Below are 55,814 nucleotides of genomic sequence, written 5' to 3'. Positions count from 1 at the left end.
ACACGCGTACGTTTCACGTCCGAGCCGAACAAGGTGCTGCCCGACGCGCCCATCTGGCCGTTGCCGGCGCCGCCGACGCCAGGACCGACGCCGTATTGCACGCCGAAGGTGTTGCCGCCGCCGAAGACCTTGGCTTGGCGGTGGAAGGCCGACAATTGCCAGCCATTGTGGCGCTCGCCCAGGTTATCGTTATTCTTGCCCTGGCCGACGATGTAGGTCGCGGCGAGGTCCAGCGTGCCATCCTGGTTCACAGGAATTTCGCCGTAGATGAAGTTCTGGCGCACGGCCGACTGGGTGCTGACCACTTTGGTGACCGGGTCGGTGACGGTGATGTCGTTATCCTTGAAGAAGGCATACGAGAATTTACCCGGGCCGACATTGCCGATGCGGTCCAGACCGGCGCCGGTACCGTTCATGTTGATGTACTGCATGTCCAGCATGTGGATGTCAGGACGGTAGTAGAAACGTTTACCGACCCAGGCCGTGCCGCCAGCGAGGAAATCGAGTCCCTGTGCTTCGACGTAGGCCTTGACGATGCCGACCTTGCGGTCGCCGAAGTCGGACGTAGGCGCAAAGGCGTTGACCCACAAGGTGGCCATGTAGGTGACGTCGCCGGACTTGGCGATGGCTTTGGTGTAACCGAATTCCGTGTACGCATCGCACTCATTGCCGAGGCGATATTTCATGGTGTTACCGCCCAGGCCGTAGCAGCTTTGTGGGCCGCCGCCGTCAGCGGTCGAGCTGCCGGCGCCAGCGCGCAGGTAGCCGTGGAAACCTTCGGTGTCACTTGGGAACATGGGGCCGGCAGCAGCGGAACCGCTGGCGATGGCTAAAACGATGGCAGCAGGCAGCGATTTCAATGCAGCCTTTAACATGGTGCGATGCAGCATGGTAAGTCTCCTCAGTAATTTATTTTTTATCTAGTAATTCGTGGCCGAATTTACTGGCCAGAATTCTTTCCAGCAGAGACATAGTAACTATACTACGAACAAATATCAACATATTATGTTGTAATCCTACGACTACTCTGCGACACTTTATTTGTGCCTTGATTTTTCCTTTTTTCAGCTTCGCCCGTCTTCGCAAACAAGTCGCCAGCACGCTTGAAAACAGGGGCTCTTTTTGGCACGCCCGCCGTATTCGCATTAGAATCCTTGGTTTTCGCCGATAACGACAGTTGCGCCGCAACGACAGCGCACGCATACGAGACAAAAGCAACGCCATGAGAATTGATGAAAAAATAGAGGTAGGCGGCAGCGATCCGTCAGAGCGCTTCAGTGACGGGCCGCGCCTGCTGGCCGACATCGGCGGCACCAATGCCCGCTTCGTGCTCGAAACGCGCCAGGGCCACCTGGAAGCGGTGGCCGTGCTGCCCTGCGATGATTACGCTTCGCTGCTGGACGCCATCAACGCCTATATGATGAGCGCCGAAGCGCGCGCCGCCGGTTCGGCGCGCGTGCGCCACGCGGCCATCGCGATTGCCAACCCGATCGACGACGACACGATCCGCATGATGAACCACCACTGGTTCTTCTCGATCGAAGCGATGCGCGCCGCGCTCGGCCTCGACACCCTGCTGGTAGTCAACGACTTCACGGCGCTGGCGATGGCGCTGCCCTATCTGCGCGCCGACCAGCGCCTGCAGATCGGCGGCGGCATGGCCCGCGCCGACAGCGTGATCGGCTTGCTCGGCTCGGGCACGGGCCTGGGCGTATCGGGCATGATCCCCGCCGAAGACCGCTGGATCGCGCTGGGCAGCGAGGGCGGCCATGTCAGCTTCGCGCCCTGCGACCAGCGCGAGATGGATGTGCTGTCGTATGCCTGGCGCGAACTGCCGCACGTCTCGGCCGAACGCTTAGCTTCAGGCCGTGGCCTGGAACTGATCTACCGCGCCCTGTCCGAACGGGCCGGCCTGCACGACGTACAGCCGCTGCCCGCCGCTGAAATCACCAGCCGCGCGCTGAGCAACGAGTGCGACATCTGCCTGGAAGCGGTGGACTGCTTCTGCGCCATCCTCGGCTCCATCGCCGGCAACGTGGCCATGACCCTGGGCGCGCTGGGCGGCATTTATATCGGCGGCGGCATCGTGCCGCGCCTGGGCCCCTTGTTCGAACAGTCGCAGTTCCGCGCGCGCTTCGAACAGAAAGGCCGGCTGAACGAATACCTGGCGCAAATCCCCACTTTCCTGATCACGGCCGAACTACCGACTTTCCTCGGCATCGCCGCCATCCTGGCGCAAAAACTCAAGCGCGCCAATTCCGGCTCGCCCGTGCTGGAATCGGTGCGCCAGGCGCGCGGGCGCATGAGCCCATCGGAATGCAAGGTGGCCGACTGGGTGCTGAAGGAACCGAACGCCATGCTGACACTGCCGATCGCGGAAATCGCCCAGCGCGTGGGCGTCAGCCAGCCGACCGTGATGCGTTTTTGCCGTTCGATCGGGGTGCAGGGCCTGGCCGATTTCAAGCTCAAGCTGGCGTCGGGCCTGACGGGCGGCGCCATCACGGTATCGCACTGCCACGTGGAGATCTCGGACTCCGACGCCGAACTGGCGCGCAAGGTGCTGGGCAATAACGCCTCGGCCGCGCTGGGCTTGCGCGACATGCTCGACGTGAAGGCGTTGACCACCGCCATCGACCTCTTGCGCGGCGCGCAGCGCGTGGAATTGCTGGCCGTGGGCAGCGCGCGCGTGGTGGCCGACGACATGCAGCAAAAGCTGCTCAACCTGGGCATCGTCAGCAGCTTCTTTGCCGACCAGCAGGCGCAGGAAATGAGCGCCGCCATGCTCAAGCCGGGCGACGTGGCGCTGGTAATCTCGCGCTCGGGCGCCCTGCCCGACCTGCTGCGCACGGTGAAAGTGGCGCAATCCTGCGGCGCCAGCATCCTGGCGATTACGGCCAGCGGTTCGCCGCTGGCCAAGCTGGCCGACGTGCTGCTGACCCTGAACCACCCGGAAGGCAATCTGAACTTCGTGCCGATGATCGTGCGCCTGCTGCAATTGATGGTGCTCGATATCCTGTCGGTGGGACTGGCGCGGCGCGATACGGCGCAGCGCACCAGCGCCACCCAGCTGGAAGAAGGCCAGCTGCATGGCATGCGCATCAGCGGCAAGCTGAAATTCGGCGGCCACCTCGAATAAGATGAGCGAACCCACTCCCTCCCGCGCGGACGCCGGCAGCGGCGCCACCGTGCACGACGTGGCGCGCATGGCGGGCGTGTCGGCCATGACGGTCTCGCGCGTGATCAATGGACGCGCCAGCGTCAGCGCCCTCACGCGCGACAAGGTGGAAGCGGCGATCGCCGCGCTGCGCTACCGGCCCAACCTGGCAGCCAGGGCGGCCCGCACGGGCACCTTGCGCATCGGCCTGTTATACAGCAATCCCAGCGCCGCCTTTCTCAGCGAATTCCTGGTCGGCGCCATGGACCAGTGCCGCCAGGGCGGCGGCCAGCTGCTGCTGGAGCGCTGCGACGGCCTGGCCAGCCAGCGCACCGCCATCGCCTGCCTGGTCGAAGCGGGCGTCGATGGCATCCTGGTGCCGCCGCCGCTGTGCGATTCGGCCGAAGTGCTGGCGCAACTGAACCAGATGGGCGTGCCGGCCATCGCCGTAGCCACCGCCCGCCCCGCACCGGGCGTGTCCGCCGTGCGCATCGACGATTACCAGGGCGCGCTGGCCATGACGCAATACCTGATCGCCCAGGGCCACCGCGACATCGGCTTTATCGAAGGCGATCCGGCCCACACGCCGGCGCTGCTGCGCCGCCAGGCCTTCGAAGACGCCATGCGCGCTGCGGGCCTGGCCGTGCCGCCGCAGCGCGTGGCGCAAGGCTATTTTACTTACCGTTCGGGGCTCGATGCGGCGCGTGAGCTACTCAACGGGTCCACCCGGCCAACGGCCATCTTCGCCAGCAATGACGACATGGCTGCCGCCACCCTGGCCGTGGCGCACGGCATGGGCTTGCAGGTGCCGCAGGATTTGAGCGTGTGCGGCTTCGACAACACGCCCGTGGCCACCACCGTCTGGCCCGAACTGACCACCATCCACCAGCCGATCGCCGACATGGCGCGCGCCGCCGTGCAGCTGGTGATCGATGAAATACGCCAGCGCCGCGCCGGCGAAACGGCAACTGCCACGCACCAGCTGATGGAATTTACGCTGATGGTGCGCGCCTCGTCAGGTGTCGCCCGCTAAATTTGCCCCATGCGTGCGCCTGCGCACAGACCGCCACGGCCATCGGGCGCATGGTGAATTCTTCAGCCAGCCGCGGAGATACTCACCATGCAATTTGCAATGATAGGTCTGGGGCGCATGGGCGCCAATATGCTGCGCCGCCTGTGCGCGGGCGGCCACGAATGCGTGGCCTACGATACGCACGCAGAAGCGCGGGCGGCCATCGCCGGCCCCGGCGTCAGCACGGCGGCCACGCCGCAAGAACTGATCGGCATGCTGGTGCAGCCGCGCGTGCTGTGGCTGATGGTGCCGGCCGGCGCAGTCGATGCGGCGCTGGCGTCGTTGACGCCGCTGCTGGCGCCCGGCGATATCATCATCGATGGCGGCAACTCCTACTATCGCGACGACATCCGCCGCGCAGCAGAATTACGCTCCCGCCAGCTGCGCTACGTCGACGTCGGCACCAGCGGCGGCGTGGCCGGTTTCAAGCGCGGCTATTGCCTGATGATCGGCGGCGAAGCGGAGGTGGTTGATCACCTGACACCGCTATTCGCCACCCTGGCGCCGGACAGCGCTTCCGCGCCACGCACGCCAGGCAGGCGCGAAGGCAGCCCGGGTGGCGCCGAACAGGGCTTCCTGCATTGCGGCCCGCATGGCGCCGGCCACTTCGTCAAGATGGTCCATAACGGCATCGAGTACGGCATCATGGGCGCCTTTGCCGAAGGCTTCAATATCCTGCGCCACGCCGACGCCGGCCTGCACCACGACAGCACCCATGCCGATGCCGAGACGGCGCCGCTCGAGCATCCCGAGTTTTACCAATACACGCTGGACTTGCCCGAGATCGCGGAACTGTGGCGGCGCGGCAGCGTGGTCAGTTCGTGGCTGCTGGACCTGGCGGCGGCCGCCCTGCTGCGCGATCCGGCGCTGGAAGGTTATGCCGGCCGTGTCGCCGATTCCGGCGAAGGACGCTGGACCCTCAACGCCGCCATCGATGAAGCCGTGCCGGCGCCGATCCTGAGCGCGGCGCTGTTTGCCCGCTTCGGCTCGCGCGGCCAGGCCGACTATGCCGACAAACTGCTGTCGGCCATGCGCCAGGGCTTCGGCGGCCACCTGGAACAAGGCAAGACTGGAGGATAACACCATGAACGCAGCGATCAATTTGCATGAAATGGGCCAGCGCCTGTGGCTGGACAATATCACGCGCGGCCTGCTGGACGACGGCACCCTGGCGCGCTACCGGCGCGAACTGGCCATTACCGGCCTGACTTCGAATCCCACCATTTACCAGCATGCGCTGGCCGATACCACATTCTATGACGCGGCCATCGCTGACAACAATGCACAATCGGGCGAAGCGCTGTTTTTCGACCTGGCGCTGGACGACCTGCGGCGCGCCGCCGACCTGTTCCGGCCCGACTTCGACGCCAGCGATGGCGCCGACGGCTGGGTCTCGCTGGAAGTGTCGCCGCTGCTGGCCCACGACGCGCAGGCCACCATCCGCGTCGCCGCCGAACTGCACGCAAAAGCGGACCGGCCCAACCTGTTCATCAAGATTCCCGGCACGCCAGCCGGCCTGGTGGCAATCGAAGAATCGATCTTCGCCGGCGTGCCCGTCAATGTCACCCTGCTGTTTTCCTGCGCGCAGTACCAGGCCGCTGCCGAAGCGTATCTGCGTGGCGTCGAGCGCCGTCTTGAGGCGGGACTCGATCCCGCCATCGCTTGCGTGGCCTCGCTGTTCGTCAGCCGCTGGGATGCGGCGGTCGCTGACAAAGTGCCGGCGGAACTGCGCAACCGGCTCGGCATCGCCGTTGCGCGCCGTACCTATCGTGCCTACCGGGAATTGCTGGCGTCACCACGCTGGCGCTATCTGGCCGAGCTGGAAGCCCGGCCGCAGCGCTTGCTGTGGGCATCGACCGGCACCAAGGATAAAAACGCGTCCGACGTCCTGTATCTGCAGGCGCTGGCTGCACCGAACACCATCAACACCATCCCGGAAAAAACCCTGCTGGCCTTTGCCGACCATGGCGTGGTCAGCGGCAGCATGCCGGCCGATGGTGGCGATGCCGAGCAGACCCTGGCTGCCTTCGAAGCGGCCGGCATCGACCTGGAAGCGCTGGCACAACAACTGCAGGATGAGGGCGCCGAAGCGTTCGCCACCTCCTGGCACGCCTTATTGACAGTACTCGATAGCAAACGCAGCAAGCTCGGAAAATAGTCGATTAAACAGATCAGCCGCCCAGCAAGGCCAGCGCGCGCTGGCAAACGTTATCGACCGTGTAGCCGTAGTGCTGCATCAGCACATCGCCGGGGGCCGATGCGCCAAAGGTCTCGATGGACATCACGTCGCCATGGTCGCCCACATAACGGTGCCAGCCCTGCGCAACACCGGCCTCGATTGCCAGGCGCGCCGTCAATGCGGGCGGCAGCACCGTGTCGCGGTAGTCCTGCGGCTGCGCGTCAAACAATTCCCAGCTCGGCATCGACACCACGCTGGCTTGCACCTTGCGCTGCAACAGCGCCTCTTGCACGGCCAGCGCCAGCGGTACTTCCGAACCGCTGGCGACCAGCAGCAGCTGCGCCTCGCCGCCAGACGCAGCAGACAGCACGTAGGCGCCGCGCAGCAAGCCTTCCGCCGGTGCGTATTTGCTGCGGTCCAGGGTCGGCAGATGCTGGCGCGTCAAAGCCAGCGCCACCGGCTGCTTGCGCGATTGCAACGCCACTCGCCAGGCATGGGCCGTTTCATTGGCGTCGGCTGGCCGTATCACGATCAGGTTTGGAATCGCGCGCAAGCTGGCCAGCTGCTCTATCGGCTGGTGCGTGGGACCATCTTCGCCCAGCGCGATGCTGTCATGGGTAAAGACGAAAACTACGCGCAGTTCCATCAGCGCGGCCAGCCGCATCGACGGGCGCATGTAATCGGAAAAAATCAGAAAGGTGGCGCAGAACGGGATCGCGCCGCCATGCGCGGCGATGCCGTTCGAAATCGCCGCCATCGCATGTTCGCGCACGCCGAAGTGCAGGTTGCGGCCAGCATAATTCCAGTCGCCGCCATTGGCGCCCTGGCGATCGGGCGCAACCAGGGTTGGCGGCTGGAAGTCGCCGGTATCCTTCAGCGCCGTATAAGTCGATGGGTCGAGGTCGGCCGAGCCGCCGATCAGCGCCGGCAGGTGTTTGGCGATGCCATTCATCACCAGGCCGGAAGCGCTGCGCGTGGCCATGCCCTTGGCGTCGGCCGGGAATACGGGGATGCCGGCATCCCAGCCGTCGGGCAAGGCGCAGCCGCCTGGCTGCATCAACTGCCGCAATTCCAGCGCCAGCTCAGGATAGGCGCGCTCGTAAGCGTCCAGCCGCTGCTGCCATTCCAGGTGTTCCCGCCGGCCGCGTTGACCCAGCGCAAGAAAGTGCGTGCGCACGGCATCGGGCACATAAAATGGCGGCTCTTCGGGCCAGCCCAGCTTGCGCTTGGTGAGTTTCACGTTTTCTTCGCCCAGCGGCGAACCGTGGGCCTCGAAACTGTCCTGCCTGGGCGAGCCATAACCGAGATGGGTAGACACCAGTATCAGCGAGGGACGCAAGGTTTCGGCGCGCGCGGCGTGCAGCGCCTGTTCCAGCGCTGGCAGGTCATTGCCATCGGCCACGCTCAAGGTATGCCAGCCATAGGCGGCAAAACGGGCGGCGCGGTCTTCGCTGAAGGTCATGTCGGTACCGGCCGACAGGGTGACGTTATTGTCGTCGTACAGATAAATCAGCTTGCCGAGCTGCAGATGGCCGGCCAGCGACGCTGCTTCGGCCGCCACGCCCTCCATCAGGTCGCCATCGCTGACCAGCGCGTAGGTATGGTGATCGATCACCGTATGGCCATCGCGGTTGAAACGGGCCGCCAGGTGGGCTTCCAGCATGGCCATGCCCACGCCGTTGGCGAAACCCTGGCCCAGCGGCCCGGTCGTCAGTTCGACGCCGGGAGTCATCCCCCGTTCGGGATGACCAGGCGCGATGCTGCCCCACTGGCGAAACTGACGCATCTGCGCCATCGGCAGCGCGTAGCCGGTCAGGTGCAGCAGACTGTAGAGCAAGGCCGAACCGTGGCCGGCCGACAGCACGAAACGGTCGCGGTCGAACCATTGCGGGTGATCCGGATCATGCTTGAGCAAGCGGGTCCACAGGACATACGCCATCGGTGCGGCGTCGAGCGGCAAGCCGGGATGGCCGCTATTGGCTTGCTGGACGGTGTCGATCGCCAAAAAGCGCAAGGCGTCGACACATAGCTGATCAAGCGCTGAAGCGGAAAGCGGGGCATTCATCGGACACTCCGTGGTGGCGGCGGCAGGCCAGGACTTTGCAGTGTAGTCCCGGCCCATGCCCCGCTCCGTGCGCTGATCCACATAGCCGCCACGTGGGCGAAGGAATACTGGCTCAGGCTTGCATTTCCGGCAAATCGATTTCCGCCTTGCGCGCCGCAATCTGCCTGCCCAGGTCCGGCAAATCAAGTTTTGCGGCACGCGCTTTCGGGAACATGTCCTGCTCCTCTTCCTGCACATGGTGTTCAATCTGCTCGGACAGCACCTTGACCTTGGCATCGTATAAATCTTCGCCAGGCTGCATGGCGACGATTTGCGCGATCAATTCCTTGGCGGACGCGTGCTCGACGACGGCTTCATCGATCAGGTCTGCATTATTTTTGTTCGCCTCGCGCACGGCGGGATAAAAAATCTCTTCTTCCGCCGTTGCATGCTTGCTCAGTTCCAGGCAGATTTTCAAGGCCAGCTTGCGCTTGCTGGCCAGCGACCGGTCGCTCAAGGCCTCGTACTGCTCGAACAAGTCTTTCACGTGTTGATGATCTTGCGTGAGCAGTTCGATCGCATCCATCTCGGGGATGCCGGGATTTTTTCGGGAAACGGGCGCTGCCTGATGGGATTGGGTGGCCATGTTCGTGTCTCCATGTGGTTTGAGGGGACGATACCGCGTGCGGGTATCGGAACTCACATTGTAGGCACGGCCAAGCAAAGCCCATGTAGGACATTCACTTATAGCAAGGTAGGCAAACTGAGCCTGCTGAAATTCGCCCAAGGGAAACCAGTCCGCAGCATGACACGCGCGGACTGGAATAGTTGCTGGCGAACAATTAAGCCAGTACGGTACGCTCGACCAGCTTTTCCACCAGTTCCACCGATGGCGGCGAACCGCCGGCGGCAAGGCAGGCGCCCGCACCGGCGGCGACGGCGAAGCGCAGGTGCTGGCCGCCATCCACGTCAGGACGGTACATCAGGCTGTACAGCAAGCCGCCGATGCTGGCGTCGCCCGCGCCCACCGAATCGACCACCTCGATCACCGGTGGCGCCGCGCGCCACGATTGTTCACCCTGGTACAGGGCCGCACCTTGCGCGCCGCGCGTGTACAGATACGTGGCGTGCGGGTTCCAGCTGCGCAGGGTGGCAAACGCGGCATCGATATCGGCGTGGCGGAACAAGCCTTCCAGGTCTTCATCGGACACCTTCACCACGTCGGCCAGCTCGGTCATGCGGCGCAAGGTGGCGTCATAGCGCTCATCCATCATGACGCGGAAATTCGGGTCATAACTGATCTTCACGCCGGCCGCCTTCAATTCGGTGGCCAGCGCCACCAGCTTGCTGCACAGCGGTTCGCGCGCCAGGCTGATGCCGCCGAAATGCACCCATTGCGCCTGCTGCTGCCAGGTGGGCGGCAGCTGCGCCGCATCGAAATGCAGGTCGGCGCTGTCGTCGCCGATAAAGTAATACGTGGGCGGATGCAGTTCATGCACGATCGCCAGCAAGGGGGATTTGGCATAACGCTGCAGGAAGCGCATGTCCAGACCCGCCACTTCGGTTGCCTGCGCCAGCGCGTCGCCAAACACGTCACGGCTGACGGCGCCAGCAAACGCGCTGGGCACGCCCAGACGCGCCATCACGCGCGCCACGTTCCAGGTCGAACCGCCCACCTGGCTGCTCCACTGGTCCGCGCTAGTGCGCAGCATGTCGGTCAAGGCTTCGCCAGCCGAGACAAAACGGGGAAATTGCGCGCTCATGCTGCACCGCCGATCACATTGAGCACATTGAGCACTTCATAGCAGGCGCCCATGGTGTGGTAATCGACTTTGCCGGCCGGGCTTTTCTCGGCGCTGATTTTTTGATTCTCGGACGTCAGGATGCGGTACCAGGCGCCGTGGTCATGGTCGACGAAATGCTGCCAGCTATAGTCCCAGATCTTGTCGTAGCTTTTCCAGTAGCCCTCTTCACCGGTGCGCGCGGCCAGCACGGCAGCGGCGGCGAAGCTCTCGGCCTGCACCCAGAAGTATTTGTCGCCATCGCAGATTTCGTCCTGCGGACCGAAGCCGTAATGGATGCCGCCATGCTGGCCATCCCAGGCCTTGGCCAGCGCCGTGTCGAACAGCTGGCGCGCGCGCGGCAGCAGCCAGTCCGACGGTCCCGCCATGAACTTGGCGTGGCGCTCCATGATCAAGAGCAGCTTGGCCCACTCGGTGAAGTGGCCAGGCTGGTAGCCCCACGGACGGAAGATATTGCTCTTGTCGTGCAGGTTGTAGTCCCAGTCGATGGACCAGTCAGGGCGGTAGTGTTCCCAGATCATGCCGTCGGCCAGGGCCGCCTGGCGCACGGTGATATTGTGCGCCAGCGTCTCGGCGCGGTGCAGGTAGCGCGCTTCGCCGGTCGCTTCAAACGCAGCCAGCATCGCTTCGCAGGCATGCATATTGGCGTTCTGGCCCCGGTAGCCGTCCAACGTCGCCCAGTCGGCGCTGGCCACGTCCGCATACAGGCCATGTTCGGGCAGCCAGAAACGCTGTTCCATCAATTCAAAGGTTTCGTCCAGGTAGGTCCGTGCCTCCTGCATGCCGGCGGCAAGCGCATGCGCATAGGCCAGCAGCACGAAGGCCAGGCCGTAGCAGTGGTTGGCGCCATCTTCCACCGTCTTGAGACCATCTTTCCACTTCAGTTGCCAGGCGTAGCCGCCGGTGGCCGGATCGCGGTGCACCTCGCGCAAAAAGGCCACGCCATGGCGCAGCGCGGCCTGGTAATCGTCGTCGCCGAACTGGCGGTACGCCATGGCGTAATTGAAGATGAAGCGCGTGCTGCTGACCAGGTGGCGCGTGTGCTCGTCGTAGATGCTGCCGTCGTCGAGGAAGAAATGATAGAAGCCGCCGGTGGGGTCGATGGCGCGCGGGTGATAAAAACGCATGGTGTGGGCGATATGCTCGACGAGCATGCGCTTGGAGCGAAAATCTGGGGTCATGGTGGCGACTGTCTCATTAATTTGTTATCGATAACAAATATCATAGCATGCCGTCCCGGCGCCGTCTCGCCAAATCAGGGGGCCTTCGCTTGCCTTGGTTTTTCACGCCACAAGGCAGCCGATGCCACGCCTCGCAGGTCCGCACTGCACGGCAGGGTAAATTTGACAGGGTGCGCTGCGATGCTTACATTGGTGTCAATATACTTATTGACCACTTATTGACCGAGGAAGACCATGAAGCGCTTATTCATCATTGCCCTGCCCCTGTTACTTGCCATCGGCGCCAGTGCCGGCGCGTCCGCCGCCGACACCCCGCTCACCGGCTGCGCCGCCAAGCGCGACAACATCAGCACCGAACTGCGGCTGGCCAAAGAAAAGGGCTATGCCGACAAGATCACCGGCCTGCAGCGCGCGCTCGATGAAGTCAACGCCCATTGCCGCGACGACGCGCTGAGCCAGCGCCACCAGCAAAGAATCGCCAAGGCGCAGGCCAAGGTGAGCCAGACGGAGCGTTCGCTGCGCCTGGCCGAGGAAGCCAACAAGGAGCCGAAGAAAATCGCCAAGCTCAAAGGCAAGCTGCAAAAAGCCCAGTCCGACCTGGCGGCGCTGCAGGCGAAACAGCCTTAATTGCCGCCCGCTCACCGCCCCCTTACTTCATCGCGATCGTCGTGTTCACGCCGCTGCCGCCATCGTCCGGCGCGAACCAGCGGGCCGTGACGGTCTTGGTCTGGGTCCAGAAGTACAGGGCCTGCTTGCCGTTCGGGCCCAGGTCGCCCAGTTTCGAAGCGCGCGAACCGGTAAAACTGAAGTAGGCGACGGGGACGGGAATGGCCACGTTGATGCCCACCTGGCCCACGTCGATCTCGTTCTGGAATTTGCGCCCGGCCCAGCCGGAAGACGTAAAGATCGAGGTGCCATTGCCGTTCGGGTTGGCGTTGATGAAGGCAATCGCCTCATCGAGGGTATCGGCCTCCACCACGCACATGGCGGGGCCGAATATCTCCTGCGTGTAGATGGAATGCGTGGCTTGCACGCCGGAGAAAATCGTCGGCCCCATGAAGTTGCCGCCTTCGTAGCCCGCCACCTGGTGGCCACGGCCATCGAGCAGCAGTTGCGCGCCTTCGTCGACACCCGCCTGTATCAGTTTTTCCGCCCGCTGCAAGGCGGCCCTGGACACCATCGGCCCCAGGTCGGCCTCGCGGTCGCTGCCCGGCCCCACTTTCAGTTTTTTTGAACGGGCGACGATTTCCGGCAGCCAGGCGCGCGCCGCCCCCACCAGCACCACCACGGAATTGGCCATGCAGCGCTGGCCGGCCGCGCCAAACGCGGCGCCGATCAGGTTATTGATCGCCTGTTCCTTGTTCGCGTCGGCCAGCACCACGCAATGGTTTTTTGCCCCCATCATCGCCTGCGCACGCTTGCCCGCCTCGCTGGCGCGGCGGTACACATGCGTGCCCACGTGGGTGGAACCAATAAAGGAGACGGCCTTGATGTCGGGATGGTCGCACAGCAGGTTGACGACGTCGGCACCGCCATGCACCACGTTGAGCACGCCGGCCGGCAAGCCCGCCTGGTACAGCAGTTCGACCAGGTACATGGTCGACGATGGGTCTTGCTCGGACGGCTTCAGCACGAAGGTATTGCCGCACGCGATAGCAATCGGGAACATGAAGCACGGTAGCATGACGGGGAAATTGAAGGCCGTGATGCCGGCGCCCACGCCCAGCGGCTGATAGATATTGTAGACATCGACACCGTTGGCCGCGTTTTCCGCGATCTCGCCCAGCTGCAAAGTGGCGATCGAACACGCGTGCTCCACCACTTCCAGGCCGCGCATCACTTCCCCTTCCGCATCCGGCAAGGTCTTGCCATGTTCGCGCGTAATCAGTGCAGCCAGTGCGCCGATATTGTCGCGTATCAACTGCTGGTATTTGAGCATGATGCGCATGCGGACCGCCAGCGGCGTATTGCGCCAGGTCTTGAATGCCTCCTTGGCGGTGGCGACGGCCAGGTCGACCTCTGCGCGCGTGGAAAACGGCACCCTGGCGACGATCTCCTGCGTGGCCGGATTGAGCACGTCGCGCCAGTCGGTGCTGGCGGAGGGGTGCGGTTTGCCGGCGATATGCAGGGGGATGGATGGGACTTGGGTGAGGGCTTGGTGCATGGTTGGCGACTCCGGGTATGCGATGTTCATAGGGTAGGACTGAGCAAACGAGTACTGGGGTCAGACCCGGCGGGTCTGACCCTGGCCCTCTGCTGCTTATTTCTTAACCAAATTGCAAGCCGCCGCATCCATCGGCCTGAACGCCTGCTCGGCCGGGATGGTGGACAGCACTTTCAGGTAATCCCACGGGCCTTTCGATTCGGCCGGGGTTTTCACCTGCACCAGGTACATGTCGTGGATGACGCGGCCGTCGGGGCGGATCGATGCGTTGTGCATGACGGCGTCCTGGATCGGCAACTGGCGCATTTTGTCGGCGACGATTTTTGCGTCGTCGCTCCTGGCGGCCGCCACCGATTTCAGGTAGTGGTAGACGCTGGAATACACGCCGGCCTGCACCATGGTCGGCTTGGCGCCCTTGTTCAGCGCCTCGAAACGTTTGGCGAAGGCGCGGCTGCGGTCGTCAAAATTCCAGTAAAAACCATCGGCATATACCAGGCCCTGGGCCGTTTCCAGGCCCAGCGCGTGCACGTCGGACAGGAACACCAGCAAGGCGGCCAGGCGCTGGTCCTTGCCGCTGCCGATGCGGAATTCGCGCGCCTGCTTGATGGCCGACACGGTGTCTGCCCCGCCATTGGCCAGGCCGATCACCTGCGCCTTCGAGGCTTGCGCCTGCACCAGGAACGAAGAAAAATCGGAGGCGTTCAGCGGGTGGCGCACGGCGCCCAGCACCGTGCCGCCATTGCGCCTGACCACCTCGCTGGCGTCTTTTTCCAGCGAATGACCGAACGCGTAATCGACGGTGACGAAGTACCACGATTTCTGCCCAAGTTTGGTCAGTGCCGCCGCCGTGCCGGCCGCCTGCGAATAGGTGTCGAACATCCAGTGAAAGCCGTTCGGCGAACAGTCTTCATTGGTCAGTCTTGCCGTCGCCGGGCCGCTGAACATGGCGATGCCGCCCTTCTCTTTCATCAGCTTTTGCACCGCCAGCGCCACCGAGGAATTGGTCAGGTCGACGATGGCGTCAACCTTGTCGCGGTCCAGCCATTCGCGCGCCTTGGAGGCGGCCACATCGGCCTTGTTCAAATGGTCGGCCGAGACGATCTCGATCTTCATGCCCTTGCATTCGGCTTTCAGGCAATCGTCGGCCGCCATCTGGCTGGCGACCACGGAACCGCGCCCGCCCATGGCCGAATACGGCCCGGACATATCCGTCAGCACGCCGATCTTGACCACGCCATCGGAAATCTGCGCCTGGGCAGCGTTGAAAGACAGGGCCAGCGCCAGCGCACCCATGGCCAGGATGGTTTTTTTCATGCATGTCTCCTTGATGATTCTTTATGTGATTTTTTTATAGCTATGAACGTATTTTGCATGTGTAAAAATATCTACTCAATCAGAATTAGCGCATAAGTCATTTGCAAAAATGCACAAAAACAGCTGTCATCCCCGATTAACGTCCTTGCCTTTAAAAAAATAGTTTCCTTTGTCGAATATTGTGCGCCGCACACTGGAAATTTTGCTTATGATGCCACTCGCAACATTTCCTTACGGCAATATCGAACAATGCCGCGGGGCAGCGCTGAACAGCTGCGTGGTAGCGGTCACCACCATTAATCACCAAGAAAACACAACCATGAATCAACAGACATCAAGTTACAGGCCTGGCCTGGCCAGCGTGGCCAGTTCAGCCATACTGGCTTCCCTGCTGGCCGGCTGCGGCAGCGGTAGCGGAGCGCCGGCGCCATCGGCCAGCCTGAAAGCCGACATCACGGCCAGCACCGTGACGCCGGGCCACTATACGATCAGCAGCGTATCGAGCAATCTGTGCCTGGCGCTGGCCGGCGACAGCACGGCCGATGGCGCCGCGCTGCAGCAAGCCACCTGCAACGGCGCCAAGGCGCAGCAGTTCGACGTGCAGCTGACGGACGACGGCAGCTACAGCATCATTAACCTGAACAGCGGCAAGAGCCTGGACGTGGCCGGCATTTCCCTCCTGAATGGCGCGCTGCTGCAGCAATGGAGTTACGGCGGCGGCCCCAACCAGCGCTTCGGCATCGTGCCGAAAGACCAGGCGTTTACCATCAGCCCGAAAAACAGCGGCAAGTGCCTGGATGTGCAAAACTTCAGCAGCGCGCCGGGCGGCGCCATCCAGCAATGGGAATGCGGCAACAACACCAACCAGCAATGGACGTTTACCTCGACCGATCCGGTGCTGCCGGCCGACCCCGCGCCGACCGGCCCGGTGGTCGATGCCAGCACGCTCGATAACAAGCTGGTCTTCGGCTACCAGGGCTGGTTTGCCTGCGCAGGCGACGGCTCGCCGATCGACGTGGCCGGCAATGGCTGGCGCCACTGGGCGCCGAGCGCCACGCCCGTGGCCAGCAATGTCACGGTCGACATGTGGCCGGACATGCGCGACGTGCCCGCCGGCGAACAATGCAAGACCGGCTTCACCATGCCGGACGGCTCGCCGGCCGTGGTCTACAGCTCGTGGAACCGCGCTACCGTCAGCCGCCATTTCGAATGGATGCAAAACTATGGCATCGATGGCGTGCTGCTGCAGGAATTCGTCACCGAGCTCACGCCGGGTTCCGTCAACCGCCGCTTCCGCGATGGCGTGACGGCCAACGTGCGCGCCGGCGCCTCGGCCCATGGCCGTACCTGGGCCGTCGAATACGACACCAGCAATGCGCAGGATGCCGATATCGTCAAGAACATCAAGGATCACTGGGCCGCGCTGGCCGCCAATGGCTCGCTGACGGCGCCCTCCTACCTGCACCAGAACGGCTTGCCCGTGGTGGAACTGTGGGGCCTGGGTTTTAACGGCCAGCCTGCCACGCCGGCCGCTGCCAACGCCTTGCTGGACTGGTTCTTGCGCGACGCGCCCGCCAACCAGCGCGCCTACGTGATCGGCGGCGTGCCATCGCAATGGCGCACCCAGGGTTCCGATTCGTCGCAAGACCCGGCCTGGGCCGCCGTCTACCGCCGCTTCGATGCGCTCAATCCATGGCTGGTGGGCCGCTTCGGCGACCAGCAGGGCGCGCGCAACTTCCGCCAGAACGTGATGGCGGCGGACATCGCCGAAACCACGCGCCTGGGCAAGCGCTACATGCCGATGCTGTTCCCTGGCGGCCATAACGAACACCGCATCGGCGGGCGTTTCTGGTGGACCCAGTTCTACGAAGCCCGTTCGGCCGGCGCAAATACCTTCTTTGGCGCCATGTTCGATGAAGTCGATGAAGCCACCGCCATGTACAAGGTCGCGCCGAGCAAAGCCTTTTTGCCGGTGGAAATCCCCACCAGCCCCAGCCCGTATGAGCCAGGCAAGCCGCGCGGCCCCTTCATCACCCTGGACGCCGATGGCGAAAACCTGAGCAGCGACTTTTACCTGCGCCTGGCCGGAGAAGCGAGCAAGGTATTGCAGGGCAAGAGCACCCTGGGGCCGGATCGTCCGATCAGCCAGTAATCACTGCCTGGCAGCGCGCGTCGGCGCAAATATGCCCGTGCCATTGAAATCGATGCATAATCCTTTGCAAGAACGCAAAGGATACAAGCATGCTCGATTGGGATAATGTCCGGGTATTTCTGGAACTGACGCGCAGCCAGGGCCTGGTCGATGCCGCCAGGAAACTGGGCATCGACCATTCCACCGTCTCGCGGCGCATGCGCAAGTTTGAAGAGCAGGTCGGCACGCAGCTGTTCGACCGCAATTACGTGGGCTACCAGCTGACGCCGGAAGGCCACCGCCTGATGGAATACGCGGAAACCATGGAAAGCACGGTGTACGCGGCCACCGAAGAACTGGGCGAGCATAACCGGCTGCTATCGGGCCAGGTGCGCCTGGGCGCCACCGAGGGCTTTGGCGCCGTGGTGCTGGCGCCCCACCTGGCGCACTTTTGCGGCCGTAACCCGCACATCAGCGTGGACCTGATCGCCGTGCCGCGTTTTGTCAGCCTGTCCAAGCGCGAAGCGGACGTGGCGATTTCCATCGAGCGGCCGCAGTCCGGCCCCTATGTCGTGACGAAACTGTCCGATTACCGTTTGAAACTGTACGCCACCCCCGCCTACCTGGCGCGCCATGCGACTATTGCCAGCGTGGCCGACCTGACGCAGCACCCCATCATCGGTTACGTCGATGACCTGGTGTTCAGCGCCGAACTGCGCTATATGGACCACGTGGCGCCCGATTCCCTGCGCGCCTTTCGCAGCACCAGCGTGCTGGCCCAGTACCACGCGGCGCGGGCCGGCCAGGCGCTGGCCATCCTGCCCTGCTTCGTGGCCCAGCAATCGAACGAACTGGTGCCCGTGCTCGACGAGCAGATCGACTTGCAACGCGCTTTCTGGATGGTCTCGCCCAGCGAACGGCGCAATATCGCCCGCGTCAGCGCCCTGTGGAATTATTTGCGTGAAGTCATCGATCTCAACCATGGCTACCTGATGGGCGAAGAGAACGCGCCCCGCTGGCTGCCCTGATACTCATACGGAGATACATACAATGCTGATGGATGCCAACCAGGCGGTACTCGTGATCGTCGACCTGCAGGGCCGCTTGATGCCGGCCATCCACGATGCCGGGGCCGTGCTGGCGCAAAACCTGCGCCTGGCCCGCATCGCGCACCTGCTGGAGATTCCCGTGCTGGGCACGGAGCAGAATCGCCAGGGCCTGGGGCCAAATGTGGAAGCCATCGCCGCGCTGTGCCAGCAGACCTTGCACAAGACACATTTCGGCGCCTGCCTTGACGGCTTGCCAGCGATCCTGCCGCCAGGGCGCAGGCAGATCGTCGTCACCGGCTGCGAAGCGCATGTCTGCATGCTGCAGACGGCCGTCGGCTTGCTGGAACTGGGTTACGACGTCATCATCGCCATCGACGCCGTCGGCTCGCGCCAGCCGGCCAGCCGCGAGGCAGCCCTGCAGCGCCTGGACCGGCTGGGCGCGCAATTGCTGACGGTGGAAATGCTGGCCTTCGAATGGTTGCGCGATTGCAAGCACCCGCGCTTCCGGGACGTGCTGGCACTAATTAAATAAGCCGCTTCCATAAACTCAGGCGTTTAATCCAGATCAAGTCCTTTTCTACCCCATTTGCTAGCTTGAAAACTCTACACCAGCAAGGGGAAGATCATGGCCTACATCCTACGCGGCAAGCTGTGCGGCTTGATCTGTGCCGAATGTCCCGAACCGCTATCGAACGTCATCGTGCGCCTGTACCGCACGCGCGATACGCAGAACGTGACGGCGCTGGCCGTGGCCAGTGCCAAGGAAACCTTCGCCATCCTCAGCGAGGAAGAAGTACAAGCCAAGGCGCCCTTCCTGCTGGCCGAGGTCCGCACGGATGCCGACGGCAACTACAGCTTTACCCTGGGCGAGCACGACAACTACCAGGGCGAGGCGGTGGAAGTGGACGTCTTCTGCCCTGCCGTGCCGCATCTGAAGCCCGGCAGCAAGGAACCCGTGCCGCTGCAGCTGTCCATCACCACCATCCAGCCCCGCTGGCGCCAGGCCGGCGACGATCTCCTCGCCGTATGGAATTATTGCCTGCCGCAACGTTTCTGGTGCCTGGTGCGCGCCCGCTTCGGCGCCTGGACCATCTGCGGCCGCTTGCGCACCTGCGAAGCACCGCAGACGCCGATCGCAGGCGCCACCGTGCGCGCCTTCGATGCAGACTGGCTGCAGGACGATGCCCTGGGCGACGCCGTCACCGACGCCACCGGCCGCTTCCGCATCGATTACCTGACCTCGGACTTCACGCTGACGCCGTTTTCACCGTTCATCAACGTGGAATTCGCCAGCGGACCCGACGTGTATTTCACCGCGCAGCTGGGCAGTGTGACCATCCTCTCGGAAACCCAGGCGAATGGCCGCCAGCCGGGGCGTGAAAACGTGGGCCACTGCTTTTGCGTGGAGCTGTGTTCCAGCGCCGTCCTGTCGCCCGACGTGGAAGGCCTGCCGCACTGGCAGCAGGTGGAAATCTTCGACATCCACCCGTTTCCATCCGTGGCCGGCTTTTCGCCGCAAGGGTATGCGGGCGGCCCTGCCGCGTCCTACGTCTTCGCGGGCGGCGTCACACTGAAAGGCAATTGTCCCTTGCGCAATAGTACGATTCCCGCCAACCCGCTCGAATACCGCTTCCTGATCGGCGAATGGGGCTGGAGCGGCGGCGCCGATGATCCCACGACACTCCCCACGGTGGCGCCGGGCAGCCTGGCGCCGCTCACGCAAATCCTCGGCACCCTGGTCGGCTATGTGTTTTACACGAATGGACTGGGGCTGGCCGATTCGGCCCAAGTCATCATCGACACGGGCGACCTGCAAGCGGGCGGCTGGATACGGGTCGACAACAAGGCCGTCACCGTCGATATGCGCAATGGCAGCACGGCCGTCGTCAACGTCAACAGCAGCAACTTCCTGCGCACCTTCGACTTGCTTACCGTCAATACGCCGGCCATCACCAGCCTGCATCCGGCCAAGCTGCCGGGCGGCTTGCCGATACTCGATGCGGGCCGCAGCCTGAGCACGGCCGAAAGCGAACCGGTGCGCCGCTACCGCCTGGGCTTCGAGGTGCGCGACGGCACGACACTGGCGCTGGTGGCCAGCGACGGCCTCGATTCCATCGTTTTCGACAATTCGCCCGTCATCGTCGCGCTGGACCTGGAAGAGTTGCGCAGCAACGCCTGCAACCCCATCGCGGGCGGCGTGGTGCACATCCTGTACACGATCGACCACCCGCACCTGCGCTTTTTCAACCTGGCGATATCGAACAACAATGGCATCACCCACCCGCCGCCACCGCTGCCGGCCGCCAGCTTCACGCCACCGCCGCCCGCCGCCAACTACCTGTTCCGCGGCGGCGCAGGCGGGCCGCATTTATCGAGCAACAATGGCGGCTTCCCCGTCAACGTGGCGCTCGACCCGCCCTGCGCCTACCGGGTGGCCATCGCTTGGCAAACGCGGCATTACCTGGCCGGCTCGCACGGCATCGACCGGCTGTATTGCAAGTGAAGCCGTGGCGACGTGGTGGCAAAATCGTGGCAAAGTCATCCAGCCTGCTGCTGGAACAGCTGCGCCAGGAAGTCGACGAACACTTGCACCTTGGCCGCGCGCAGCTGGCGCGGGTGAAACAGCACCCACACGTCGGGACCGGCCGTGCGGTACGCCTGCAGCAAGGGCAGCAGGCTGCCGTCACGCAAGGGCTGCATGACGGACACGGACAAGGCCTGCACGATGCCGCAACCGGCTTGCGCAGCGGCGATCATCGATTCGATATGGTCGAACGACAGCGCAGCGGGCGGCGTGTGCGCATACGGCTCGGCGCCGTCGGCATCCTGGAATAGCCAGGGCCGCACCTGGCGCGATTTCGGGTACAGGAAATTGAGGCAGGCAAACTTATCCAGCGCTTGCGGTGTGTGCGGCTGGCCATGCCGGGCGATGAAGTCGGGCGAGGCGCAGCACAGGTACTCCATCTTGAGCAGGCTGCGCGCCACCAGCGAGGAATCCTGCGGCGGCACGATACGCAGCATCACGTCGATCCCTTCTTCCACCATGTCGATCAAACGGTCGCTGACGGTCAGGCGCAAGTCGATCTCGGGATAGGCGGCAATAAAACGGGGCAAGGCGGGCGCGACGATATTGCGGCTGATGCTGCTGGGCATGTCGACGCGCAAGCTGCCCGATGGACGCTGGCCTGCCTGCTGCAAGTCCGCTTCCAGTGCGGCCATGCCGGCCAAGACCTGGCGCGCCTGCGCATGGCAAACAACACCTTCGGCCGTCAAGGACATGCTGCGCGTGGTGCGCTGCAGGAGCCGCACGCCAAAATGCTTTTCCAGCGCCGCCACCTGGTTCGTCACGGACGAGGTAGAAATGCCCAGGCGCTGCGCAGCCTTGCTGAAGCCACCCGCCTCGACCACTGCGCAAAACACTTGCATCGCTTCCAGCCTGTCCATGCACTCTCCCCTTTTATTGGCGATTATCCACGATTCTGAAATAGTGCATCGCGCCGCGCCCGGTTTTTCTTTCCCCCAGCGCCACCTAGACTGCCCATATCAACTTTATGGAGCACACCATGCAAGCCCTCGTATTGAATGCATTTAACACAGCCATGAGCGTGACAGATTTAGCTGTGCCGCAAGCGGGACCAGGCCAGGTCCTGCTGCGCATCGCCGCCAGCGGCGTCAATCCGCTGGACACAAAAATCGCCGCCGGCCAGGCCCCGCACGCACGGCCGCGCCTGCCCGCCATCCTCGGCGTCGACGTGGCCGGCACGGTGGCCGCCGTGGGCGAAGGTGTCGCCACCTTTGCCATCGGCGACCGGGTGTATGGCATGGCGGGCGGCATCGCCGGTATTCCCGGTTCGCTGGCGGAGTACGGCGTATTCGAGACCGCCCTGCTGGCGCCCGTGCCGCAAAACCTGAGCTGGCGCGAAGCCGCCGCCCTGCCCCTGGTCTTTATCACGGCCTGGGAAGGCTTGGTCGACCGCGCCCACGTCAAGGCGGGCGATACGGTACTGGTGCACGGCGGCGCCGGCGGCGTGGGCCATATGGCTGTGCAGATTGCGGTGGCGATGGGCGCCACCGTGTACGCCACCGGCAGCGCGGCCAGCCGCGGCACCATCGAGGCGCTGGGCGCGCACTTCATCGATTACCGCGCCAGCACGGTGGATGAGTATGTAGCCGAACACACGGCGGGAGCAGGGTTTGATATCGTCTACGACACGGTGGGCGGCAGCACGCTGGACGCCAGTTTCAAGGCGGCACGAATCTATGGCGGCCACGTCGTCAGTTGCCTGGGCTGGGGTACGTTTGCACTGACACCGCTGACGGCGCGCGCGGCCAGTTATTCGGGCGTGTTCACCCTGCTGCCATTACTGAGCGGCAAGGACCATGCGCGCCATGGCGCTATCTTGCTCCAGGCCAACCGTTTGATCGCGGCCGGAGAATTGCGCATCAACCTCGATCCACGCCACTTCACGCTGGCGACGGCGCAGCAGGCGCATGCGGCGCAAGCCGATGGCAGCGCGCGCGGCAAGCTGGTGGTCAGCGTGCAGGAATAAAGCCTATTTTGTCTTTTTTTTCGGCGCCGTGTTCAAGGCCACGGCAGCCTGTACCAGCGCCGCCAGGGCCGCTGCATCGATGGTGTCGCCTTCATGGAAATCGATGGCGCGCCGGGTATTGCCGTCCAGGCTGGCGTTGAACAGGCCGGCCGGGTCGGCCAGCGCCGCGCCCTTGGCAAAGGTCATTTTCACGGCACGCTGGTAAGTTTCGCCCGTGCAAATGATGCCTGCATGCGACCACACGGGCACGCCGCGCCATTTGACCTCTTCCAGCACGTCAGGATCGGCGTGAAGGATCACCTGGCGGATGGCCGCCAGAGTCTGTCCGCGCCAGTCGTCCAACTCACGGATCTTCGCGTCGATCAGCCGCGACGGCGTCTCTCCGCCGTTCTGCGTCGTTGTCATCACCATCCCCTTCACGCTCAAAGTGTCTGCTGATTGTACTGCCGTTGCACGGCGTTTCAAGCAGGTCAAGCACGATACTGCGCAGCCATGCGCCAGGTGCACAGCACAAAAATCAAAAAGCAGACTTGCGCCAGAAACGCGGCCAGGTCGATGCCATACCGCCAGGCCACCCAGGAATTGATCGCGACGTCGACGGCAATAATAATCAGCGTCAAGATCACGCCTGCCTTCGGCCGCACAAACAGCAGCACGATGGCCAGCGGGTCGACCAGGGTCAATGCCGTCCAGAAGCTGGTGACAAGGACTGGCAACCCGCCATAATCCCAGCCCCAGTCATACTCGGCAACGATCAGCAGATGGTTGTAGGTGGCGCCAAGCAGGCACAGGGCGTAAATCATCCGCAGCCAGCACGAGCGGCGGGATACGCTCATCATTGCGCGATTTTCGTGGCGCTATCATGGCCTGGCGCTTTCCATTGTTCAGGCGTATGCGCGTAGCTCGTGATAGTCCATTGAGAAGCAATGCCGATGTCGTAGCCTGACCTGAGGCTGACGCCAATCGACTGCTGACGGCTTGCCCCGGGATCTCGCTTCAGCAGCAGTTGCACCATCTCTTGCGCTAATGTTTGCGTGTCAGGCAACGATGGATCAACAATGGCGTTGATCCATAATTGCTCCCTGGTCTCATTGGACATATGCATGGTACTGACGATAACGCCAGCGCTCCGGATGCCAGGCATCGTTTTGAGTTCCTCGGATACCGCAAGCAAGGAGCCAAGCTGCGCCGGCGGCAAGAACTGCCTTGATATCAGAGCAATGCCCGCGAATACGATGACGGCGATAGCGATAAATGCCGCATGACCGCGCCAGACTGATGCGGTAGGCAAGCTCAGCTTGCCAGGGCCGGTCTTGATGACAAAAGCACCAACGGCCAGGTCGTGCAGCGATTGCCGTGTCCTGCGATTAAACAGCAGCAGATAGTAAATGCTGAAAATGATACCAGCGAGCAGTACCAGTACACTCAGCGTGAGCCACACCTTGTCAGGGCCCAGGTTGATAACGAAGCCGTTCATGAAATACGCCAGGCAAAAGATGGCGGCGCGCAGAAATGCCGCCGGCAGGCTCAGCATGTCACCAGTACGCGACACCAGCTTCAGTCCCAGCAAATGCATGCCCAGCGATTGCCCCCCTCTCAGACGGCTTTGCATCACACCAAAATAGAGCACCGTGATGGTCAATCCAACGAGGATGCCCCAGGCGCCCAACGCAGAAAATTGTGCATGCAGTACCGCGCCTGCCGCCTGGCCAAGTATCCAGAGGAAAATGATATCGATGAAAAACGCACCTATCCTGCGCCAGACGCCAGCCACCACCACCTCAGGCAGATTGCCGGCATCCACCTGTGGAGCCTGCGCCAGGCTGGCCAGCCGCGCTTCGATTTCCTGCACGCGTTCAGGGAACCGGACCGCATCGATGCGGCCCAATATCTGCCGCAATTGCTGTTCTGTCTGCTGGCTGTAGTCTGGTGCGTCCATTTATTCCCCATGTTAAGCGAGTCGGCCAAGCACAAGACAATCTTGCTCTATGTGCAACGACATAGTATATGAGGAAACATGCAAAAATGTCTATTGGCAATTTCCCTTGCCTTACGCCACTTCCGCGACTTCGCCTGCCCTACGTGCGCTGCCCTGGTGGCTGGCCAGCCACCAGAAGAACGAGGCCAGCAGCACGGCCGACATCTGTCCCAGCGCCAGCTTGATGCTGCTGTCGAACAGCAAGGGCGCGATAAAGCCGGACACCAGCGCGAACAGCAGCATCTGCACGAAGTTTTGCAAGGATGCCGCCAGGCCGCGCATCTGCGGGAAGATATCCAGGGTGGAAATCGTCATGCCCGGCAAGGCCAGCGACATGCCGAACGCGTACGTCATGATGGGAATGATGGCCCACGGTATGCCGGGCACAAACCAGTGGTTGTACGCAATATTGCAGATGCCGGTCGCCGCCATGATCAGCAGCCCCCAGCGCACCAGTTGCGGCATCGGCACCGTATGCGCCAGCTTGCCATTCAGGGCGGAACCGGCCACCAGTCCGCCCACCATGGGCACGAACATCCAGCCAAACGCCGTCTCGGGCAAATGCAGCAATTCCATCACGAAATGCGGCGCCGAGGCGATATACAGGGCGAAACCGCCATAGGCACAGGCCACGGCCAGCGAGCGCAACTGGAATCCCCGGTGACGCAGCGCCTGCCAGTAATTGGCGGCGATGGCGCTGGGGTGAAAGGGCTGGCGTTGTGCGACCGGCAGGCTTTCCGGCAGGCCACGCCAACTGATCAGCAACAGCAGCACGGTGGCAATGAAGGTGAAGATAAACGTCGATTGCCAGCCGTAGGCCACGTGCAGCCAGCCGCCGATAATCGGCGCGATGGCGGGGGCGATGCCGAACACCATCATGATATTGGCCAGCATCTTTTGCGCAGCCGCGCCCGTCAAGGTGTCGCGCACAATGGCTTGCCCGATCACCCTGCCCGCGCCCACCGACGCGCCTTGCACGCCACGGAAAAACAGCAGCCAGCCAAAGCTGGGCGCGAACGCGGCGCCGATGGAGCCGGCGGCAAACACAAACATGGAATACAGGATCACGGGACGGCGCCCAAAGGAATCGGACAAGGTGCCATAAAACAGGGTCATGAAAGCATACGCCGCCAGATACACGCTCAAGGTCTGCTGCACCAGCAGGTAGCTGACATTGAAGTGCGTGGAAATGGCGTGGAACGACGGTAAAAAAGTGTCGGTGGCGAAAGGGCCCAGCATGGCCAGGCCGGCCAGCATGATGGTCAGGGTCCAGGCTTTCATGCCGATTCTCCAGTGCACATATTGGCCAGCGCCGCCAGGGTAAAGCGCGAGATATGCGCGGCGATGGCCGCGATGCCCGCCTCGTCATACCTGAGTTCCGGCGCCACCAGGTCGTGCACGGTACGCGAACGCGCATAAAACACGACCTGCCCAATCACGCTGAAGACACATTTCTGCACCACCTCATCGGGCCAGGACGGCCCCACCACACCGCGTATCAAGCGCGTAAATTGCGCGTGCTGCGGCAAGACATGGCGCTCGGCCAGGCGGTGGATGGCGGCCGTCGGCTCGATCAGTTCGCGCGCCACCAGGCGCACGAACAGGGACGACGGTCCCGAGCGCAGCATGGTACAGACCAGCTCTTCAATGGCCAGGCGCAATTGCTCGGCCGGCGGCAAGGACATGGCAGCGTCGGCGTTATCGCACACATACGCCAGTTCCCGCGCGTAGTCGAAGGCAGCCAGGTGCAGCTCTTCCTTGCTATGGAAGTAATAATTGACCATCGCCACATTCACTTGCGCCGCTTCGCATATCTTGCGCACCGACGCCGCCTTGTAGCCATGCTCGACAAACATCTCGACGGCCGCCTGCAAGATGCGTTGGCGGGCCGGTTCTGCCGTATTTTCCTCAGTCATTTCAGTATCATCAATTAAACAGATGTTTAATTATATCAAACGGGCGTTTAATTTTCTTGCGACCGCCAAAAATCCCGGCGAACCGGGATGCATGGCCATCAGGATTGCGCGAACGCCAGGAAGTCGGCATTGAACTTATCCTTGTGCGTATCGGTCAAACCATGGGGCGCACCGGGATAAATGATGAGCTTGGCATGCTTGACGATGGCTGCCGAGGCCTTGCCCGCGGCGTCGATCGGCACAATCTGGTCATCGCTGCCATGGATGATCAGGGTGGGTTTGTCGAACTTTTTCAAGTCATCGCGGAAGTCGGTTTCCGCAAAGGCCTTGATCGAATCATAGGTATTCTTGTGGCCGCCCTGCATGCCCTGCGCATACCAGGCATTGATGATGCCTTGCGACGGTGTGGCGCCCGGACGGTTGTAGTTATAAAACGGGCCTGAGGCGAGGTCCAGATACAACTGGGCGCGGTTGGCAAGCGAGGCGGCGCGCAAGCCATCGAAGACCTCGATCGGCAAGCCACCGGGGTTGCTGTCCGTTTTCAGCATCAGCGGCGGCACGGCGGAAATCAGGCCCAGCTTGGCGACGCGGCCGGTGCCATGACGGCCCACATACCGCGCCACTTCGCCACCACCCGTGGAAAAGCCGGCCAGGATGATGTTGCGCAAATCCAGCGCTTCGATCACCTGGGCCAGATCGTCCGCATAGTGATCCATGTCATTGCCATCCCAGGGCTGGCTGGAACGGCCATGGCCACGCCGGTCATGCGTGATGACGCGGAAACCATGGTTCGCCAGGTGAAAGGCAGCCGACTCCCAGCTATCCGAATTGAGCGGCCAGCCATGGCTTAACACCACGGGTTGACCATCGCGCGGCCCCCAGTCCTTGTAATACAGTTCCACGCCATCGCGGGTGGCGATGGTGCTGGCTGTGCTGGCCGTCCTGGCCGCCTTGCCCAGCCCGGCGCCCGACGCCAAAGCCGCCGCTTGCGCAGGATTGCCGCCCAGCACGGCCAGCGGCACCGCCACGGCAGCGGCGGCAGCGACCGCACCGCCAAACAGGGCCGAGCGACGGGAAACATTGACGGATGGGTCTGCCGACAGATTGGCTGTGGCGCTGGCGGCAAGGGCGTGTACATTTTTCAGCATGACTTCTCTCCTGATTAAATAAGAAACTATTAAATAGCGCACTACTTATTTGACGTTCGATGAATTGCCGTAGCAACCTCAAACGCAATATATATCGCGCACTATTTAATCGCAAGCTATTTTTAAATGCAAACCATCATCTAAACGCTGAGCCAAAAGCGGATGGCAGGCAGCCGCAAACTGGCAGCACTATTGCGCTACCAGTCGCTTTTCTCAAAACGGATTAAGCAATATCAAGCAGCGGACGCGATCAGTGCGACATCGCTGCGCCACCCAGCGGACGGGCTACGGCCGTCACCTCGATGGTTTCGCGGTGCTTGTCATCACCTTCCACCACCAGGGTCAGCGGGATCTTGTCGCCTGCCTTGACCTGGTTTTTCAGTTGCAGCAGCATCACGTGGTAGCCGCCTGGTTGCAATTCCACCGCCTTGCCAGCCGGCAGCGGCACTTCCTTGACCTGGCGCATGCGCATCATATTGTCGACGGTGCTCATTTCATGGATTTCCGCCACGCCGGCGGCAGCCGAACGCACTTCCAGCAAGCGCATGTTTTTCGGCGCCGTGATTTGCATGAAGGCGCCCGTGGCTTTTTGCTGCGGCACGGTGGCGCGCACCCAGGCGTCCGTCACTTTCACGGTGTTTTGGGCAAGCGCGGAGAAAGACAGCACGGCCAGGGCGGCGGCCAGCAGGGTTTTCAGATGGGTCATGATGGTTCCTTTGTATGTGTTTATAAGGTGTACTTCGATTTCATCAGGGTCTTGATGTCCTGCACGCACTCGTCAGCCGTCAGTGTGTGCTTCAGGCCCAGGCGCATGCGGCCTTGCGGATCGAGCACGTAGCTGATGGCCGTGTGGTCCATGGTGTAGGAACTGCCGCTCGGCACGCGGCGGTAAAACACCTTGTAATTGAAGGCCGTCTGGGCCGTGTTTTGCGGGTCCGTGCGCAGTCCCAGGAAGCTGGGGTCGAAGGCGCGCATGTATTCGCCCAGCAAGGCTGGCGTGTCCCGCTCGGGGTCGATGCTGATAAAAATGACTTGCAGCTTGTCACCATCAGCGCCCAGCTTCTGGCGAATTTCCACGGCGCGCGACAAGGCGGTCGGACACACGTCCGGGCATTGCGTAAAGCCAAAGAAAACCATCACATACTTGCCCTTGAAGTCGGCCAGGGTGTACACGCGGCCATCCGGGCCGCTGAGCTTGAAGTCGGGCTTGTAATCGCCACCGGTCAAGTCGAGGCCGTTGTAATGGGGTTTGGGTTCTTGCTCGCAGGCGGCGAGCGTCAGCAATCCCGCCGTACCGGCGAGAAGGAAAAGACGACGTTTCATGGTTTTAAGGCCCGATGGGCGAAATTAAACAGAATGCAGGACGATGCCGCAGCATGGCGGCAACTTGAGTGCTACTCAGGAAAGCCGTGGCGGTCCGCGCGGCTGGGCGTCGAGCCAGGCAAACTGCGGCTGGGGCGCCTGGTAAAACAGTGGCGGATAAACATCGTGGCCCGTGATCAGGGCCAACGGCAATGATGCAGGCGGCAAGCCCAGGCTGCCCGCATGGCCCATGCAGAAGGGGCAATGCTGGATATGGTGCAGCACGGAATCGGTGGTGGACTTGCTCCTGGGCGCCAGGTCTGCCTGCGTGTAGACGGTCCCGCTGGCCGAGCAGATTTCGATGGCGGCGGTATTCGCGTTTATATGTTGCGAAGCAAATGCATATGACAGGGATGGCGACAGCACATTGAGCAGTATCGCCAGGCAGGCGAACCACCATTGCCAGCGCTTGCGCGCCGCCGTGCGTGTCTTGAAATATCCCATGCCCCGATTATAACGCGGACTCCCGCCCCGCGCCGCCCGGCCCGCGCAGGAACAGGGCCGGGCGCACGCCGGCCACATCGACGCAGGCATCGCAAAAAGCGGGCACCGAGGCAAAACCGGAACCGGCCGCCACCTCGGCCAGGTTCCGCGCATCATCGCCATCGGCTTGCGCGGCCGTGTGCAAGGCATGCGCCAGGCGCTGTTCGCGCACCAGGCTGAGCAAGGCTTCACCCTCGGCAAACAGGCGCGCCCGCGCCTTGTGCGGCGTCACTTGCCACAGCGCCGCCAGCCTGGCTGCCGTCCACTGCCCTTGCGGCGACTGAAAGATGTGATGCGCCAGCGCGCGGCTCCAGCGCTTGCCGCCGCCAGCAGCCTCCATGTCGTCGTGTTCCAGCGCCAGGGTGAACACAGCCGGCTGGCCCCGGCCCGGCATCACGTCGCAGGCAAAACGCAAAAAGGCGGGCACGACAAAGCTGTCGCCGCTGCCCAGTTTTTTGGTGGCGATTTCATTGTGCAAGGTCACATAACCCTGGCGCACGCTCACGCGCAGCTTCAAGGGGAAACGCAGGCCCAGCAGGTACAGGGGATGATCGGAAACAAGCGCCATCGTGGTCAATATAAACAATGCCAGGCATCAGCATGCCATGGCTGGCGCGGGCAGTCTGTCATCACAGCGACGCTATGCCATAGCGGCGCAAGCCGTCCAGGTCCACCACGCGGATGGCCTGGTAGGCAATGCTGATCAAATTCAATTCGGCCAGCCGGCCCAGCGCCAGGTTGACGCGCTGGCGCGAAATACCGGTCAGCATGCCGATTTCTTCCTGCGACAGCTCAAGCACGTGCGAGGTGCGCGGATATAGCATCGGATGGAAGAGCTGCGCGATCGCCTGCGCCACCTGGGCATCGACGGCCAGCAGACGCTGGTTCTGGATGGTGGCGATGAATTGCCCCATGCGCTCGTTGAGCTGGCGTATCACGAAGCCGTTGAAAGACAGGCTTTCGGCCAGCAGGCGATGAAACAGGTCGACGGGGACGAGGATCAGGCTGGACGCGCGCACGGCCACCACATCATAGCGGCGCAATTCGCGCTTGAGCACGCTGCCTTCACCGAACCAGCCGCCGGCCGGCACGCCTGAAAACGTCGCGCCCCGGCCCTCGGCGTCATACACGGCCAGCTTGATCAGGCCGGTGTGCACGCCGAACCAGTGCAGGGTCGGCTCGCCGCGCGGCGCAATGCAGGCGCCCGCTTCATAGTAGCGCACGCTGGCGCCCTCGCGCAGCAAGGCCTGGTGCACAGGGTCCAGCGCCAGGAACCAGTCGTGTTCCAGCAGTTCAATACCAATATCGTGCGGAGTATCCCTAACGCTCATTGACTCTTTCAGTTGTCACCAAGATGACAGTAACTTATTACCACCAATGCTATGCTAACTTAAAAACATCACCCGACAGGGCGCCATACCGGACAAAATACAAACAGGAGACCGCCATGACTACCGATTTCAACACCGGCCTGGGCAAAAACAGCGCCAATTACGCCGCCCTCACCCCGCTCGATTATATTGCCAGGGCCGCCGAAGTATATGGCAAGCGCCTGGCGATTGCCCATGGCGCGCTGCGCCAGGACTGGGCCACCACCTACGCCCGCACGCGCCGCCTGGCCTCCAGCCTGGTCAAGCTGGGTCTGGGCAAGGGCGACGTGGTGGCGACCATGCTGCCCAACACGCCGGCCATGGTGGAAGCCAGCTTTGGCGTGCCGATGGCCGGCGCCGTATTGAATGCGCTCAATATCCGCCTGGACCTGGCTTCACTGGTCTTCATGCTGCGCCATGGCGAGGCGAAAGTCTTGCTGGCCGATACCGAGTTTGCGGAACTGGCGCGCCAGATGGCTGCACAGATTCCTGGCTTGCGCGTGATCCAGGTCAATGATGTTCTGGGACCGCAAGTGGAAGCCTTTGCCGACCTCGACTACGAAAGCCTGCTGGCCAGCGGCGACCCCGACTACGCCTGGCAGCCACCCGCCGATGAGTGGGATGCGATTGCCCTCAACTACACCTCGGGCACCACCGGCGATCCGAAAGGCGTGGTCTACCACCACCGGGGCGCGGCCCTGAATGCGCTGTCGAATATCCTGGAATGGGACATGCCCAAGCACACCGTCTATCTGTGGACCTTGCCCATGTTCCACTGCAACGGCTGGTGTTTTCCCTGGAGCATCGCCGCGCGCGCCGGCGTGAACGTGTGCCTGCGCAAGTTCGAGCCGAAACTGGTATTCGACCTGATGCGCGAGCTGCATATCACCCACTATTGCGCGGCGCCCATCGTGCATGCCGCGCTGGCCAATGCGCCGGCCAACTGGCGCGAAGGCATCCACTGGACCGTGCGCGGCATGGTCGCGGGCGCCCCGCCACCGGCGGCCATGCTGGCCAAGATCGACGCCATGGGTTTTGACCTGATCCACTCGTATGGCTTGACGGAAGTATATGGCCCGGCCGCCATCTGCGCCGAGCAGGATGAATGGGCCACGCTGTCGCAGGAAGAACGGGCCGTGCTCAAATCGCGCCAGGGCGTGCGCTACCACCTGCAAAGCGCGGTGGCCGTGCTCGATCCTGACACCATGCAGCCGGTGGCGGCCGACGGCGAGCAGATCGGCGAAATCATGTTCCGCGGCAATATCTGCATGAAGGGTTACCTGAAGAATGAAAAGGCGACGCAGGAAGCGTTCGCCGGCGGCTGGTTCCACACGGGCGACCTGGGCGTCATGTATCCGGATGGCTACCTGAAACTGAAAGACCGCAGCAAGGACATCATCATCTCGGGCGGCGAAAACATTTCAAGCGTGGAAGTGGAAGACGCGCTGTATCACCACCCGCAAGTGCTGGCTGCCGCCGTGATCGCCCAGCCCGATGAAAAATGGGGTGAAACGCCGTGCGCCTTCGTCGAATTACGCGACGGCGCCAGCGTCACGGAAGCCGAGCTGATCGCCTTTTGCAAAACCAACCTGGCCGGCTTCAAGGTGCCGAAAGCGATTTATTTCGGCCCCCTGCCCCGCACCTCGACCGGCAAGATCCAGAAATTCGAACTGCGCAAGCGCATGCAGTCGGACCAGGCCATCGACGTCTGAAACAAACTATAAACGTCTGAAACAAGCCAGCAATCAGCCGGGCTTGCCAGGCAGGCCCGCCGGCTGCGCCACCACCAGGCGTGAAAAACTGGCGATGCTGGCCAGCGCGGCGAAACCGGCCGCCAGGCACAGTGCATAGGTGGTGCCGCGGGTGGCCGAGACCGTGAAGCAATATGCCACCAGCGCGGCGCCGCTGGCCTGGCCGATCAGGCGCGAAGTGGCCACGACGCCGCTGGCGCCGCCGCTACGCTCCGCTGGCGCGGCGCCCATGATGGCTTTCAGATTGGGCGCCTGGAAAAAGCCGAAACCGACGCCGCACAGCGCCATGCGCCAGCAGATATCGAACACGCTCGGATGGGCCGGTATCCAGATCAGGGTCAGCAAGCCGGAAGCGAGCGCCGCCAGGCCGATACCGCCCAGCACGCCCGGCGAATAACGGTCGCTCAGGCGGCCAGCCACCGGCGCCATCACGGCCACCAGCACGGCCCACGGCGTCATCAAAAAGCCGGTCTCGACGGGTGAGCGGCCCAGGGTGACTTCAAAATAAAATGGCAGCGACACAAACGCCAGGCCTTGCGCGGCAAACGTGCAGATCGCCGTCAGCGACGACAGCAGGAATAGCGGACGGCGGAACAGGTCAATGGGAAACATCGGCGCCTGGTGGCCAGCCTGGCGGCGCAGCAGCAAGACAAAGAAAATCACCACCGCAACCAATTCAGGCAGCAAGGTGGAGGCCGATTCATGATGGGCGGCATCGCCGAACAGCAGGATCAGCAAACCAAATGCACCGACGTTGTACAGCGCCGTGCGCGCGTCCAGCGTATGCCCGGAAAGCCGGGTGGCAGGCAAGAAGCGGCTGGCCAGGAAAAAGCCGATCACGCCCAATGGCACGTTGATGGCGAACAGCCATGGCCATGAAGAAGTCGCCAGGATCAGCGACGCGGCCGTGGGGCCGATGGCAAACGCGACGGCCACGATCAGCGAGTTATAGCCGAAGGCCCGGCCCAGCAAATGCTTGGGGTAGACTGCGCGCAACATCGCCGTGTTGACGCCCATCACGGCACTGGCGCCGATTCCCTGGAAGAAACGCGCGACCACCAGCGAGGGCAGCGACCAGGCCATGGCGCAAGCAAGCGAAGCGATGGTAAACAGGCACAGGCCGGCAATGGATACGCGGCGGTAGCCGACGATTTCACCGAGCGCCGACAGCGGCAGCAAGGTGGCCACCATGGCCAGTTGATAGACATTGACGATCCAGACGGAGGCGGCTGGCGTGGCGTGCAGCTCGGCGGCGATGGCCGGCAAGGCGGTATTGGCGATGGCCGTATCGAGGGACGCCATGCCGACGCCGATGGCCAGTGCAAACATGGCCCAGATACGCGCATTGGGCGGCAAGCCCTCCTCACCAACCAGGGTGGGCTGCACTCTATTTTGCTGCTTGAACATTCTTCTATCCGATACGAAAGACCATGCCGCATCGCCAAAAACCGCCGTTGACGGTGAGCATTTTATTGTTGTGCTGCGGCTGCCAGAATATCACGGATAGCAGCAGTCTGCCGGACAGGCAACCAAATAATGCTTGGCTGATTACCTGATCGGCAAGACTAAATATCAACAAATAAGCGTATTCATAACATTACTGCTTGCAGTCGATGACCTTGAAGTCTTTCGAATAACAGATGCGCAATTCGCCCGAGTGCTTTTCATAGCCCAGCCATCGGCCTTTCAGTTGCGGATTGTGCTGCTTCATCCACTGGAACAACTGATTCCTGGGCATGCTGGTGGCAGGCAATTTCAAGGCTTGATACAGCTCGCGCTCTTTTTCAAAATACTCCCTGGCCGTATCGAAATCGCAGGCGCCATGTTTTTCCCATTCGCCTTGCAGCAAGGCTTCGCCCGGTTGCATGCACATATACGGCAGGATTTCCGCTGGCGGCAATTTTGGCAAGTCGCCCTTGCAATAGCGCGGATGCAATTCCGTCTTGCGCGGCGGCGTCACGGAAATATCTTCACAGGTGGCGGGATTATCGGACTGCGCCCACAAGCCATGCACGATCCAGCCGAAATGATTACTCTCCGCACACTGGAAGGCAGCTTTCTTCGAAACTTCACCACGGCGGCGCTGGCTGTCGCAAAAGCCGGGCGACCAGGACAGCGCCAGCACGAAGGAATCGGTGGGCACGTTGGTGCTTTTCTTGTAGCAAGTGTTTTTCTCGTCCGACGGTTTCACGTCGTAATCGTAATAACTGACATTGCGCGGCACGCTGCAGGTGGCGCCTTGCACGGCAGCATCGGGCGCGGCGGCAAACACGGTGGCAGGCAAACTCAACAAAGGTAAGCTCAATACAGCGGCGGACAGCAGGGACAGGAGCAGGCGCATGGTTTTTCCTCTCTCAAAGTAAAAACGCCGGCAACACAGTGCCGGCGCGGTGGTTCACGTCACATCACTTCAGCAAACCTTGTGCATCCAGCCGTGCTTGTCTTCAGCCGTGCCGTGTTGCAGGCCCAGCAAGGCTTCGCGCAGCGCCAGGGTGACGGCGCCGTTTTCGTTATTGTTGATGGTCATTTCGAAACCGTTGGCCTTGGCTACGCCTACCGGCGTGATCACGGCAGCCGTGCCGCAGGCAAACACTTCGATCATGCGGCCCGAAGCGATGTCGTCGCGCCATTGCTGGACCGACAACTTGCGCTCTTCGGTGGCATAACCGAGCTCGCGCGCCATTTCCAGCAGGCTGCGGCGGGTGATGCCTGGCAACAAGGTGCCCGTCAATTCCGGCGTGGCCACGGTGATCTTGTCGCCATCCTTGTAGACGAAGAACAAGTTCATGCCGCCCATTTCTTCGATGAATTCACGGTGCACGGCGTCCAGCCAGACCACCTGGTCGCAGCCTTTTTCCTGCGCTTGCGCCTGCGCCATCAGGCTGGCTGCGTAGTTGCCTGCGCACTTGGCTTCACCGGTGCCGCCAGGCGCGGCGCGCACGAAGTCTTCGCTGATCCACACGGTGACCGGTTTCACGCCTTTCGGGAAGTAGGCGCCCGCTGGCGAAGCGAACAGCACGAACAGGTATTCGTCCGATGGACGCACGCCCAGGTAAGGGTCGGTGGCGATCATCAGCGGACGCATGTACAGGCTCTCGCCAGTGTTTTTCGGCACCCAGTTGCGGTCTTGCGAAATCAGGGCGTCGCCTGCTTCCAGGAACAGTTCCACGGGAATCGCCGGCATCGCCAGGCGCGCGGCGCTGCGGTTGAAGCGCTCGGCGTTTTGTTCTGGGCGGAAAGTCTTGATGCTGCCATCGGGCTGGGCAAAGGCCTTGTAGCCTTCAAAGATGGCCTGGCCGTAGTGCAGCGAGGAAGCCGATGGGTCCAGGCTCAGCGGGCCGTAGGCCTTCAGTTCGCCTTGCTGCCACTTGCCGTCACGGTAAGGAATCACCACCATGTGGTCGGTAAACACGCGGCCAAAAGCCGGATTGTTCATGCGTTCGGCGCGCTGGGCATCGGATAAAGGATGAGCGGACGGGGTAACAACGATATTCGGTGTAGAAGTGGTCATGTCGGCTTGGTAACAAGTAAAGAGTGTCCCCTATTGTAGCGCCTAAACCAAGGTACGAGCCAGCCTGTCGGTCCGGCGCTTTCCTCGCCCCTCATGACTGCAATGGCTGCAGCACATTTGCATCGATACCACATTGCCGCCCGCCTGCATGCCATGGACCTGCGCTACCTTGCGCAACTGCTGCATCAGGACCTGATCCTGCACCAGCACCTTGCGCTCGCAGACGCGGCAAACAAAATAGCAGCTGCCCTCTTCCGCATGCTCGGGCTTGATCCAGTAGCGCGCCTTGTTGCCGCTCGAACTATCTTCCCGCTCGCGCAGCAGCAAGCCTGCCGTTTCCAGTTCCCTCAGCACGCGGTAGATCGTGCCCAGGCTGACGGCGATGCCGCTATCGTGCAACTGCTGGTAAATATCTTCCGCATTCAGGCTGGCATGGCCGTTGCCTGCCAGCAATTGCAAGATGCAGATGCGGGCGCTGGTAGGACGCAGCTGCGCGGCGCGCAAGCGTTCAAAGACGCGGCCATCGCCCTGGATTGCGGTATTCGGTATGGCCATCTGCATGGTCTTCTCCGGGAAACACCACCCGTTTCAGCGGGCGGTGCGTTTTTTACGACTCGCTATTCAAGCCATTAAAACTTGATATTCGCCGTCAAGGTTGCCGTACGGCCCGGCGCCACGCCTGCATAATGCGGCGAGGAAACCTTGTCGAAGTACAGCTTGTCCGTCAGGTTCTGGATATTCAGCTGCAGGGTCACATTGCGGCTGAGCACATAGCTGGCCATGGCGTCGAAACGCGTGTAGGCCGGCGCGAACTTGTTGTTGGCGACCGATGCGTAGACCTTGTCGACATAGTTGATGCCGCCGCCGACGGTGATCGCTGGCGTCAGCGTGTACGCCGTCCACAGCGAAGCGCTGTTTTTCGGGGTGGTCGGGAACTGGTTGCCGTTGTACGGCGACGGTGCATATTGCGTTACGCCATTGACGACACCGGTGCTGACAAAACCATTGTTTTCCACCACCGCGTTCAAATGCGTGTAGCCGCCGAAGACCGACCACTCCTTGGTGAAGTTGCCGCTGATACCCAGCTCGACACCCTTGACTTGCTTGCTGCCTACGTTTTGCGTATTGCCGTCCGGCGCCGTGACACGGGCGTTATTCATATCGCTCTGGAAATACGCACCGCTGAGCGACAAACGGCCGCCCGGCAACACTTCCCATTTCGTGCCCAGCTCAAAACTCTTGCTGTCTTGCGGCTGCAGGTTTTGCACGGCTGCCGACAAACCGTCCAGGCCATCGCCGCCGTCATTGCCCGGTGGCGTCGATGAGGTGCCGTAGGAAATGTACACGCTGCTATTGCTCGATGGCTTGTAGACCAGGCCGGCCTGGTAGTTGGCGAACGTGGAATGCACATTCAGGCTGCTGGCGGCGGTAGTCTTGTTGTCCAAGGTGTATTGCGGCACGGTCAAAGAGCTCTTGTAGTCATCCCAGCGCACACCCACGTTCAACAGCCATTGCGGGGTGAATTCGATGGTATCGAAACCGTACACGGAACGCGTGTTGGTCACCACCGTCGTGCGCGCCGGCGACACCGTGCGCGTGTAGACCCACGGGTCATTGGCGTTCGGGTTGAGCAAGGGTGCGCAGTTGTACAGGGTGGCCGCGCCGGAAGTCGGGCAGGTAAACGTCTTGGTCAGCGGATTATTCGTTCCTGGCGTAAAGATGTACGAGCTGCGGTTGGTTTCTTCGCGGCTCAGCTCCAGGCCCAGCGTGTAGGTGTTTTTCACGCCGCCGGCCAGGAATTCACCGCCCAGGCTGGTCGCATTGGCCACGGCCGAGGTGTCCGTCACGCGCGTGTTGGCGCGGCGCCAGACGGTGCCGTACAGCATGGTGTTGCCTTTGGAATCGTCGGGCTGGGTCCAGACGTAATCGTTGCCCGACTTGCCGTAGCGCGTCACGTTGCGCAAGACCAGTTTATTACCGAAGTCGTGGCGCACGTCGATGGTGCCGATATCGGTCTTGGTGTCGCGGAAATCGCGGTTCACCAGGCCATAGAAGGTACTGCGCGGTACATCGACGGGCGTGCCATTGCCATTCTTGGCCACGTTGGCGCCGGACGAGAATGGATTGTTGAACGGCAAGCCCGTATCGGGCAATTCGCTCGATTGCATATGATAGTAGCTGAGCGTGGCTTGCGTGGCCGACTTCAAGCCAAAGGTGATCGATGGCGCGATGCCCCAGCGGTCGCCATGGATGAAATCGCGGCCCGCCACGTGGGCGTCATGCACCATCAGGTTCAGGCGCACGGCCACGTCATCGCTGATGACACGGTTCACGTCGGCCGTGGCGCGGCGGTATTTGGCATTGCCCAGGCCCACCGTGGCGTTGGTGAAGTTTTCTGCTTTCGGACTCTTGCTGATCAAATTGATGCCGCCGCCCGCCGAGGAGCGTCCACCATAGGCCGAGTTCGGACCTTTGACGACTTCGATTTGTTCCAGGTCAAAGATTTCACGCGATTGCGAACCCGTGTCGCGGATGCCGTCGATATAGGTATCGGTTTGCGCGTTGTAGCCGCGAATAAACAGATTGTCGCCCACCGGGTTGCCGCCTTCACCGGCGCCGATGGTGATGCCCGGCACCGTGCGCAGCGCATCGGTCAAGGACACGGCGCCCGTTTGCGCAATGATTTCGGCAGGAATCACGGTCACCGATTTTGGCGTATCGAGCAGCGGCGCTGTCATCTTGTCGTTGGCCGAGCGCACGGGCGCTTGCACCAGGCGTTCGGTGCTGGTGGTGGCAGTGACCTTGACTTCAGGCAATTGCGGCGCCTTGTCGGCCGTTTGCGCATGCAGCGCCAGCGGCATCGCCAGGGTGGCAAAGGCGGCCAGGGCCGTGCCGCCATGCAGGCGCGGTGCGGACGATGGCGTATGTTTGCGGCTCTGGATGGCGCCGGCCGGTGCACTGTTCTTCAGTTTCATCTCTTCTCTTTCTGTCGTTTGGATGGATGCAATCGGCTGGCTTGCCCCCGTTGTGAGAACGGAATGCTGGCTGGCTAAGTGGTTACAAAAATCAGTTAAAAATGCCACGCGGCCGATACGCGCAACAAGCGCGGCGTGCCGGGGGCGATGTTGTCGTTGCTATGTGCCGAGGCGTAATACTGGTGATTGAGCAGGTTTTCCAGATTCAGCTGCAACCCGAAGCGCGCACTGGGCCGGTAATACAGGGCGCCATCGAGCCGGCCATAACCGGGCAGGCTGACCGTATTCGACACGGCCGCAAACACGGGACTGCGCAATATCAATCCCAGCGCCGCGCCCCAGTCGGGCATAAAGTCATAACGGTTCCACAGCGACAGGCTGTGGCGCGGCACATGGGCCACGCTGGCCCCGGCCACTGCGCCAGCAGATTGCGTGGCCGTCAACACAGCTTGCTGCCAGGCATAACCACCGGCGATCTGCCAGGATCGTGTCAACTTGCCATTCAGCTCCAGCTCCAGGCCCCGGCTGCGCTGGCCATCGACCAGCACGGAGCGCTGGCTGTCGGTCGGGTCGATCACGGCAACATTGCTGCGCTCGAGCTGATACACGGCGGCGCTGGCCGACAAGCTAGGCGTGGCTTCCCACTTCGCACCCAGCTCCACGTTACGAAAGCGTTCGGGCTCGAACGCCTGGTTGTCGGGCGTCAGCGAGGCCAGCTGCTCCCCCGCGCGCGGCAAGAAAGCCTGGCTCAGGCTGGCATACAGCGACACGGTATCGACCGGCTGGTAGACCAGTGCAGCACGCGGCGACCATGGCCTATCGGTACGGCGCAGGCGCTCATCCGTGCGGCGGTTCAAAAAATCCACCGTAAAACGTTCATGGCGCAAGCCCACGATGGCTTGCCAGTGCGGCGAAAAAATCAGCTGGTCTTGCAGGTAGAGGGCAGCCGTGTCCGCTACGCCATGGTTATCCGCATCGGTGGCGCTGGGACGAAAGGTGATCGGCACATCGGTGACGGGGCGCGCCGTCGGCAGGCTGATGCGGGTGACGTTCTCGCCCAGGCTGGCAAAATAACCCGTGTTGCGCAGGTTGTCCGTGCGCTGGCGCCCCAGTTCCAGGCCCGCGCCCAGCTGGTGGCGCAGGCCGCCGCCCTGCACCGTCCAGCTTATATCCGTCTGGTTGAACAGATTGCGCCGCACGGTGGCGCTGTTGTAGGCCAGCGCGGTCACGCTGGTCCCATCGGCGCTGACGGCCGAGGGAAAGGCATTCTGGTAAAACTTGTCGTAATCGGCATAGCGCGTGCGGTTGCGCAACACGGCGCCGCCGCCCAGCTCATGCTCGATCACGGCGCTGAAGGCATCGATGCGCACCCACGACGGGCTAACGCTGGCGTTGCCGAAAAAAGTCGATGGATCGGTGGCGTAGGGACGCCCCCGGTACGAAGGCACACCGCGGTCCGTTACCCGGTCATCGCGAAAATGTTCATAACCGATCATCACGCGGGTGGCCGGCCCCGCCTTCCAGGCGAACGTAGGGTTGATACCGGCCCGGCGCAGTTGCACGCCCTGGCGAAACGAGGCGGAGTCTTCCAGCATGGCATTGAGGCGCACGGCCGCATTCTCGCCGACTGTGTTTTGTACATCGAGCGTGGCGCGGCGTGCCTGCCAGGCGCCCAGGCTGACAGTAGCGGACGCTGCATCAGTCCACGCAGGCTGTTTCGTGACCCGGTTGATAATGCCGCCCGCGCCGCCACGGCCAAAAATCATGGCGTTCGATCCCTTGACGGCTTCCACGCTATCGACGTTATAAAAGTCGCGGTAGTACTGCACGTCGTCGCGCATGCCGTCGATATAAAAGTCCGAGGTGCTGCTATTGCCGCGAAAGATGGCCGTGTCGCGGTTGCCCTCGCCGGCGGCCGTGCCCACGCCCGGCATATAGCGCATGGCGTCGGCCATGTTTTGCATGGCCTGGTCGCGTATCAGCTGGCCCGTGACGACGCTGACCGCCTGCGGCGTATTGAGCAAGGCCTGCTCGCTGCGGCTGGCCGTGCTGGAACTGCGGAGCCGGTAGCCATCGTCGGCAAGACCCGTCACTTTGACGGGCGCCAGGGTTTGCCACTGGCCATCCACGGTAGCGACTGCCGGCGCCAGGCGCACGATATAACTGCCATCGGCCAGTTGCACGGCGATCAATCCCGTTCCGGCCAGCAATTGCTGCAAACCCACACTAACCGACACGGTGGCGCGCAAGCCGCCGCTGGTCTTGCCTTGCGTCAAACGCCCCTCGGCCGACAGCAGGATGCCCGCCTGCCCCGCAAACTGGCGCAGCGCCTGGCCCAGCGGCGCGGCGGCGACCTGGAAACTGCGCGCAATATCGGCACTACTTGCCATGACAGGCACGGCCAGCAGCAATGATGCCGCCAGGCACAAGGCCAGCGGGCGCAGATGCCAGCGTGAAGGAAAAGCAAGGTTAAAAGGCACGACGGTTATCTATCCTGTTCGAATGATCAGCAAGGTTTATTACCCCTTGCCAAGCGAGATTTCAAAAAGGGAACCGCAAATTGAAAATAAGTTGAAAATAAGCTGAATTATTTTTCCAGAGGCGCCGCTTCCACCGTCACCCACCAGTCATGGATGCGGTGCACGCGCACGGGCAAGGTGGCTGCCAACGCCGCCAGGATGCGGTCGGTGTCGGCCAGCGGATAACTGCCCACCAGGCGCAGATGAGCCACTTCGGGTGCGCAGCCCAGGTGGCCGCGCCGATAGCGCGACAATTCAGCAAGGAAATCGTCGAGCCGCATCTGGTCCGGCATCAAGCGGTGCTCAAGCCAGGCCGTGGCATTGTCGTCAAGCGGATAGGGCTGGCCGATGGAAGCGGCATCGAAACGCAGTTGCGAGCCGGCCGCCACGATGCGCGTGCCGCCGCCGTCACGCGGTTCGACCTGTACCTTGCCTTCGTAGACGGAAAGCAAGGTGGCATCCGCACTGGTGCGCACAGTAAAGCGCGTACCCAGTGCGCGCAGGCGGCCATGCACCACGTCAACTACCAGCGGACGTGGCGGCTGCTGGCTGTCTTGCGCCGTCGCGAGCAGGATTTCACCCGAGTACAGGGCGATGCGGCGCAGGGCCGGCGTGTAATCGATGTCGAGGGAAGTATTCGTGTTGAGCCACAGCGCGCCGCCGTCGGCCAGGACCATCTGGCGGATCTCGCCCACCCTGGTACTTTGCTGCGCGTTCAGGCCGGCGAGCCAGTTGCGCGTATCGCGCCGCAAGAAGGCCGCGCCACCGAGGCCAGCCGTCAGGCACAGCATGAGCAATCCCTTGACGGCGTTGCGCCGGCTGCCATCGCGCGGCCCAACCTCATCGAGCGCGATACGGGCCGGTTCGCCGGGCAACAATTGAAATTCGGCGCTGACTGCTTCTACCCGGCGCCAGGCGGCGCGGTGGGCCGGTGAGGCGTCGTGCCAGCGCTGCCATTCGAGCTGGTCGGCCAGCGCCGCATCGTCGGCGCGCAGCACGGCAAACCATTCGGCCGCTTCCTGCAAGACCAGGTAATCACACTCTGCACGGCCTGCGCTGTTCAACCGGCGTCATCCATGCTGAGCATGCATTGCAACATCGCCTGCGCCATGTATTTCTTGACCATCCGCTCCGATACCTCCAGCTGCGTGGCGATCTGGGCGTAGGTCCAGCCATCGATCTGCGCCAGCAGGAAAGCCTGGCGCGCACGCGGCGACAAGGTGTCGAGCATGGCATCGATGCGGGTCAGGGTTTCCACCACCAGCGCCCGCTCTTCGGGCGATGGCGCCGTCAGCTCGGGGCGGCTGGCCAGGGCGGCCAAAAAGCTGCGTTCCAGGCTCAAACGGCGCCAGTGATTGACCAGCAAGCCATTGGCTACCGTGCTCAGGTAGGCGCGCGGTTCGCGCAGGCTGTCGGCCGACTGGGTGGCCAGCATGCGCACGAACGTGTCTTGCGCCAGGTCGGCCGCGCCATCGCGGCAACCAAGCTTGCGCCACAGCCATTGATACAGCCAGCCATGGTGGCTGCTATATAAATTGGCAAACGCGGCGTTGGGAGACAGGGCGATGGACACGGCAGGGGCAGATAAAGAAAATGATAGGCGAATGAGAATGATTTTCATTTTCACACATAATTGGCGGATTGTAAATTACTCCTATTGAGAATGAGAGATGATTTGCGAATGGTTCTCATTTGCGATACTATGCGCGACTCAGCCTGGCCTGCGCCGTGGCAGCTTCAAATAGAACAATTGAAAGCCGATCGATGAATACCGCCTCCACCGCCGCCAGCCTGCCCTCCGCCCGTGCCAGCGATAGCGTCCCCTTGGCCACCGTCCAGCCAGAAACGCGCCAGCGTACGGCGCGGTGGAACTGGACCTGGAAGCAGGTCTGGTTCCAGCTGCACTGGCTGATCGGCATCACGGCCGGCACGGTGCTGGTGATCATCGGCCTGAGCGGCGCCACCCTGGCGTTCAAGGATGAAATCCTCGATCTGCTCAACCCTGGCGTGCGCCATGTCACGGTGGAAAACAAGGCCGTGCTGACGCCGGCCCAGCTGAGCCGGATCGCCGAACGCGAACACGGCCAGAAAGTGGCCTCCATCACCATGTATGCGCAAGCGGGCGCCGTGCCGCGTCTGTTCTTTGCGCCCAAAGAGGGCCAGCGCCGCGGCGAGTCGATCTACATCCATCCTTATACGGGCGCGACCCAGCCAGCGCTGCAAGGCGCGGAATTCTTTGAATGGACGGAGTCCTTGCACCGCTGGCTGCTGCTGCCGCGCGAACCGGGCCGCAAGGTGGCCGGCGCGCTGGCCCTGTGCCTGCTGGGCCTGGCATTGTCGGGACTGTACCTGCGCTGGCCGCGCCGTCCGCTGGACTGGCGCACCTGGCTCACGTTCGATCCGGCACTGAAAGGCCGCTCCTTCCTGTGGAATCTGCACGCCGTGGCCGGCACCTGGTGCTTGCTGGTGTATCTGGCGCTGACCATCACCGGCATTTACTGGAGCTACGACGTGGTGCGCGACAATATCGACGCCTGGGCCGGCAAGCCGCCGCGCGAAGCGCCCGCGCAAGCTAAAAAAGGCCCGCCCAAAGTCAAAAAGCCAGCGGAAGCGGTCGATGTCAGCGTGGCCTGGGACGCCTTCCAGCACAAGGCCGGCGCCTGGACCCTGGCCACCGTGCGCATGCCGGTGCGTGCTGGCGACGCCGTGCAAGTAACCTGGCTGGCCGCCGACGCGCCGCATGAACGCGCCCGCAATACCATGGCATTGAAAGCAGACGATGGCAGTATCACCAAGGATGAACGCTACGGCCAGCAGGCGCTCGGTTCGCGCCTGGTCAGCATTATTTATCCGCTGCACATGGGCACGTATTTTGGCTTGCCAGGCCGCATCATCATGCTGCTGGCCAGCCTGGGACTGCCCCTGTTCGCCATCACCGGCTGGATGTTGTACCTGGGCCGCCGCAAGGCCAAGCGGGCGGTGCAGGCGCAGCGCGCCATGCTGGGCGCCGCTGCACCGGCCTGCGCAGGCGCCGGCTTGCCGACCCTGGTGGCCTACGCCAGCCAGTCGGGCCAGGCCGAACGCCTGGCGCTGGAGAGCGCACGCGCCCTGCAACAGGCGGGCGTGCCGGTGGACGTGCGCTCGCTCGATCAACTGACCCCGGCGCAACTGCGCCAGTATGAACGGGCGCTGATCGTTGCCAGCACCTTTGGCGAAGGCGAAGCGCCAGACGGCACGCGCCGTTTTGCGCGCCTGCTGCAAACGGGCAAGGACACCCTGGCCAGCCTGGAATTCGGCTTGCTGGCCCTGGGCGACCGCCATTACAGCCAGTTCTGCGGTTTTGGCCACGCGCTCAATACGCAGTTGCTGGGCCTGGGCGCCACGTCCCTGTTCCCGCTGATCGAAGTGGACAAGCACGACCCTGCTGCGCTGGCGTTGTGGTCGCAAGCCTTGGCGCAATGCAGCGGCAGTCCGATCGACGCCATCGTGGTACAGGAAACTGCCTCGTACGCGACCTGGCGTTTGACGCGCCGCGTGCTGCTCAATCCGGGCAGCCAGGGCGGCCAGCTGTATGAGATCGCCCTCGCCGGCCCGGCCGGCGCCAGCTGGGAAGCCGGTGCGCTGGCGGAAATCGTGATACCTGGCGGCGACGAGCAAGCTCACGCGCCGCGCAGCTATTCGCTGGCGTCCTTGCCCGGCGATGGCGAAATCCAGTTGCTGGTGCGCCAGCAGCGCCATGACGGCCTTGAGAATGGCGGTTATGGCATCGCTTCGGGCTGGCTCACGCATTACGCCCCTGTCGGCAGCGAATTGTCATTACGCCTGCAAGCCAACCCCGCCTTCGCCCCCGCGCTGGACGACGTGCCGTGCATCTACCTGGGTAACGGTTCGGGCCTGGCCGGCCTGCGTTCGCACTTGCGCGCCCGCAAGGAAGCGGGCCTGGCCCGCAACTGGCTGATCTTTGGCGAGCGCCAGCAAGCGGCCGACAGCATTTGCGCCACCGAGCTGGAGGGCTGGCAGAACGAGGGCCACCTGGCGCGCCTGGACCGCGTCTTTTCACGCGATGGCACGGCGCAAAAATACGTGCAGGATTGCCTGCGCGCCAATGCGACCGAATTGCACGCCTGGCTGGCGGACGGCGCCATCGTCTACGTCTGCGGCAGCCTGCAAGGCATGGCGGCCGGCGTCGATGCCGTCCTGCTGGAACTGCTGGGCCAGGATGGACTCGATGCGCTGATGGCCGAGGGACGCTACCGCCGCGACGTGTATTAGAAAACACCTCGCAAAACCTGCTGCGCGTCGATTTTGCAAGGGGTTGTTAAGCAACAGGCTATATTGCGGCAGCGCAACACAGCATTCTGTTGACGTTTACATCAGGCGCACTACACTGAAGACGTGGTAAGAAGTTGGGAATGACCGGCAAGCGACGCATACCGTGCCACTGCCGGCAAACCAGGAGACGATCATGTTGACGCTTAAAGTGCTGGCCTGCCTTGCCCTGTCTGCGCTGATGCTCGTGCCCGTGATACTGCGCGGCCCCCTGCAAGGCCAAATCGTCCAGAACATCCCCATCCCGAATGTCGATGCCCACGCCATGTGGAGCCGCTGGCCACAGCGCTAACCGGACATCGTCATGCGTGGCGGATAAGACAGGCTGAATATCCATCAGCCTGCCTGGTATCCATCACACCTTTGATATAGATCATAGTTTTATGTGTATCCGAGACGCACACTGATATGGCTCAGTCAGCATCATGATGAACCCAAGCAGGAGCCTGTCATGGACACGTGGAACGAAGAAATGGCGCTGGGACTGCCCGCCATCGACGAGGCGCACGCAGCGCTGTTTTCAGCCATCGCGCACCTGGCGCAACTGGACGACCAGCAATTCGGCACTGCCTTTCGCGACCTGATCGCGGCCGTAGAGCGTGACTTTCGCGAAGAAGAAGACTTGATGGAGGGCATCGGTTTTCCCGCCTTGCCCAATCATCGCGAACAGCATGCGCGCATGCTGTGCAGCTTGCATCACGCCTGGGCGGCGGTCGATGAAGGCGATCTGGCGCAAGGCCGCCACGCCCTCGCCTTGTTGCCGCAATGGCTGCTATTTCACCAGGCCACCATGGACGTGGCCCTGGCGGCAGCGCTGGAACTCACGCAGCAGCATGGTCACTGAGGCTCCCCGGACCCAGCGAGTCTGACAATGGCCAGGCAACGTTAACGCGGCCGTGGCCATTCCCTCAGGCTCGCGCTACAACAGCAAGACGGTGGTCTGCTCCGGCAAGACCATGCGGTAGTGGCCCGGATATTTATCCTCGCCATCGAATATCTTGCAAAATACGGGCATATTGATATCGTTGACAGCTGGCTCGTTCATCGGCAAGGTGGCGATCAGCTGTTCGCCCTCCACCAGTTGCAAGGCGCTGCCCTGCTCGGCCGTGCAGAATGCCAGCGATTGCACTTCCTTGGCGAACGGTTTTTTATACCATGGCGTGATGGCCCGCACGGCGCGCTTGGCGTCATGCAAGACTTGCGCTATCCGCGTGACGTTCCACGCATCCTGGCCGACAGCCGGCTGGATCACCATGCTGGCCGTCAGTTCGCCCTTTTCCTTGTTCACCAGAAAGATTCCATCTTGCGCCGCAACATCGGCGTTCAAGGGCACGACAAACACGCCGCCGTCAGACACCTTGACCGGGATCGGTGCGCCATTGCCCTTCAAGGCCACGCGCACGTCGCTGATGGTGGCGTTCAATTTGGCCGGGATCAGGCGCAAGGCCATGACCACGCTGCCTTTTGAGACTTCCCATACTTTCTTGGCCGTCTGATAGCTTTCTTCATAAGCAGTGAAACGCACGCGCGGCGCCTTCGCATCGCTGGTCGCCGTGACCGTCACGGTTTGCGGCGCCGTTTCCGGCGCCTCCTGCTGCGGCGCTTGCACGGCGGCAGGCGTACTGTCCAGCGGGACGGCAGATGGCACGGGCGGCGGCGCCTCGTGCTGCTGGGCATGGCCCAGCAACACGACACAGCACAACCCGGCACCCGCGATCCATGTACGCATGCATTTCTTTCTTCGTAAGAATATTTTTACCTGCCAGCATTATGGCAGAAGCACAAAAAATCCGTTCAGCTCCCTTTCTGCGGCCAGCATCCCAGGGATACACGTACTTGCTTAATGAAACAATAAGAAGTATATTGATAATGATTCTTATTCACAAATTGTGAAGATCACCACACAGCGCATCAACTCCAAGCCAGACTTCAGGGCGCCGCAGCCCTCCAGCAAACGAGACAGGAAATCACCACACAGCCAGGAAAATAATGCCTTCGACGTCGACACCCGTTCCACATTTCACCATTCCCTCGTCCCACCTCCGCCTGCGTCCCCTGCCCCGCTTGCTGCACCTGACCCTGCTGGGCATCGCCGCCAGCAGCCTGTGCGCACACGCGGCCGGCGCCGATCACGACGTCACCATGCCAGCCGTCACCGTTACGGGCCAGGGACCGGCCGCCACGGAAGGCACGGGTTCCTATACGGCCGGCGAAATGCGCAGCGCCACGCGCATGGATTTGTCTCTGCGCGAAACCCCGCAATCGGTCAGCGTCATCACGCGCCAGCTGCTGGACGACCTGGGCGCCGTGCGCCTGGACCAGGCGCTGGCGCAAACGACAGGCATCCAGGTAGGCCAGAATGACACGGAACGCACGACATTTTACGCGCGCGGTTTCGGCATCAACAACCTCCAGGTCGATGGCATGCCACGCGGCGGCAATGCGCCGCTGCAAGACACTATCCTGTATGACCGCATCGAAGTGGTGCGCGGCGCCACCGGCCTGATGGGCGGCACGGGCGATCCGTCGGCCACCATCAACATGGTGCGCAAGCGCCCCACGAAAGCCTTCCAGGGCAGCGCCGGCCTGATCGCGGGCCGCTGGGACGACCAGCGCGTGGAAGCCGATATCTCCACGCCCCTGAACCAGGATGGCAGCGTGCGCGGCCGTGCCGCCCTGGCCAAACAGCGGCGCGATTCCTACCTGGACATGTACCATGAGCGCAAGACGGTGGGCATGGCCATCCTGGAGGCGGACTTGCGCCCTGGCACCCTGCTCACTTTTGGCGCTGATTTCCAGGACAACACGCCGACCGGCGCCACCTGGGGCGCCGTACCCTACTGGAATGCCGATGGCAGCCTGGCCCAGATGCCGCGCAACACCAGTTTCACGACGCCGTGGAGCACCTGGGCCAACAAGCAGCATACGATTTTCACCTCGGTCGACCAGCGCCTGCCCGGCAACTGGACCGTGCACCTCGGTTATGCCCACACGGAAAGCAGCAACCGCACTACCGTCGCCTATGCGGGGGCGGGCTACCCCAACCCGGCCACGGGAACAGGCATGCGCCTGTGGACAGGCGCCTGGGGCGAGGGCAAGACGGACAATGATAATGTCGATGTGTATGCCAGCGGGCCATTCACCTTGCTGGGACGCAAACACACGGCCATCATCGGCTGGAATGGCGGCAACCAGCGGGCGCGCTCGCTCGGCGGCGAAGCCGAAATCAATTACCCGGCGCAGATTCCCGATTACCGCAGCTGGACCGGCAATATTCCGCGCCCCATCTTCCACCCGGACGGTTCCCGCAGCGAAACGGTAACGCGCCTGGCGGGCGGCTATGTTGCCACCCGGCTGAGCCTGGCCGATCCCTTGCATGTGATCGTCGGCGCGCGCAACAGCACCTACCGCACGGACACGCGCAACTACGATACGCAAGGCAAATTCATCGACACCAGCGACTTTGCCGAAACGCGCAATGAAGTCACGCCCTATGTGGGCGCCGTATTCGACATCAACAAGCAATATTCGCTCTATGCCAGTTTCACGCAGCTGTTCAATCCGCAAACCAGCAAGGACCGCAACAACAAGTTTTTACCACCGGAAACGGGCGACAATGCCGAACTGGGTCTCAAGGGAGAATTTTATGACGGCAAGCTGAACGCCTCGGCCGCCCTGTTCCACACCAGGAAAAAGAACCTGGCTGAACTGGACCGCACGGTGCCGCCCGGCTTCCTCTTGCCCGATGGCGGCCAGGCCATGGTGGCCAATGGCGACGGCATCACGGCCAAGGGCGTTGAATTCGACCTGTCCGGCCAGCTCACGCCCGCCTGGGAAGCGAACGGCGGCTACACCTATCTGCATGCAGCCGAGGCCGATGGCCGGCGCGCCGCCACCAACCAGCCACGCCATCTGCTGCGCCTGGCCACCAGCTACCGTTTCGATGGCGCCTTGCACGGCTTGCGGGCGGGCGCCAGCATGACGGCGCAAAGCGCAACTTACAGCGAAGCCTGGTATGGCCGGCCGCCAACAGGGGCGACGACGAATATCCCGCAAGGCGCGTACGCGCTGTTCAACCTGATGGGCAGCTACGCTATCGGCAAGCATGCCAGCGTGCAGCTGAACGCCAACAACCTGCTGGACAAAAAGTACTACCGCAACGTGGGCTTCTTCGACGGCGTGTTCTGGGGCGAACCGCGCAATATCAGCCTGGCCGTGCGCAGCGCCTTTTAATCAGTCCAAATCACTGCGCCAGTGCGCAGGCGCCGGCAGGCTGTGTCCGTGAAGCAAGGGACCACCGACCGGCGACAGCACGGCAGCAATCAGCTGTGCATACGCCTGCTGGCCTGCTGCCAGGTCGCTGGCCAGCAGGCGCAGCGCAGCATCCAGCGCTTCGGCGATGACCGCATCAAACGCATGCAGCCGTCGATACAAATGCTTGCCGCCACCACTCCACTGCTGCGCCGCCCGCAAGCGCAGGTCGGCCAGCTTTTCGTACAAACGGCAAGCCACGGCCAGCGCCTCGCCCGCATGGCGGCTGTCGCCCAGGTCTTCCAGCAAGGTGGTGATTTCATAACGGCGCATTTGCAGCTGCACCGCCGTCAGGGCCGGTGGGCCCGCCGCATGGATGGACTGCGCCAGCGCCTGCAGCCTGGCGTAGTGCTCGCCCGAAGCGAGGATGTTTTCCCCCTCGACCACCATCGCCGCCAGCGGCACCGTGCCGCCAGGCGCATCGAGTTCACGGCAAAAATAGCTGTAGGTAGCAAGGTCGTGCGCAAACAGTTCCACCGTGCGTCCTTCGGCGACGATGGTGGAGCGCCAGGCGTGCTCGACGTAATCGAACAGCAGCAGCAAGTCGATATCGGAGCTGGCCGTCTGCCGGCCAGTGGCGAACGAGCCGCCGATAATGGCCGCCACGGCGCCCGGATAATGGTCGTGTACCAGCCGCTCGGCAATGCCGCGGATCTCGTCATAGCTAGCCAGTGTATTTGCCAGTGCTGTCATCGTCGCATCCGCCATGAGTAAGTTGCCAAAAAGAAAAACTTATGCCAATATCCGACCCCGGTCACCATTACGGATTATTCATGTATTACGTGGAATTAGCATTACTTGCGCTGGCAGCCGTCGTCATTATCCGGGGATATAAAAAGAATCACCGCAACACCATGCTCGGCGGCGTCTTCCTCTTGCTGATCTCTGGCTGGGGCATCCAGGCCGCCAGCGACTTTGCGCAAGGTTTTCAGGATGCTGAAAACAAATATATACAAGCTGCTGGCAAGTAACTTTCCAGCACCTGCCGCATCACGATATTTCCCAGCCTGATAAACTGCATGCCATTGCAGTCCAATCAATGGCAAAGTCCACGAGGTGCGACATGGAATATCGGTATATGGTGGTACCCTCGCCCGTCGGCGAACTGACCCTGGTCGCCCGCGTGGCGGCGCATCAAGCGGGCCTGGCCGCCATCCTGTGGCAAGACGACAAACCCAACCGCGTGCGCCTGGGTGAGATGCTGGAAGATAAAACGCATCCCTTGCTGCTGGAAACGGCACGCCAGTTAAGCGAGTATTTCGCCGGCACGCGCCAGCAATTCGACCTGGTGCTGGACTTTGCCGGCACCACCTTCCAGCAAGAAGTATGGCAGGCGCTGCTGACCATCCCGTTTGGCCAGACGCGCAGTTACGGCAAGATAGCGCGCCAGATCGGCCGCCCCGCTGCCGTGCGCGCCGTGGGCGCCGCGAATGGCAAGAATCCCATTTCCATCATCGCCCCCTGCCACCGCGTGATCGGCGCCACGGGCGAGTTGACAGGCTTTGCGGGCGGCTTGCATGCCAAGGAAACCTTGCTGACGCTGGAAGGCATTTCCCTGTCGAGCGACCGGGAAGCCCAAAAGACAGGCCACGCCCGGCGCCGCGCCGTGCAGATTGATACGGCGCAAGGCTCGCTGTTTTAGGCAGCCTGGAGCCAGACTCAAGGACACGCTATGATGCTGTCCGTCTCCATCCAACCCAAGCAAGCACCTCGAATACATCATGCCCTATCTGTCCATCCTGTTTTTTATCGTGCTGTATCTGGCCGCGACCTTCTTTTTCCATATCCCGCCCTTTGTCGCCCTGATTTATGGCGCCCTGAGCCTGGGCTGTTTCGTCGCTTACGCGCTCGACAAGCGCGCCGCCAAGGCAGGCAGCTGGCGCACCTCGGAACGCACCTTGCTGCTGCTGGGCTTGCTGTGCGGCTGGCCCGGCGCGGTACTGGCGCAACAATGGCTGCGCCACAAGTCCAGCAAGCGCTCGTTCCGCATCCTGTTCTGGATCACGGTGGCCATCAACGTCGCCGCCTTTGCCTATTTCTGCCTGCACTACTCGGCCCCCGATATCGGCACCGACGTCGCCCCCATCGAGATATAACATAAGCAACTTGCCAGAACAGCAGAAGCTCCCTATAATAGCGGCCTTTCCCTGATAGCTCAGTCGGTAGAGCGACGGACTGTTAATCCGCAGGTCCCTGGTTCGAGTCCAGGTCGGGGAGCCAGAATTCTCAAGCAAAAAGCCCAGCCTTACGGTTGGGCTTTTTGCGTTTCAGGGCGGCATGACTCACGATAGCGGCCGGACAGTCATGGACATTCACGACTGATGGCTTCAAGAATGTTTCTTAAAGAGGAATATAAAAAATCTCTCCACCCGACTGTAATGCTGACTTGTTGCAACCCATTAATTTCCTGAGAATGTATTTCTCGGAACCACGCTCTGCAAGAACAAATAAGGCAGACCAAGAGCACATTGCCGTACAGCACTTTCCTATGCTGCATCCCAAACAAGCATGTTATAGTCAGACCGCCGCGTCTCGCACCCTGTGCGACAACGCGGCACGTTCTCAGGGCGGGGTGCAATTCCCCACCGGCGGTAATGGCAGCCATGCCTAGCCCGCGAGCGCTTGTTGCTGATGTCGATGACATGGGGAGCAAGGTCAGCAGACCTGGTGAGATTCCGGGGCCGACGGTATAGTCCGGATAAAGAGAGAGCGGGATGGAATCGACGTTTGATGCATGTTTCATGCAGATGATGTCGTGCGCGTATCGACCGCGTCCTGGATCAGCCTATGCCAGGCCAGGATCGGTGTACCCGCGCCCTGTGGCTGGTCACGCCTGTCACCGGCAGATTGCATCCTTATCTATCCACGCCCTGTTTTTTGTTATTTCTGAAAACAGGAGTCATACCATGTCACAACAAGCTTTTATCACCACCACTTCCGATCAGGCAGGCGGACGCATCGCCTTTATTCAAGCCAGCTGGCACCGCGATATCGTCGAACAGTGCCGTCTGTCTTTTGTCGCCGAAATCCGTGAACTGGGCTATCTTGAGTCAGACATCGATTTCTTCGACGTCGCCGGCGCCTTTGAAATTCCACTGCAAGCACAGCGACTGGCCCAGACCGGCCAGTATGCGGCCGTGGTGGCAGCGGCGCTGGTGGTCGATGGCGGCATCTATCGCATGGAATTTGTTGCCGAAGCCGTCATTTCAGGCCTGATGCAGGTGCAGCTTGCTACGGGCGTGCCCGTGCTGTCGGCGGTGCTGACACCGCATCACTTCCACGCCGGGGAAGAGCACCAGCAATTCTTCTTCCAGCATTTCCAGGTCAAGGGAGCGGAAGTGGCGCGCGCGTGCGCGTCGACCATACGTGCATTACGCCTGATCCCGGCACTACCGGGCGTGGACCATGGTCAAGCAGTAGAAATGCTTACCGCCAGCTAAGCCTAGCCTGACCCAGTCTGGCAGCATCGGCAAGTTGCACGTACCATTGCAGCTTGCCGATATTTTCTACACACACTTTGAACGAGTACAGCATGCAAGATTCCCCCTCTTTCCAGTCCCGCGTACAGCCATGGATGATCGCCTGTTTTGGCGCAGAACTGGCCGCTGACCATGTGGAACGCAATCACCGCTTCCTGGAGGAATCGCTGGAACTGGCGCAGGCCTGTGGCGCCACCGCCGGGGAAGCCCATCAGCTGGTCGATTATGTGTTTGGCAGGCAAGCGGGTGACAAGAAGCAGGAAGTGGGCGGCGTGATGGTGACCCTGGCCGCCCTGTGCCTGGCGCACGAGCTGGACATGCATGGCGCCGGCGAGGAAGAGCTGGCCTTGATCTGGGCCAAGATCGATGCGATCCGCGCCAAGCGGGCGGCAAAGCCCAATTTCGGCAACAGCAAGTAAGACTATTCGCCCAGCAAGGCCAAGGACTCCAGCCAGTCCGCCTTCCAGTCGCGCAACAGCGGCTGGGTGGCGAAGGCTTTTTTCAGGTGCGCCATCGGCACGCGGTGCACATCGTGCAAACCGAAGGCCAAGGTCACGGGATGCCACAGATGGCTGTTCTTGCCGCCGCGCGAATTCTTGCGCACGCGGGCGCCGTCGTCGCCAAAGATGCCCACGCCGTTCGTCATGCCCTGGGCCAGGTCGACCTTGCCCACGCCGGCAAAGGCGGTCAATATCTGTTCGCGGCTCAAGCCTTTCAAGGCGCTGGGCAGGACCACGGGCGCTGGCACGGTTTCAGCCGGCGGCTGCTGCAGCTCTTTCAGCAGGCGCAGCAGGTCGCGTTCCTGGAAATGCAAGCCTTCTTTGGAGACGCGCAAACCCTCGCCCGGCAACTGGATCGGCAAATTGCCGGCATCGCGCGTCAAACGCAGGCGCACATCGGCGCCACCGCCAGCCAGATGCTGTTTGTCTTCGATAAACACGACGGGCGCCGCATAGCGCGTCACGCCGTCGGTGAACAGTTGCGCCCACTCTTGCGAATAATCAAGCCATACATACGCCAAGCCGCCCTGCTCCAGCAGCCGCGCCAGGGTCCAGGGTGTGCCTGTCTGCGCAGTCAGCCAGGCACAGGCTTCGTCGGCGGTGGCGCGATAGGGCAAGGAAATGGTGGTCATGGAGCGGTTCCGGTGGCAAGAATGGCGGCAGTGTAGCAGAGAGCCTTCGATGCGCTGTGGAGCGCGCCTTTTCCGTGGCATGTGCTAAGCTGAAATCGTCATCCGTGTGAACGAGAGGAGTGCCGGCAATGAACCCAGCCATGAATTCGGCCACCAATGCCGCCGCCACGCCATCGCCGCCACCGGAACGCGATTCCCCCACCCCGGTACGGGAAGGCCACGCGGAAGAAGCGCTCGACGAGGCGCTGAAGGAAAGCTTTCCTGCCAGCGACCCGATTGCCGTGTCCACACCGAAGCCACAGGGCAAGCCCCACGATTAACGCTGCGACTGGCAAAATCAGCCATCCCTGCGGTGTAATGCCGTTCAGTTAGCGTCATTTTTACCCCAAAAGCAAACCCTGGGGTCAGACCCGGCGGGTCTGACCCCGGCACTTTCGATGTTGGGGTAAGTAGTGTAGGACTGCTTAACTGAACAGCATTACACCCATGCGGTGGCTTTTTTGCGCTCGCTGAATCCGAACATATCCTGGCTGCGTACATGGCTGTAACGCCATGCATCACGCGGGCGGCCACCGGATAGAAAGGACAGTCATGCGCCATTACAGCAAACAAGCCGATCCCATCGATCAGCGCCTGTATCTTGCCCAACGGATCGACCTGGCCTGCGAACGTTTGCGCCAGCGCGACGACGCCCTGGCCCGCGAACGTTGCGCCTTGTGGGTGACGGCCTGGTCGGTAGCGGCCGGCGCCGACCGGCCGCGTGGCATGAAGTTGCGTATCCGAGGCGAATTCATCTTGCTCTGATAAAGAAAAAGCCTCGCCAAAGGCGGACGCAAACGCGTACGCCGGACGAGGCCAGAGAGCCATGCCGGGATCGGCATGGCGTGCAGCTTGTTACTATTCCTTGCGG

The 55,814-nt window shown here is 62.3% G+C and carries 53 protein-coding genes, 1 tRNA gene and 1 riboswitch (1 of these 55 only partly in view); of the genes, 23 read left to right on the top strand and 31 right to left on the bottom strand.

Annotated features, from left to right (window positions below; translation table 11 throughout):
* A partial coding sequence (locus tag ACL9RI_RS24380) for a carbohydrate porin (RefSeq protein ID WP_422729059.1) occupies window positions 1-890 on the bottom strand: 890 nt, incomplete at its 3' end.
* A gap of 332 nt (window positions 891-1,222) precedes the next feature.
* Here ACL9RI_RS24380 and ACL9RI_RS24375 point away from each other — a divergent pair.
* The 4 genes from ACL9RI_RS24375 (at window position 1,223) to tal (ending at window position 6,384) form a co-directional block, all read left to right on the top strand.
* On the top strand, window positions 1,223-3,136 hold the full coding sequence (locus ACL9RI_RS24375) for a glucokinase (protein WP_422729058.1): 1,914 nt from the start codon (window positions 1,223-1,225) through the stop codon (window positions 3,134-3,136).
* Window position 3,137: 1 nt separating this feature from the next.
* Window positions 3,138-4,187, top strand: a complete 1,050-nt coding sequence (locus tag ACL9RI_RS24370; protein ID WP_422729057.1) for a LacI family DNA-binding transcriptional regulator — start codon at window positions 3,138-3,140, stop codon at window positions 4,185-4,187.
* 87 nt (window positions 4,188-4,274) lie between these two features.
* Window positions 4,275-5,306, top strand: coding sequence for a phosphogluconate dehydrogenase (NAD(+)-dependent, decarboxylating) (gene gnd / locus ACL9RI_RS24365; protein ID WP_422729056.1), 1,032 nt, complete (start codon window positions 4,275-4,277; stop codon window positions 5,304-5,306).
* 4 nt (window positions 5,307-5,310) lie between these two features.
* Window positions 5,311-6,384, top strand: a complete 1,074-nt coding sequence (gene tal / locus ACL9RI_RS24360; protein ID WP_422729055.1) for a transaldolase — start codon at window positions 5,311-5,313, stop codon at window positions 6,382-6,384.
* A gap of 13 nt (window positions 6,385-6,397) precedes the next feature.
* On the opposite strand, the gene tkt is transcribed toward tal, so the two are convergent.
* The 4 genes from tkt to ACL9RI_RS24340 all read right to left on the bottom strand — a co-directional run bounded on the left by tkt (window position 6,398) and on the right by ACL9RI_RS24340 (window position 11,432).
* Entirely contained in the window at window positions 6,398-8,470 is a 2,073-nt protein-coding gene (gene tkt / locus ACL9RI_RS24355; protein WP_422729054.1) for a transketolase, read from the bottom strand.
* A gap of 112 nt (window positions 8,471-8,582) precedes the next feature.
* Window positions 8,583-9,035: a hemerythrin domain-containing protein gene (locus ACL9RI_RS24350; protein ID WP_422729063.1), complete on the bottom strand. Its 453-nt coding sequence runs from the start codon at window positions 9,033-9,035 to the stop codon at window positions 8,583-8,585.
* A gap of 256 nt (window positions 9,036-9,291) precedes the next feature.
* Window positions 9,292-10,212 carry a carbohydrate kinase family protein gene (locus ACL9RI_RS24345; RefSeq protein WP_422729053.1) on the bottom strand — a complete coding sequence of 307 codons (921 nt, stop codon included), beginning with the start codon at window positions 10,210-10,212 and terminating at the stop codon, window positions 9,292-9,294.
* Window positions 10,209-11,432, bottom strand: a complete 1,224-nt coding sequence (locus tag ACL9RI_RS24340; protein WP_422729052.1) for an AGE family epimerase/isomerase — start codon at window positions 11,430-11,432, stop codon at window positions 10,209-10,211. Before ACL9RI_RS24340 ends, ACL9RI_RS24345 begins: the two co-directional genes overlap by 4 nt.
* Before the next feature lie 234 nt (window positions 11,433-11,666).
* On the opposite strand from ACL9RI_RS24340, the gene ACL9RI_RS24335 reads away from it, so the two are divergent.
* The gene (locus ACL9RI_RS24335; protein WP_422729051.1) at window positions 11,667-12,059 is read left to right on the top strand and encodes a DUF1090 domain-containing protein; all 393 of its coding nucleotides are present in this window, start codon (window positions 11,667-11,669) and stop codon (window positions 12,057-12,059) included.
* Between the two features lie 22 nt (window positions 12,060-12,081).
* Here ACL9RI_RS24335 and ACL9RI_RS24330 read toward each other — a convergent pair whose 3' ends face one another.
* Both ACL9RI_RS24330 and ACL9RI_RS24325 read right to left on the bottom strand, forming a co-directional pair.
* Window positions 12,082-13,596: a CoA-acylating methylmalonate-semialdehyde dehydrogenase gene (locus ACL9RI_RS24330; protein WP_422729050.1), complete on the bottom strand. Its 1,515-nt coding sequence runs from the start codon at window positions 13,594-13,596 to the stop codon at window positions 12,082-12,084.
* A gap of 96 nt (window positions 13,597-13,692) precedes the next feature.
* Window positions 13,693-14,889: an ABC transporter substrate-binding protein gene (locus ACL9RI_RS24325; protein ID WP_422729062.1), complete on the bottom strand. Its 1,197-nt coding sequence runs from the start codon at window positions 14,887-14,889 to the stop codon at window positions 13,693-13,695.
* Between the two features lie 340 nt (window positions 14,890-15,229).
* On the opposite strand from ACL9RI_RS24325, the gene ACL9RI_RS24320 reads away from it, so the two are divergent.
* The 4 genes from ACL9RI_RS24320 (at window position 15,230) to ACL9RI_RS24305 (ending at window position 20,593) form a co-directional block, all read left to right on the top strand.
* Window positions 15,230-17,062 carry an RICIN domain-containing protein gene (locus ACL9RI_RS24320; protein ID WP_422729049.1) on the top strand — a complete coding sequence of 611 codons (1,833 nt, stop codon included), beginning with the start codon at window positions 15,230-15,232 and terminating at the stop codon, window positions 17,060-17,062.
* Window positions 17,063-17,151: 89 nt separating this feature from the next.
* The gene (locus tag ACL9RI_RS24315; protein WP_422729048.1) at window positions 17,152-18,069 is read left to right on the top strand and encodes a LysR family transcriptional regulator; all 918 of its coding nucleotides are present in this window, start codon (window positions 17,152-17,154) and stop codon (window positions 18,067-18,069) included.
* Window positions 18,070-18,091: 22 nt separating this feature from the next.
* Window positions 18,092-18,622 (top strand): isochorismatase family protein, encoded by a 531-nt coding sequence (locus tag ACL9RI_RS24310; RefSeq protein ID WP_422729047.1) that lies wholly within the window; start codon window positions 18,092-18,094, stop codon window positions 18,620-18,622.
* A 93-nt stretch (window positions 18,623-18,715) separates the two neighbouring features.
* A complete protein-coding gene (locus tag ACL9RI_RS24305; protein WP_422729046.1) occupies window positions 18,716-20,593 on the top strand; it encodes a hypothetical protein in 1,878 nt (625 codons plus the stop codon).
* Window positions 20,594-20,628: 35 nt separating this feature from the next.
* Here the strand turns inward: ACL9RI_RS24305 and ACL9RI_RS24300 are convergent, their stop codons facing one another.
* Complete coding sequence (locus tag ACL9RI_RS24300; RefSeq protein ID WP_422729045.1) at window positions 20,629-21,534, bottom strand: LysR substrate-binding domain-containing protein; 906 nt, start codon at window positions 21,532-21,534, stop codon at window positions 20,629-20,631.
* A 119-nt stretch (window positions 21,535-21,653) separates the two neighbouring features.
* On the opposite strand from ACL9RI_RS24300, the gene ACL9RI_RS24295 reads away from it, so the two are divergent.
* Window positions 21,654-22,640 (top strand): zinc-dependent alcohol dehydrogenase family protein, encoded by a 987-nt coding sequence (locus tag ACL9RI_RS24295; RefSeq protein WP_422729044.1) that lies wholly within the window; start codon window positions 21,654-21,656, stop codon window positions 22,638-22,640.
* Between the two features lie 3 nt (window positions 22,641-22,643).
* On the opposite strand, the gene ACL9RI_RS24290 is transcribed toward ACL9RI_RS24295, so the two are convergent.
* The 11 genes from ACL9RI_RS24290 to ACL9RI_RS24240 form a co-directional block, all read right to left on the bottom strand.
* The gene (locus tag ACL9RI_RS24290) at window positions 22,644-23,051 is read right to left on the bottom strand and encodes a DUF1801 domain-containing protein (protein ID WP_422729061.1); all 408 of its coding nucleotides are present in this window, start codon (window positions 23,049-23,051) and stop codon (window positions 22,644-22,646) included.
* Window positions 23,052-23,110: 59 nt separating this feature from the next.
* On the bottom strand, window positions 23,111-23,479 hold the full coding sequence (locus tag ACL9RI_RS24285) for a hypothetical protein (RefSeq protein ID WP_422729043.1): 369 nt from the start codon (window positions 23,477-23,479) through the stop codon (window positions 23,111-23,113).
* A complete protein-coding gene (locus ACL9RI_RS24280) occupies window positions 23,476-24,579 on the bottom strand; it encodes an RDD family protein (RefSeq protein ID WP_422729042.1) in 1,104 nt (367 codons plus the stop codon). The genes ACL9RI_RS24285 and ACL9RI_RS24280 overlap by 4 nt, the downstream gene beginning before the upstream one ends.
* 111 nt (window positions 24,580-24,690) lie before the next feature.
* Window positions 24,691-25,899: a multidrug effflux MFS transporter gene (locus tag ACL9RI_RS24275; RefSeq protein ID WP_422729041.1), complete on the bottom strand. Its 1,209-nt coding sequence runs from the start codon at window positions 25,897-25,899 to the stop codon at window positions 24,691-24,693.
* On the bottom strand, window positions 25,896-26,534 hold the full coding sequence (locus ACL9RI_RS24270) for a CerR family C-terminal domain-containing protein (RefSeq protein ID WP_422729040.1): 639 nt from the start codon (window positions 26,532-26,534) through the stop codon (window positions 25,896-25,898). The genes ACL9RI_RS24275 and ACL9RI_RS24270 overlap by 4 nt, the downstream gene beginning before the upstream one ends.
* 98 nt (window positions 26,535-26,632) lie before the next feature.
* A complete protein-coding gene (locus ACL9RI_RS24265) occupies window positions 26,633-27,682 on the bottom strand; it encodes an alpha/beta fold hydrolase (protein WP_422729039.1) in 1,050 nt (349 codons plus the stop codon).
* A 250-nt stretch (window positions 27,683-27,932) separates the two neighbouring features.
* A complete protein-coding gene (locus ACL9RI_RS24260) occupies window positions 27,933-28,388 on the bottom strand; it encodes a copper chaperone PCu(A)C (RefSeq protein WP_422729038.1) in 456 nt (151 codons plus the stop codon).
* 20 nt (window positions 28,389-28,408) lie between these two features.
* Window positions 28,409-29,005, bottom strand: coding sequence for an SCO family protein (locus ACL9RI_RS24255; protein WP_422729037.1), 597 nt, complete (start codon window positions 29,003-29,005; stop codon window positions 28,409-28,411).
* A gap of 75 nt (window positions 29,006-29,080) precedes the next feature.
* On the bottom strand, window positions 29,081-29,488 hold the full coding sequence (locus ACL9RI_RS24250) for a DUF2946 domain-containing protein (protein WP_422729036.1): 408 nt from the start codon (window positions 29,486-29,488) through the stop codon (window positions 29,081-29,083).
* Window positions 29,489-29,495: 7 nt separating this feature from the next.
* Entirely contained in the window at window positions 29,496-30,095 is a 600-nt protein-coding gene (locus ACL9RI_RS24245; RefSeq protein ID WP_422729035.1) for a hypothetical protein, read from the bottom strand.
* A 61-nt stretch (window positions 30,096-30,156) separates the two neighbouring features.
* The gene (locus tag ACL9RI_RS24240; protein WP_422729034.1) at window positions 30,157-30,858 is read right to left on the bottom strand and encodes a Crp/Fnr family transcriptional regulator; all 702 of its coding nucleotides are present in this window, start codon (window positions 30,856-30,858) and stop codon (window positions 30,157-30,159) included.
* A 116-nt stretch (window positions 30,859-30,974) separates the two neighbouring features.
* On the opposite strand from ACL9RI_RS24240, the gene ACL9RI_RS24235 reads away from it, so the two are divergent.
* Window positions 30,975-32,609, top strand: a complete 1,635-nt coding sequence (locus tag ACL9RI_RS24235; RefSeq protein WP_422729033.1) for an acyl-CoA synthetase — start codon at window positions 30,975-30,977, stop codon at window positions 32,607-32,609.
* 33 nt (window positions 32,610-32,642) lie between these two features.
* Here ACL9RI_RS24235 and ACL9RI_RS24230 read toward each other — a convergent pair whose 3' ends face one another.
* From ACL9RI_RS24230 to ACL9RI_RS24195, 8 genes are all read right to left on the bottom strand, one after another.
* Entirely contained in the window at window positions 32,643-34,055 is a 1,413-nt protein-coding gene (locus ACL9RI_RS24230) for an MFS transporter (RefSeq protein ID WP_422729032.1), read from the bottom strand.
* 190 nt (window positions 34,056-34,245) lie between these two features.
* Window positions 34,246-34,989, bottom strand: coding sequence for a ribonuclease T2 family protein (locus ACL9RI_RS24225; RefSeq protein ID WP_422729031.1), 744 nt, complete (start codon window positions 34,987-34,989; stop codon window positions 34,246-34,248).
* A gap of 69 nt (window positions 34,990-35,058) precedes the next feature.
* Complete coding sequence (locus ACL9RI_RS24220; protein ID WP_422729030.1) at window positions 35,059-36,159, bottom strand: branched-chain amino acid aminotransferase; 1,101 nt, start codon at window positions 36,157-36,159, stop codon at window positions 35,059-35,061.
* A 42-nt stretch (window positions 36,160-36,201) separates the two neighbouring features.
* Window positions 36,202-36,720 carry a Fur family transcriptional regulator gene (locus ACL9RI_RS24215; protein WP_422729029.1) on the bottom strand — a complete coding sequence of 173 codons (519 nt, stop codon included), beginning with the start codon at window positions 36,718-36,720 and terminating at the stop codon, window positions 36,202-36,204.
* A gap of 68 nt (window positions 36,721-36,788) precedes the next feature.
* Complete coding sequence (locus ACL9RI_RS24210) at window positions 36,789-39,134, bottom strand: TonB-dependent receptor (protein WP_422729028.1); 2,346 nt, start codon at window positions 39,132-39,134, stop codon at window positions 36,789-36,791.
* A gap of 95 nt (window positions 39,135-39,229) precedes the next feature.
* Window positions 39,230-41,614, bottom strand: a complete 2,385-nt coding sequence (locus ACL9RI_RS24205) for a TonB-dependent siderophore receptor (RefSeq protein WP_422729027.1) — start codon at window positions 41,612-41,614, stop codon at window positions 39,230-39,232.
* Between the two features lie 107 nt (window positions 41,615-41,721).
* Window positions 41,722-42,717: a FecR domain-containing protein gene (locus tag ACL9RI_RS24200; protein ID WP_422729026.1), complete on the bottom strand. Its 996-nt coding sequence runs from the start codon at window positions 42,715-42,717 to the stop codon at window positions 41,722-41,724.
* Window positions 42,714-43,274 carry a sigma-70 family RNA polymerase sigma factor gene (locus ACL9RI_RS24195; protein WP_422729025.1) on the bottom strand — a complete coding sequence of 187 codons (561 nt, stop codon included), beginning with the start codon at window positions 43,272-43,274 and terminating at the stop codon, window positions 42,714-42,716. The genes ACL9RI_RS24200 and ACL9RI_RS24195 overlap by 4 nt, the downstream gene beginning before the upstream one ends.
* 143 nt (window positions 43,275-43,417) lie before the next feature.
* On the opposite strand from ACL9RI_RS24195, the gene ACL9RI_RS24190 reads away from it, so the two are divergent.
* From ACL9RI_RS24190 to ACL9RI_RS24180, 3 genes are all read left to right on the top strand, one after another.
* Window positions 43,418-45,925: a PepSY domain-containing protein gene (locus ACL9RI_RS24190; protein WP_422729024.1), complete on the top strand. Its 2,508-nt coding sequence runs from the start codon at window positions 43,418-43,420 to the stop codon at window positions 45,923-45,925.
* A gap of 193 nt (window positions 45,926-46,118) precedes the next feature.
* Window positions 46,119-46,274: a hypothetical protein gene (locus ACL9RI_RS24185; RefSeq protein WP_422729023.1), complete on the top strand. Its 156-nt coding sequence runs from the start codon at window positions 46,119-46,121 to the stop codon at window positions 46,272-46,274.
* Window positions 46,275-46,433: 159 nt separating this feature from the next.
* On the top strand, window positions 46,434-46,826 hold the full coding sequence (locus ACL9RI_RS24180) for a bacteriohemerythrin (RefSeq protein ID WP_422729022.1): 393 nt from the start codon (window positions 46,434-46,436) through the stop codon (window positions 46,824-46,826).
* Window positions 46,827-46,901: 75 nt separating this feature from the next.
* Here ACL9RI_RS24180 and ACL9RI_RS24175 read toward each other — a convergent pair whose 3' ends face one another.
* Window positions 46,902-47,711, bottom strand: coding sequence for a hypothetical protein (locus tag ACL9RI_RS24175; protein ID WP_422729021.1), 810 nt, complete (start codon window positions 47,709-47,711; stop codon window positions 46,902-46,904).
* Window positions 47,712-47,971: 260 nt separating this feature from the next.
* On the opposite strand from ACL9RI_RS24175, the gene ACL9RI_RS24170 reads away from it, so the two are divergent.
* Complete coding sequence (locus tag ACL9RI_RS24170; protein WP_422729020.1) at window positions 47,972-50,215, top strand: TonB-dependent siderophore receptor; 2,244 nt, start codon at window positions 47,972-47,974, stop codon at window positions 50,213-50,215.
* Here the strand turns inward: ACL9RI_RS24170 and ACL9RI_RS24165 are convergent, their stop codons facing one another.
* Entirely contained in the window at window positions 50,216-50,986 is a 771-nt protein-coding gene (locus ACL9RI_RS24165) for a nucleotidyltransferase domain-containing protein (RefSeq protein WP_422729019.1), read from the bottom strand.
* Window positions 50,987-51,027: 41 nt separating this feature from the next.
* On the opposite strand from ACL9RI_RS24165, the gene ACL9RI_RS24160 reads away from it, so the two are divergent.
* The 6 genes from ACL9RI_RS24160 (at window position 51,028) to ACL9RI_RS24135 (ending at window position 54,191) form a co-directional block, all read left to right on the top strand.
* Entirely contained in the window at window positions 51,028-51,264 is a 237-nt protein-coding gene (locus ACL9RI_RS24160) for a hypothetical protein (RefSeq protein WP_422729018.1), read from the top strand.
* Between the two features lie 92 nt (window positions 51,265-51,356).
* Window positions 51,357-51,935, top strand: coding sequence for a methylated-DNA--[protein]-cysteine S-methyltransferase (locus tag ACL9RI_RS24155; protein ID WP_422729017.1), 579 nt, complete (start codon window positions 51,357-51,359; stop codon window positions 51,933-51,935).
* A gap of 79 nt (window positions 51,936-52,014) precedes the next feature.
* Window positions 52,015-52,389, top strand: a complete 375-nt coding sequence (locus tag ACL9RI_RS24150) for a DUF1294 domain-containing protein (protein WP_422729016.1) — start codon at window positions 52,015-52,017, stop codon at window positions 52,387-52,389.
* A 48-nt stretch (window positions 52,390-52,437) separates the two neighbouring features.
* Window positions 52,438-52,513: transfer RNA gene (locus ACL9RI_RS24145), tRNA-Asn, on the top strand.
* A 334-nt stretch (window positions 52,514-52,847) separates the two neighbouring features.
* Window positions 52,848-53,008: riboswitch (FMN riboswitch) on the top strand.
* A gap of 191 nt (window positions 53,009-53,199) precedes the next feature.
* Window positions 53,200-53,733, top strand: coding sequence for a 6,7-dimethyl-8-ribityllumazine synthase (locus ACL9RI_RS24140; protein ID WP_422729015.1), 534 nt, complete (start codon window positions 53,200-53,202; stop codon window positions 53,731-53,733).
* 92 nt (window positions 53,734-53,825) lie between these two features.
* The gene (locus tag ACL9RI_RS24135) at window positions 53,826-54,191 is read left to right on the top strand and encodes a hypothetical protein (RefSeq protein ID WP_422729014.1); all 366 of its coding nucleotides are present in this window, start codon (window positions 53,826-53,828) and stop codon (window positions 54,189-54,191) included.
* A gap of 2 nt (window positions 54,192-54,193) precedes the next feature.
* On the opposite strand, the gene ACL9RI_RS24130 is transcribed toward ACL9RI_RS24135, so the two are convergent.
* Entirely contained in the window at window positions 54,194-54,904 is a 711-nt protein-coding gene (locus ACL9RI_RS24130) for a hypothetical protein (RefSeq protein ID WP_422729013.1), read from the bottom strand.
* 128 nt (window positions 54,905-55,032) lie between these two features.
* Here ACL9RI_RS24130 and ACL9RI_RS24125 point away from each other — a divergent pair, with 128 nt between their 5' ends.
* Both ACL9RI_RS24125 and ACL9RI_RS24120 read left to right on the top strand, forming a co-directional pair.
* Complete coding sequence (locus ACL9RI_RS24125; protein WP_422729012.1) at window positions 55,033-55,224, top strand: hypothetical protein; 192 nt, start codon at window positions 55,033-55,035, stop codon at window positions 55,222-55,224.
* A 271-nt stretch (window positions 55,225-55,495) separates the two neighbouring features.
* The gene (locus ACL9RI_RS24120) at window positions 55,496-55,708 is read left to right on the top strand and encodes a hypothetical protein (protein WP_422729011.1); all 213 of its coding nucleotides are present in this window, start codon (window positions 55,496-55,498) and stop codon (window positions 55,706-55,708) included.
* A 93-nt stretch (window positions 55,709-55,801) separates the two neighbouring features.
* Here the strand turns inward: ACL9RI_RS24120 and cydX are convergent, their stop codons facing one another.
* Window positions 55,802-55,814: the end of a cytochrome bd-I oxidase subunit CydX gene (gene cydX, locus ACL9RI_RS24115; protein ID WP_183738812.1), read on the bottom strand. 107 nt of this gene lie beyond the right edge of the window; only the last 13 of its 120 coding nucleotides appear in the window; its start codon lies off the right edge, out of view; the stop codon is at window positions 55,802-55,804.

The organism is Janthinobacterium sp. Mn2066 (genome assembly GCF_049319705.1).
Lineage (GTDB): Bacteria > Pseudomonadota > Gammaproteobacteria > Burkholderiales > Burkholderiaceae_D > Janthinobacterium.
Note: the sequence above shows the minus strand (reverse complement) of the source record. Positions and strands in the feature narration are given on the sequence as shown.

What these genes read in the sequence shown, in the direction of transcription:
- ACL9RI_RS24130 (WP_422729013.1), bottom strand. Translation starts at nt 54,904, where the DNA reads ATGACCACCATTTCCTTGCCCTATCGCGCCACCGCCGACGAAGCCTGT.
- ACL9RI_RS24125 (WP_422729012.1), top strand. Translation starts at nt 55,033, where the DNA reads ATGAACCCAGCCATGAATTCGGCCACCAATGCCGCCGCCACGCCATCG.
- ACL9RI_RS24120 (WP_422729011.1), top strand. Translation starts at nt 55,496, where the DNA reads ATGCGCCATTACAGCAAACAAGCCGATCCCATCGATCAGCGCCTGTAT.
- ACL9RI_RS24295 (WP_422729044.1), top strand. Translation starts at nt 21,654, where the DNA reads ATGCAAGCCCTCGTATTGAATGCATTTAACACAGCCATGAGCGTGACA.
- ACL9RI_RS24140 (WP_422729015.1), top strand. Translation starts at nt 53,200, where the DNA reads ATGTCACAACAAGCTTTTATCACCACCACTTCCGATCAGGCAGGCGGA.
- ACL9RI_RS24255 (WP_422729037.1), bottom strand. Translation starts at nt 29,005, where the DNA reads ATGAAACGTCGTCTTTTCCTTCTCGCCGGTACGGCGGGATTGCTGACG.
- ACL9RI_RS24155 (WP_422729017.1), top strand. Translation starts at nt 51,357, where the DNA reads ATGGAATATCGGTATATGGTGGTACCCTCGCCCGTCGGCGAACTGACC.
- ACL9RI_RS24220 (WP_422729030.1), bottom strand. Translation starts at nt 36,159, where the DNA reads ATGACCACTTCTACACCGAATATCGTTGTTACCCCGTCCGCTCATCCT.
- ACL9RI_RS24335 (WP_422729051.1), top strand. Translation starts at nt 11,667, where the DNA reads ATGAAGCGCTTATTCATCATTGCCCTGCCCCTGTTACTTGCCATCGGC.
- tal (WP_422729055.1), top strand. Translation starts at nt 5,311, where the DNA reads ATGAACGCAGCGATCAATTTGCATGAAATGGGCCAGCGCCTGTGGCTG.
- ACL9RI_RS24315 (WP_422729048.1), top strand. Translation starts at nt 17,152, where the DNA reads ATGCTCGATTGGGATAATGTCCGGGTATTTCTGGAACTGACGCGCAGC.
- ACL9RI_RS24300 (WP_422729045.1), bottom strand. Translation starts at nt 21,534, where the DNA reads ATGGACAGGCTGGAAGCGATGCAAGTGTTTTGCGCAGTGGTCGAGGCG.
- ACL9RI_RS24135 (WP_422729014.1), top strand. Translation starts at nt 53,826, where the DNA reads ATGCAAGATTCCCCCTCTTTCCAGTCCCGCGTACAGCCATGGATGATC.
- gnd (WP_422729056.1), top strand. Translation starts at nt 4,275, where the DNA reads ATGCAATTTGCAATGATAGGTCTGGGGCGCATGGGCGCCAATATGCTG.
- ACL9RI_RS24185 (WP_422729023.1), top strand. Translation starts at nt 46,119, where the DNA reads ATGTTGACGCTTAAAGTGCTGGCCTGCCTTGCCCTGTCTGCGCTGATG.
- ACL9RI_RS24175 (WP_422729021.1), bottom strand. Translation starts at nt 47,711, where the DNA reads ATGCGTACATGGATCGCGGGTGCCGGGTTGTGCTGTGTCGTGTTGCTG.
- ACL9RI_RS24265 (WP_422729039.1), bottom strand. Translation starts at nt 27,682, where the DNA reads ATGCTGAAAAATGTACACGCCCTTGCCGCCAGCGCCACAGCCAATCTG.
- ACL9RI_RS24215 (WP_422729029.1), bottom strand. Translation starts at nt 36,720, where the DNA reads ATGCAGATGGCCATACCGAATACCGCAATCCAGGGCGATGGCCGCGTC.
- ACL9RI_RS24170 (WP_422729020.1), top strand. Translation starts at nt 47,972, where the DNA reads ATGCCTTCGACGTCGACACCCGTTCCACATTTCACCATTCCCTCGTCC.
- ACL9RI_RS24275 (WP_422729041.1), bottom strand. Translation starts at nt 25,899, where the DNA reads ATGAAAGCCTGGACCCTGACCATCATGCTGGCCGGCCTGGCCATGCTG.
- ACL9RI_RS24375 (WP_422729058.1), top strand. Translation starts at nt 1,223, where the DNA reads ATGAGAATTGATGAAAAAATAGAGGTAGGCGGCAGCGATCCGTCAGAG.
- ACL9RI_RS24180 (WP_422729022.1), top strand. Translation starts at nt 46,434, where the DNA reads ATGGACACGTGGAACGAAGAAATGGCGCTGGGACTGCCCGCCATCGAC.
- tkt (WP_422729054.1), bottom strand. Translation starts at nt 8,470, where the DNA reads ATGAATGCCCCGCTTTCCGCTTCAGCGCTTGATCAGCTATGTGTCGAC.
- ACL9RI_RS24190 (WP_422729024.1), top strand. Translation starts at nt 43,418, where the DNA reads ATGAATACCGCCTCCACCGCCGCCAGCCTGCCCTCCGCCCGTGCCAGC.
- ACL9RI_RS24235 (WP_422729033.1), top strand. Translation starts at nt 30,975, where the DNA reads ATGACTACCGATTTCAACACCGGCCTGGGCAAAAACAGCGCCAATTAC.
- ACL9RI_RS24165 (WP_422729019.1), bottom strand. Translation starts at nt 50,986, where the DNA reads ATGACAGCACTGGCAAATACACTGGCTAGCTATGACGAGATCCGCGGC.
- ACL9RI_RS24150 (WP_422729016.1), top strand. Translation starts at nt 52,015, where the DNA reads ATGCCCTATCTGTCCATCCTGTTTTTTATCGTGCTGTATCTGGCCGCG.
- ACL9RI_RS24285 (WP_422729043.1), bottom strand. Translation starts at nt 23,479, where the DNA reads ATGATGAGCGTATCCCGCCGCTCGTGCTGGCTGCGGATGATTTACGCC.
- ACL9RI_RS24270 (WP_422729040.1), bottom strand. Translation starts at nt 26,534, where the DNA reads ATGACTGAGGAAAATACGGCAGAACCGGCCCGCCAACGCATCTTGCAG.
- ACL9RI_RS24310 (WP_422729047.1), top strand. Translation starts at nt 18,092, where the DNA reads ATGCTGATGGATGCCAACCAGGCGGTACTCGTGATCGTCGACCTGCAG.
- ACL9RI_RS24245 (WP_422729035.1), bottom strand. Translation starts at nt 30,095, where the DNA reads ATGGCGCTTGTTTCCGATCATCCCCTGTACCTGCTGGGCCTGCGTTTC.
- ACL9RI_RS24330 (WP_422729050.1), bottom strand. Translation starts at nt 13,596, where the DNA reads ATGCACCAAGCCCTCACCCAAGTCCCATCCATCCCCCTGCATATCGCC.
- ACL9RI_RS24160 (WP_422729018.1), top strand. Translation starts at nt 51,028, where the DNA reads ATGCCAATATCCGACCCCGGTCACCATTACGGATTATTCATGTATTAC.
- ACL9RI_RS24320 (WP_422729049.1), top strand. Translation starts at nt 15,230, where the DNA reads ATGAATCAACAGACATCAAGTTACAGGCCTGGCCTGGCCAGCGTGGCC.
- ACL9RI_RS24240 (WP_422729034.1), bottom strand. Translation starts at nt 30,858, where the DNA reads ATGAGCGTTAGGGATACTCCGCACGATATTGGTATTGAACTGCTGGAA.
- ACL9RI_RS24290 (WP_422729061.1), bottom strand. Translation starts at nt 23,051, where the DNA reads ATGGTGATGACAACGACGCAGAACGGCGGAGAGACGCCGTCGCGGCTG.
- ACL9RI_RS24195 (WP_422729025.1), bottom strand. Translation starts at nt 43,274, where the DNA reads ATGAAAATCATTCTCATTCGCCTATCATTTTCTTTATCTGCCCCTGCC.
- ACL9RI_RS24225 (WP_422729031.1), bottom strand. Translation starts at nt 34,989, where the DNA reads ATGCGCCTGCTCCTGTCCCTGCTGTCCGCCGCTGTATTGAGCTTACCT.
- ACL9RI_RS24325 (WP_422729062.1), bottom strand. Translation starts at nt 14,889, where the DNA reads ATGGGTGCGCTGGCGCTGGCCCTGTCTTTCAACGCTGCCCAGGCGCAG.
- ACL9RI_RS24345 (WP_422729053.1), bottom strand. Translation starts at nt 10,212, where the DNA reads ATGAGCGCGCAATTTCCCCGTTTTGTCTCGGCTGGCGAAGCCTTGACC.
- ACL9RI_RS24230 (WP_422729032.1), bottom strand. Translation starts at nt 34,055, where the DNA reads ATGTTCAAGCAGCAAAATAGAGTGCAGCCCACCCTGGTTGGTGAGGAG.
- ACL9RI_RS24210 (WP_422729028.1), bottom strand. Translation starts at nt 39,134, where the DNA reads ATGAAACTGAAGAACAGTGCACCGGCCGGCGCCATCCAGAGCCGCAAA.
- ACL9RI_RS24280 (WP_422729042.1), bottom strand. Translation starts at nt 24,579, where the DNA reads ATGGACGCACCAGACTACAGCCAGCAGACAGAACAGCAATTGCGGCAG.
- ACL9RI_RS24250 (WP_422729036.1), bottom strand. Translation starts at nt 29,488, where the DNA reads ATGGGATATTTCAAGACACGCACGGCGGCGCGCAAGCGCTGGCAATGG.
- ACL9RI_RS24350 (WP_422729063.1), bottom strand. Translation starts at nt 9,035, where the DNA reads ATGGATGCGATCGAACTGCTCACGCAAGATCATCAACACGTGAAAGAC.
- ACL9RI_RS24370 (WP_422729057.1), top strand. Translation starts at nt 3,138, where the DNA reads ATGAGCGAACCCACTCCCTCCCGCGCGGACGCCGGCAGCGGCGCCACC.
- ACL9RI_RS24260 (WP_422729038.1), bottom strand. Translation starts at nt 28,388, where the DNA reads ATGACCCATCTGAAAACCCTGCTGGCCGCCGCCCTGGCCGTGCTGTCT.
- ACL9RI_RS24340 (WP_422729052.1), bottom strand. Translation starts at nt 11,432, where the DNA reads ATGACCCCAGATTTTCGCTCCAAGCGCATGCTCGTCGAGCATATCGCC.
- ACL9RI_RS24305 (WP_422729046.1), top strand. Translation starts at nt 18,716, where the DNA reads ATGGCCTACATCCTACGCGGCAAGCTGTGCGGCTTGATCTGTGCCGAA.